Consider the following 57,671-nt stretch of genomic DNA (forward strand, 5'->3'; position numbering starts at 1 on the left):
TTGTACTATAAAATTCAATGACAACAAGACTTTAACTTATGCTGCGTAACTCCTGCTTTAAACAATCTTTTTTCAATATTTCTTTCGATTAATTTATTTCTAAATCTGCAAAAAGTTGAAGCATTGGGCAATTCATCCGCTAGTTCAAAGCCTGTAAATGCCATAAAATCAACTCTGACGCTAAGAGCTTCAACCAGTTGCTCATCGCTTAAACTGTGCCATTGTTGTAAAAGTATGGATTTGAACATTTTTAATCTATCGTACGGAACCTGACCGCCCATTAGGCTTTCATCGCTTTTATGAATTTTTCTTAAATGATTTAAACATCTGTTCCAATTTATTAATTTGTTTACTGCAATTATTTTATTATTTTTAATTTTTTCGCTTACACCCAGCATGAAAAATGTAGTCATTTTCGCCCCTTTAATATTGATATGACTATATTTTATCACAAATTAGACGTGCATTGGTCTTAAAAAACAAAATGGATTGCCGCGTCGAGTCTAAATCCTCTCCTAGCAATGACGCATAAATTTAATTAACAATTCGAGTTATTTAGTGCTTAAAAAAAGCCTCTAGCATTCCATCTATAAAGAACTGGCATGCAAGAGCCGTTAACAAAATTCCGAAAATTCTGTTTAAAACGTTAATTCCTGTTTTTCCTAACAACCGGCTTATGGATGCGGAAAAAGTTAAAATAATCCAGCATATAACCATATTGGCAAAAAGAGCTGACAAAATAATTGCTTGATGAATCAAATCACCTTCTGCCTGCTTCATAAACAGAATAACCATAGTGATTGCAGCAGGCCCGGATAATAAAGGAATAGCAAGAGGAAAAACCGAAATATCATTTTTCCCCATCGATTCTTCTCTCTCTTCGACAGTTTCAGATCTGATTCCCGAGGATGGTTTTGCCAGTACCATATCTATAGACAAAATTAAAAGTAAAATTCCACCTGCTATGCGAAAAGCAGGTAAACTTATGCCTAAAATATTTAAAACGCCTGTACCTGACAATGCAAAGAAAAATAATATAAAAAAAGCAATGATAACGCCTTTAATTGCCATTTTTTTTCTGAAAGCAATGTTGGCATTACTTGTTAAAGAAACAAATACAGGGGTAGTTCCTATAACATCTATCGTAAAAAACAGGGCGAGAAAAGTTACTATTGTTGAATTTAAAATGCCATGCAAAGCTATTTTCCTTATAAATATTGTAATATATTAAAATTATAAATCACAAGACTAAACCCTTCAAGATAATTATATAAGTGACAATAGATTAATAATTATTAAGAATTATAAATAGGTTTAAATTCAATGCAATAAAGGTCTTTGGGCTGTTTTTTACTTTAATGTGTAAATTTTATCAGCTAATTTTCAGCTAAAATATCAATTTTTATTTTTCAGAAGTATTATACATATTAGAAAAATGTATTAAGGCAGTTTAAAGAGAGAATTTAATGATTAGTTCTGTTACAAATTTAATTCAGCCAAAATCCGCAGACTTAAGCTTTGGCGTTAAATATACAGATTTTGAGATTCTAGAACTTATCGAAAACAGAATTTTAAATTTTTTAAAAGAAGACAGAGAATTAGAACAACCGGTAATATTATCAATAAATTCAAGAGCCATTATAAAACTTACATATTTTCTGAGCGGTCTGGCAAAAAGACCTGTTGCAATAGGTGTTGCCGGAGAAACAGCAAGCGGGAAATCCAGTTTTGTCTACGATCTGGTTGATTCTGTTAATTCTATCCATGCCGGAATGGGGATTGAAGAAAACATTACTAAAGTTAATGCCGATAATTATTACTATGACAGGTCAAAAGAAGTTAAAGCGGCCGGCGGAATAGCTAAATTTGTTGAAAATTATGATCTTGATGCGCCCAGTGCAGTTGATCTTGAGCTTTTGAAAACTCATATCGAAAAACTTATCTGCGGACATGACGCTATGACCCCTAAATATTTTCTGGATGGAACAGCTATAAGACTCGATAACCATATCCTCTGCAAAACAAACCCTATAATTGTTTCAGAGGGTATTTTTAATTTAAATGAAAAAATTAAAAATATTTTTGATATTTGCTTGTATGTAAATGTTTCACCGGAAGCCCAAAGAGAAAGATGGTTCAGAAGAGCAGCAGAAAGAGATTTTAAAGGCGAACAGGCCGAAAAAGCCTTTGCGAGCATAATGGAGAAAACAAAAATTCACATTAAGCCGACTGTGAAAAATGCTGATATTATCATTAACGGCGACGCAAACCGCGAAGATTACAGAAAATCGGCAGCAAAATTTTTTAATATATTCATGGATCTTGTAAAAACACCTGTTTAATTTGCGCATTGTCATCTTGAGAAGCAAAGCGGCGTGATAATCTATCCAATAGAGCCTAAAGTCAATTTGTGATATAACAATTTTGCTCTTCCTCGCAATTTTATGACAAAGAAATAAGGATAATAAATGAATTTAACTGTATTTGCAGGAACTTTTAACCCGATTCATATTGCGCATCTCATAATTGCGGAATCAGTCCGCACTGAACTAAATGCCGATAAAATTCTGTTCATTCCGTCATTTATTCCTCCACATAGAGATTCTGACTTAGCAGGTGCCGCACATCGCTTAAATATGGTTAAACTGGCTATTGAAACCAATCCGCATTTTGAAGTTTCTGATATTGAGCTGAAACTTCAGGGAATTTCGTATACTTTCAACACAATTCAAGAACTTTACAGACAAAATTCTGAAATAAAAAGCAAAATTAATTTTATTATAGGAGCTGATGCCTTTAATAATATAGAAAGCTGGTATAAATACGAAGAACTGGCGAAATTAATTAATTTTATCGTTCTTGCCCGACCAAAAAGCAAAGATATAGAAGAAATTATAAATAATTTAAGTTTGAAAGATTTCAGCTATAAATTTGTGGAAGCTCCGAGAATCGATATTTCTTCTTCCTTTATAAGACAGCGGGTTAAAGAAAAAAAATCCGTAAAACACCTTGTAACAAATGAAGTGGAAAGCTATATTGAAAAAAACAGGCTTTATTGCGATTAAGGAAGTTAAAAATGACAAATAATCCGATAGACATAAGAGAATGGATAAAAAACAAACTGGAATGTGATGAAGAAAGATATCTGCATTCTCTTGGAGCTGAAGAAACCGCAAGAGAACTTGCTGCCAGATTTGGTGCGGATGAAGAAAAAGCAGCACTTGCAGCACTTATCCATGACAACGCAAAATGCTTTGAGTACAAAGAACTTGTGCAAATCGTTAATGAGAATAATTTCCCCATAAAAGACGATGTAAAAAATAACCATAAAATATTACACGCCTTTGCAGGGGCTTATCTGGCACAAAAAGAGCTGGGAATAGAAGACAAAGACATCTTAAACGCCATAATGTACCACACAACAGGCAGAACAGCGATGAGCCTCCTTGAAAAAATCGTCTATTTGTCTGATAAATTGGAAAAAAGAACAAGACCGCCTGAGTACAGAAATAAAATCGCAAAAATTCTTCAACAAACAAACGACATAGACAAAACAATTCTTGTAACAGTCGATTTGACAATAAGAAGCCTGCTTGACAGAAAACTTGCAATAAACTCACGAACTATAGAAGTCTGGAATGATTTAATTATTTAACGTGAATTGCCAGATACTCAAACTCCACATGAATATATGTCTTGTCATTCTGAGGACTATAAATCCGAAGAATCTGTTCAAAAAAGCTTTTTAAGCTTAAAACCCAAAAGGGAAAGCTGTTTCGCTTTGCTCAACATGACAATAAGAAAATTAATTGGCAATTGGAGTTAAATAAAAACGAAAAGTTAAAATATTATTAGTTTTATTTGATGATATAAAAAAAACTAGTATAATAAACTTATGAGCTTATATTAATAATAAGTATTTAGTTTCTTTGTGTAGCTGGTAAAAGTAATAGTTATAGAGGTATAAATTGAGTTTAGAGCAATATTTAGGATTATTTATTGATGAATCCAAAGAAAACCTGCAAATTTTAAATGGAAATCTATTAAAATTAGAAAAAGAACCTGAAAATACAGAAGTTCTAAATGAAATATTCAGGGTTGCACATACCTTTAAAGGTATGGCAAAGACAATGGGCTTTAACTATACATCTGATTTAACCCATAATATGGAAAATCTTCTCGAACCTTTAAGAAGTGGCAAAAAACAGGCTGACAGCAAGGTTGTTGATCTTCTTTTCAGTTGTCTTGACAAACTGGAAGGACTTGTCGACAACATTGTCGACAAAGGTTCAGAAAATGAAGATGTTTCCATAAATCAACTTGTAAAAGATTTACAGGCTGTAATCAGCAACAAAGAATCTGCTGCCCCTGACACTTCGGCATGCCAAAAACTTGAATTTAATGAATACGAACAAACAGTAATTAATGCGGCACTTAATCAAGGCCTAACAATCAAAGAAATAACAGTATACATCTCAAATGATTGTGTTCTTCCCGGCGTAAGAAGCTATATGATAAATTCTCTTCTTGAAAATATGGGAGAAATTGTAAAGTACATTCCTTGCGTTGAAGAAATAGAATCAGGCGTATTCTTACAAACAAAAGATTTCAACCATGTAGTCAAGGCTGTATTTATTACCAATGAGCCTAATGAGCAAATAAAAGAGAAAATAAAAGATATATCAGAAATAGCAGAGGCTGATGTCGCTGATATTACAAATTTAACAAAAACAGATACAGCTACAAAAGACGATGCCCCAGGAACAACTACAGAAATTAAGCAATCAGAAGAAACAAAGCCTGAAGATATTCAAGAACAAAAAGCAATTTCTAAAGTTGTTAATCAAACCATCAGAGTAAATGCAAGCAGGCTGGATAAGCTTATGAATCTTGTAGGGGAGCTTGTAATCAATAAAACAAGAATATTTGAATTATCAAAAGATCTTGAAAGCAATGACCTGATAAATTCTGTAGGGTTTATGGAAAATATTACCGGCGAAATTCAAGAAATTGTGATGAAACTTAGGATGGTTCAGGTAGATCAAGTATTTAACAGATTCCCCCGCCTTGTAAGAGACATTGCTAAAAACCTAAAAAAAGAAGTTAATCTTGTAATAAAAGGTAAAGAAATAGAAATTGATCGTGCTGTTGTTGATGAAATAGGCGACCCTTTAGTTCATTTAATTAGAAATTCACTTGATCATGGTCTTGAAACCCCTGAAGAACGTATTAAAAAGGGCAAATTAGCCAAAGGAACTATCGAACTGCACGCTTTAAACGAAGGCGATAATATTTTAATAAAAGTTATTGATGACGGACGGGGAATAGACCCTGACAATATCAAAAGGAAGGCGATCTCTAAAGGATTTATCACGGAAGAAGCCGCACGATCTTTAGACGAAAGCGCTATTTTTGATTTGGTGTTAAAGCCCGGTTTTTCTACGGTAGAAGTAGCAACTGATTTATCAGGACGCGGTGTTGGAATGGACGTGGTTAAATCAAAAGTTATTTCGCTTGGAGGAACAGTAAATATAAGCTCAAAAATAGATAAAGGGACTGTTGTTACAATAACTTTACCTTCTACAATGGCAATTATACAGGCTTTAATTATAAAAATCGGCGAAGAAATCTACGCTATGCCTCTTAACTGCATTAACGAAGTAATTGACATAACAGCAGATCAAGTTAAAAAAATTCAAAATAAAGAAGTTATAACTGTAAGAGAAAAAACTATTCCGCTTTTAAGAATGCCGGAATTTCTTGAAACACCGGGTTATATCGATGATGCTGAAAAACCTATTACTGTAGTAATCGTAAAAAGTCAGGAAAAATATATCGGCATATCTGTAACAGAACTTGTTGGACAACAGGAAGTCGTTATTAAGCCAATAAACAAAAAATTATGTTCAGAACACTATATTTCGGGAGCAACAACTCTTGGAAACGGCGAAGTAGCATTGATATTAAACATCAATAATTTAATTTAGGAGTCTTTAATGCTTGAGGATTTAATAAAATCAGGACAAAAAGAAATACAAGTTATAATCTTTAAACTTGGTAGTGAAGAGTATGCCGTTCCAATAAGCTGTGTTCAGGAAATAATAATGCCCCAAAAAGCTACCAGAATACCGAAATCGCCTCTCTATGTGGAAGGTGTTATTAATTTAAGAGGCAATATAATTCCTGTTATAGACGGAAAAAAGAAGTTTTTGTTAAAAGACAAACAGGATAATTCCTTAATTGATAAAAGAATCATGATTTTGGAAGTCGAAAGCGAAACAACAGGTCTTATAGTTGACAACGTAAATGAAGTGATTAACCTGAATATCAGCGAAATAGAGCCGACTCCGATTGATCTTGCCGAAAATGCCGAAATATTCTGCGGAATAGGCAAATACAATAACAGGCTATTAATACTTATAAATTCAGAAAAATTCATGGCAATTAATGATGAAGAAAAAAAGATAGAAGCTTTTGTAAAAGTAACGGAAGTAATAAAAAAAGCTCAAAATGCTGCTTAGTTCTACTTCTAAAAGGATTAGTCAATGACCACAATTAATATAAATAAATTATTGAATCGTGTTGATGCAATTCCCAGCAACTTTCATATCGCAATAAAAGTTGCTAAAATGCTTGACAACTTAAATGTAAACATTGCAGAGCTTTCCAGAATTATTGGTGCTGATCAATCTTTTACCGTACAGCTTTTAAAACTCTGTAATTCAGCGCAATTCGGTTTTTCAAGAAAAATTGTAACTGTAAACGATGCAATAACAAGACTCGGATTTAAAACATTAAAAAGTCTGGTATTTGTTGTAGTTTCAAAAGGCTCTTTTAATAAACCTATTGATGGTTATGATCTTGCAAAAGGAGAATTATGGAGAAATTCCATCGCATGTGCAGTGTATTCAAAATATCTTGCCGAAATATCAGGGTATAAAGACCCTGAACTGGCTTTTACAGCTGGTTTATTACGAGATATAGGCAAACTAATTATACATGAATACGTAAAAGAAGAGTACAACAATATTGTAAATCTTGTTAATTCCGAAAATACAGGTTTTTCTGAGGCAGAAGAGAAAATTTTGGGATATAATCATTCGCAGGTTGGTGCTAAAATTGCAGCAAAATGGAATTTTCCAAAAGTACTGGAAGAAACTATCGAGTTTCATCATAACCCCAATAGCGCCCAAAACTCCTGCTTGGATAAACACCTTATAAATATTATACATGTGGCTGATTCTATCGCAATGATGCTTGGAATAGGGCTCGGAAATGATGGAATGATGCATAGCCTAAATTTAAGTTCTCTGGAAAATATCGGAATAGATTTGAATTCTGTTGGCATTGAGTCATTAATTTCTGATATGGTAGATTTAAGTACGGAAATTGATTTATTAATGGCAAATATGAATTGAGTTGGTTAGAAAATAGATAATGAGTAACGTGATAAATATTGGAATGAGTCAAATAGAAGTATCATCAAAACCGGGAACTATACTTGTAGCACCCAGTTTGGGCTCATGTATAGGACTGGCAATCTATGATCCCTCTTCAAAAATAGGGGGAATGGCTCATATTGTTCTTCCTGACAGTACAAAAACATTAAAAGAAAGTGAAAATCAAGGAAAATACGCAGATACAGCTGTTCCGGAAATATTAAAAAAATTGTTTTCTATGGGTGCGAATAAAAACAAACTTGTAATAAAAATCGCAGGCGGAGCTCAAATGTTTAATTTGCAACAAGGCTCTAATATCTTGAATATAGGTTTTAGAAATACAATCGCGGTAAAAGCAGCCCTATCCAAAGAAGGATTGGAATTAATAAAGGCTGATACAGGCGGTAACAAAGGCAGAACATTTAAGCTTGATATACAGACAGGATCATTTTCTGTAAAATTAATTGGTCAAAATGAAGTTGAATTATAGGAGGATAAATATATATGCCTAAAGTACTAATCACTGATGATGCCGCATTTATGAGAATGATGCTTAAAGATATATTGACAAAAGGCGGATATGAAATAGTCGGAGAAGCAGTAAACGGCAATGATGCTTTTGAAAAATACAATCAATTTAAGCCTGATCTTGTAACCATGGACATCACTATGCCCGTATGCGATGGAATTACCGCATTAAAAAAAATCATGGACTCTGATCCTGCTGCAAAAGTTGTTATGTGTTCAGCAATGGGACAACAAGCCATGGTTATTGAATCCATTCAATCCGGAGCAAAAGATTTTATTGTAAAACCATTCCAGCCTCAAAGAGTTTTAGAAGCGGTTAAAAAACTTATCGGATAAAGTTTAAGTTTATTCTTCCTTCTCCGGCAACCTCACTCAACAGAATAGGGGTGTAAATAATGGTTTAACTATACTTATTTAAAAAAGTATAGTTAAACAAAAAATATTATTATTTGAGTGTTTTCAACATGATTTCATCTGTGTTTACAAAGTTTATAGCTTTTTCTACATTGCCGGAAACCGACAAAACCGTATAAAAATTTTCTTTAATTGTCGGCGCAAGCTTTATTGCCTGAACAAATTCTTCTTTATTCAAGGGAAATTTTGAAACGTAATCAAAAAATCCCGTAATTTCAAGAAAGTTTTTTACCACATCAAACTGATTATTTTGGAGATAACTACAAACATAAGTAGCTATACCGACCTGAATACCGTGCATGGAAGGCTTTTTAGAGATTTCATCATAAGCATGCGAAATCAAATGCTCACTTCCGCTGGCAGGTCTGCTTGAACCGGCTATTTCCATAGAAACACCGTTCATTAAAAGAGAATTAGCAAGATGATAAAGAAATTCTGTATTTTTAATGTCGATATTTTGATAGTTTACAATATCTGTAATCGTATTATTCGCAATAAGATAAGAAAAATCGCTAAAATAATCTTTTCCAAGATGCGAAGCTTCTTTCCAGTCGAAGCCTGCTGTAATTTTTGAAATTAAATCGCCTATCCCTGAATATATACAGGATTCAGGGCTTGTTTGCAATACTTCTATATCAACAATTACACCGTAAGGAATTTTAGCTTTAACTGATTTTCTTTTGTTTTCTACCAGAAGTGAAGAATTGGGACTGCAAAACCCGTCATTAGAAGTTGAAGTAGGAATGCTTATAAAAGGCAAATCTAAAACAAAAGCGCAGTATTTAGAATAATCAAGAGCTTTTCCTCCGCCTATTCCGACAAGAGCATCAACGTTTTTAGGGATTTTAAACGCTGTATGGATTATATTTTCTATATGAATCTCTTCTATTATATCTTTGTGATGAATTTTTATTTCGTTAGAATCAAGGCTTTGAAAGATTTTCTCGCCAAAAAGTTCCTCAATTCCCGCACTAAAAAAGCATGCAATATTCATAAAACTTTCTTCTTTAAGATAATTACCTAAATTAGAAAGTTCGCCTTTGCCAATTTTAAGTATGGAAGGGATAAATATCTGTTTTTGCTGAAATTTAATCATTTAGCCTTCCAATCACTCATTTATATCATTCACAGCATTAATAATATCAAAAATCTCTGTCACTCTGTTGCGCCATGTATGATTTTGTAATGTAATTTTTCTTGACTGATTGGATTTTTCTTCTCTTATTGCATTATTATTCAAATAATAATTAACGGTTTCAGGAAGGTTGTCAAAGGTATAACCGTTATAATAGCCGAGCGTATCGCCAAAAGACTGTTTTATAACATCATTATTATCTGTAAGTATAAAAGAATTAGCTGAAGTTGCATTTAATATTCGCTCATGAAGTCCATCTAATATTTGCATGGGCTGAAGATGCAGTACAATTTTTGATTTAGGTACTATTTTTAATGAATCTTTTATATCAGCAGCTCCCATATATTGAACATTTCCGGAAATATATTTTTCCCACACCGGAGAACCCCAAACCTTGACATTAAAATCTTTCAATTTATTAATAAGATGAACCCTTCTCGTGTATGTCACAGTGTAACAAAGACTGTTAAACATCTGATAATACGCATTTAAGTCAAGCATATCAAAATTAAAAATAATCGCAAAATAATTATAAATATCCCAAAAAGATTTGTCAGGATTTTGCAGCGCATATTCATAAATTGTCATAAATTGATCAAATCTTTTTTTATCCCAATTTTGTCTGAAATTATTTATTTTTTCTTCAAAATCTTGCAATGTAGAAAGAAAAACTATATCATGCTCTTTTTCTGAGTTATCGGGCAGCCAAAAATCAGTATCTACAGCATGAGGTAGATATAGAAACGGTAAATTGGGCATAAAATGATTAATAGCTTTTATGTCTGAAGTAGAAACGCACGCGAATATGAAATTAGGGAATTTCATGGACAATTTTGCCGCATAAATATGCATAAAAATTGAGTCTACAGCCCACATAATATGAGGAATTCCTTTGTTAAGATAAAACTCCCAAAAATCTGCGCCACTGCCATTAAAGGCTATACTCAAATCAGGTAATATTTTATCTTCATGATATTTATACATATATTCAACATCATAAAATTTTGCCTTAAATGCATCATGTAGACCCTTATTAAAACTTGCAAGCATGTTATAAACGCCGCCATTTAATTTTTCGCTGCCATATATTCCAATTTTCGGTTCAGTCATATTATTTACCCTTAATTGAACTTTAAGAATAATTATAATATGAAAGATAATTTTGATATAAATTAATAATCTTTTTTCAAATAATCAAATATCTGGCAATAAGAATCAAGTTTTATGCAGTCAATATTATGTTGCTTACAAAGCTCAAGCAGTGTCCCTCTGGCAAAAACAACATCTGCCCAAAGTGCTGCATTGTAATCAGGAGTGCCGTCTCCTGCAAAAACAGTTAACTCATACCTGTTTTTCATAAATTTCATAACGGCTTCTTTATCTATACCGTAGTTTTCTGAATAGAAAATGGAATCCTCAGTCAGCTTTACCATCTGGAGCCCGTCTTTTTTGGAATAAGTACTTTCGTTAGCTATCAGCTTCACCGAGTTTTTAATTCCTAAAAAGTCTAAAATTACGTTTATATAATAATCCGCACCGGCACTTACTATATAAATATCAATATCATTATTGTTACAAAAGCCGACCAGTTCCGGAAAACATTCTTCAACAGGAAGTTCAAGAATAATTTTGTGAAGTTCTTCCTCACTAATATGAATTTTAGCGAAAATCCTGTTTAAAGCTTCAAAATGCGTGATTTTTCCTGCCTGATAATCTTTCCATGGCAAAGCATCTTCTTCTGTCATAAGTTTTTCGATTATATACCAGAAAAAATCTTTTTTTATTACCGTCCCGTCAAAGTCTGTTATCAGGACTTTTTTGTTTTTTTCGGAAATCATAATTATTTTTCCTTTTCAAAATGTATATTTTTTAATTCATAAGGCTTGAACACCAGCTCTTGTTCAAAGCCAAACTGTTTAGAAAGCTTTTCTTCCATTCCGTTTACTTCTGCATAAGAAGAAAAGTCTAAACCCGTTGATAAAGAAATTTTTTGCTCTTCGTCCGACAAATTCACAAGCCTCAAAATTATACCCTCGCCCTTTTCAGGCAGTTTTATCGCGTAACTATAAATATTTTGGTTGTTTATTGAAAAGAAAGTTAATTTATAATTATTATCCTTTTTGCTATTTCCAACATCAGCAATAATATTTCCGAAAAACTCGTCAGATTCTTTGAATAATTCAACAGGATTTTCTGCACAGCAAATCGCATATTTTACGGTTTGGTTTCCCAAACATTGCGCTCCTGTTGCCTCTAAAGGAGGACCGGCAGGAAAATTTCTTGTATTCATAGAAAGTTTTGACAGTTTACCGACAGCTCTTAAAATCGTTACATAAAGCTCATTTTGGCTCACACCGTACTCGGAAAGTCCTTCTGTGATAATCCCTAATCCGTCTGTCCAAACAAATCTCTGCATTGGAGCAGTATTTGTTTTTAATTCAACGCCTTTTGAAGCAGGAATTAATTTTTTAAGGCTATAATCAGCATCAAAGTCCCGTTTTATAATCCCGAAAGTATTCTCCGCAAAAGTTTCTGTAATATTTTCATTGAAAGCAAACTTAATCTGCAAAATATGGTCTTTTGATTTATTTTCCCAGCTTGTTTTGAATTCTACCCGTTTAGATCCGACCTTAATGGAAATATCAGTGGTTATAACAGTTTTATGAGATTCCTTGCTTCTGGAATTTTTAATTTCGTCAAAATAAGCAGGAATATCAAGCTCGTAATATACTCTTAAAGTACTTCTTAATTTGCCTTTTTCTATGACTTCAGTCTTGATAAACTTTGATTTTAAAGGGTTATCATTTTCTAAAGGTGAATAGTTGTAAGTATCACCTATATCTGCCCTATCATAAAAATAATGCAGTCCCTCAAAAGTTTTATTCAACTCAAAATCTGTTAATTTTACAGTTCCGTCAACATTTATATCAATTTTTATGCGTGAAGATTTGATAAAATTATTTTCAATTTCAATGTTATCAGGCAATTTTGAGTATTTATAATTTTCATTGACTGTATTTATAGAATGAGGCGCAATATTTTCCACATAAACCAGATATTCTTTAAACTCCTCTATATCCTCCGAAAACGGCGGTCTTTGGGTATCAAGAAGAATTTCTTTAGGAAACTCACGAACGGATTTTATGAACTGTTTTTTCAGATTTTTTGGCAAATTATCTTTTGTTTTAATACTTATAACTCCGCTGAAGTCATAATCAGAAGCATTATAAACCCATATAGAATCTTTTTTCACAAGCTGCGAAACGGCATTTTGTCCTCTTAAAATCAACCCGTCAGAAATTTGGTCTGCCTGAGCGAATCTCGGTATCATTTCATCATGAACCTGATCTATACTGCATCCGCAAATACTGTCGTGCGGATGATTTTTAAGAAGCATTTTCCATGCATATTCAAGCTCGTTGTTTCTTGACGCAACGAGTTTTGCCGACCGGACAAAAGCATAAAAAGGCTCTGCCAGCTTTGACAATTTCCATGTTGAAAGCGCATTTGCCTGCTTTAAATAAAGCCTTGTGGATAATGTCCCCGGAAGTATCGGATTTCTTGAATTATCCCTTAATTCCCCTTTGAATTCGCACAAATTAGTAAGATTTTTTGTTTTATCAATATATTCAAAAATCCCGCCTGATTCAAAAGAATAATCTTTCAGTATTTTCCCGATTTCTTCAAGCTGGGCTTTTAAAGCTATTACAGGCCCTAAATGATCCCCGCCTGTCGGAAGCAAAATATAATCTGATGTTGAATATTCTTTGATTTTATCGAGAAATTCTTTTAATTTTTCCGCTTTTTCTTTGACAGAAATATCATAATGCAGAATATTCTGAAAATATCCTTCTATGAGATAAGTTGCTTTTACAGAAGAATTGTCTTGCGATTTCCAGATAAATTCTGATTTTTGACTTCCTGCTCCACGCCACAAAACAGCATTTTTGATTGCAAAAGCTGATAAAATTCTTGGGATTTCTGAACTATGCCCGAAAGAATCCGGCAAATATCCGACAAATTTATTACAGCCAAGCTCTTTAGCCTGTTTAATCCCAATCATCATGTTTCTGAACAAAGATTCGCCCGATACAAGAAATTCATCGGCAAGAGCATACCATGGCCCTATTATAATTTTATTTTTACTTATCAAGTCTTGTATAAGCAGCTTCTTTTCAGGGTAAATCTCAAAATAGTCTTCCAAAATTACTGTTTGGCCGTCAAGATAAAAACAGTCAATATTTTTGTTATGAATTTCCCTGATAATTAAATCCAAAACCTCTACAAACCGCAGCCTAAAGTCCTGAAAGGTTTTATACCATTCTCTGTCCCAATGTGTGTGATTGTAAGCAATAACTTTCATAAGCTTTAATTATATCAAATTATTTATGATATGGCTCGTTGTTAATAATTTTAAATGCTCTGTAAATCTGCTCCAGCAATAATTGTCTTGCCATTTGATGAGCAAAAGTCATGGAAGATAAACTTAAAGCTAAATCAGCACGGTTTTTGACTTTTTCTGAAAGCCCTTCTGCCCCTCCAATAGCAAAAACTACCTGATTTATACCGCTTAATGAAAGATCTTTTATCTTAGCTGCAAAATCTTCTGAAGATAGCAATTTGCCTTTAATATCAAGCGCAATAAAATAAGAATTTTCGTTTATTTGTTTAAGTATTTTTTCAGATTCTATATCAAGAATTTTGTTTATATTTGAATCCGAATAAATATTTTCTGAAGAAATTTCTATTATTTGAAGCGATGAATAAGGCTGAATTCTCTTCATGAATTCATCAATACCCATTTTTATATATTTTTCACGAATTTTTCCAACTGCAATAATTTTTATATTCATTTATTTAAATACTTTCTATAAAGAATTATTTTTTCATATAAATAATTCTTTGTTGTGGTGATATTTTTTCTATAGCATATCTTAGCATTGTTCTCGGCATCGTTTTATGGAATTTATTCAAAAAAGAATACAAACTGTTAATATCTCTTTTTCCTACTTCCCTAAGCATCCAGCCCGTTGCTTTATGTATTAAATCATGTTCATGTTTTAAAAAATATTTTGATAGTTCCATTGTAGGTATAAATTCTCCCTGCCTGATAAAATAAAATGTTGCCAGCACAGAAATTCTTTGACTCCATAAATGCTCTGAATTTGCCAATTCCCACAATTTTTCGGTATTATTTTTAAACAAATAAGCCCCAATTATATGCGGTGCGGAAATATCAACCAAATCCCAATTATTTATATAATTAACATTGCTTAAATACAGATTATAAATCTTTCCTTGTTCTTCTTCACCAATTTTCGGATATTTTAAAACAAGCATTAAAATTGCAGCCATTCTTACTTCGTGAAAAGGGTTTTTTATAAGGACTTCAATTTCTCCTAAAGTAATATCTTTAAAATATTTTTTTGCGATTTTTCTAATATCAGGCACTTTTAATCCGTAAAACAAATCCCCTTCGCCATATTCATTTTTGCCTGTTTTAAAAAACTTTGCATGATGTGCTGCAAATTCTGAGTTAGAAAAACTCTTTATCTCATTTGTTATTTGTTCTACATTCATAAATTATTTTTCTCTAAGAAGTTCTTTTTATTTTATGCCTTACAAATGAAGCAACTGCTTCGCTAACATTTGCCGGTTCTCTTTTTTCAACTTCCTGATGTTTTTGTTTTTTGATTCTTAACTTCGAGGGTCGTTTTGACTTGATACGCCTGTTAAAAATAATTACACCCGCAATAACAATGATAAGAAGTACCACACCAAAAAGTGTTTTTATCATCTTAAAAAACATCGGGATAAATCCGTGATTAGTCTTTACAGCCCCGCCCGATTCAATATTGGAAGTGCCAGACTCTGAGATTGAAGGAGGCTGAGGTACTGCCTGTTGCTGTTGAACGTCCATAATCTGAGATTGCTGCTGAATTTTAGCAGGTTGCTGCACAACAGGTCCATTATCAGAACATCTTGCATAATTTATTTGTAAAACAAATGAAATAAAAGTGCACATAAATATAATTAGAAAATTTTTGATAAATTTCATTTTCTAAGCCCTCAGTATTTCTTTATTTAACTTTCTGTATCTGTTGGTATATTTTTTGGACTCTTGGCGGGAGTTCTGCCTCTTTGTGCAGATTGTCTTCCGTCTGTCTTAATAGGTCGTCTGCCGCCTCTTTTTTTAGCTATTTCTTCTTTAGGAACAGTTTTTTCCTCTACAACGGGAGTTTCTTGTATTTGCGGCTGTTCTTGTTGCTGAGGCGGTATATGTTGTTGCACCTGCGGCTGAGGTTGTACTTGAGGTTGTGCCTGAGCCTGCGGCTGTTCTTGTTGCTGAGGTGATATTTGTTGTTGCACCTGCGGCTGAGGTTGTACTTGAGGTCTAATTTGCGGCTGCACTTGCGGTTGTAAATATTGCTGAGGACGAGGAACTACTCCTGTTTCCGCAGGTCTTTGCTGTGGTCGTAACGGAGGTGCAGACTGAAATTCTCTTCTTTGATTCCCCCCTCTATAAGGTTGTTGCGGTTGTCTTGGTATAACCTTCTCAACTCCGGTCTTTTCTTCAGCAGGAACACTCTCTGCTGTTTCCAACTCCTGCAATATTGTAAACACATCAGGTGTGAAATCTTTACCTAAATAGTTTCTGGCAATTGATGCAGGTACAGCATAATATCTTATAAGTTTTGAAACCTTAGGCATATATGCTGATTCAGCAAAATAGTCTTTTATTAATTCATTATTTATAGTGAATAATTTTTTTTCTTCAAGTTGAACCGGCTGTTTAATAGCAGATGCTGTCAAAGATGGACTTGTTTCTATTTTTTTAACGGGTGAAGGCATTATTCTTGTCTGAACAGTGCTTTGAACCTGCTTTTTTGCTTCATTAATTACTAAATTATTTTTATTTATAGGTTTTGTAAATTTCATTTTTGAAGTTTTGACAACGGTTTCACCCTCTTGAGGAGGAGCTGAGAAATTAAAATCTTCAATAATAACGCCATTTCCATTGCAGTTAGCGCATTTTTTGGTAAATATTTCTGCAAGACTCTGCCCTTGTCTATGTCTTGTCAACTCAACAAGTCCAAGATCGGAAAGTTGCCCTATTTGCGGTTTTGATTTATCTGTTTCAAGCGCAATTTCAAACTCTTCCAGAACAGCTAGCTGGTCAACTCTGTTTTCCATATCGATAAAATCAACAATAATCATACCGCCAATATTTCTGAGTTTTAGCTGTCTTGCTACTTCTGCAACAGCTTCCAGATTGGTTTTTCTGATAGTTTCGTCCTGCGTTGCTGAACTTGTAAACTTGCCGCTGTTAACGTCAATAACAGCAAGAGCTTCTGTTGTCTGGATATAAAGATATCCGCCGCTTGGAAGATTAACCTTTGTTTGAAGAGCATTTCTGATTTCTCTATCAACGCCCTTAGCAACAAGTATAGAATCTGTGCCTTTATGTACGGAAACATTTAACTTGTGCGAAATATTCCAGCTTTGCAAAAGCTGTGTGGCTCTGTGATAGCCGAAAGAAGTATCAAGAATAATTTCATTGATATCATCTGTAACAGCTTCTCTTATAACTCTATATAAAAGATCCTGATCCCTATGAAGCAAGCTTGGTGCTGTTACGGTATCAGACGCTGTTATTATGCTATTCCACTTTTCAAGCAAAAATTCCAGATCTTCCTGAATCTCAGCTTCTGATTGATTTTCTGCTTCTGTTCTTATGATTACACCTACACCGGCAGGTTTTAAAAGACTGACTATTGATTTTAGCCTTGCTCTTTCTTTTACGGAAGATATTTTTTTACTTACGTTAACTCCCTTTTCATCAGGCATAAGAACAAGAAATCTTCCGGGAAGACTAATTGCCATAGTCACTCTCGGACCTTTATGTCCTGTAGGTTCTTTAACTACCTGAACCATAATACTTTGTTTAGGCTTGATTCTTTCTTTCAAAGCACCTTTGCCAGTAACATCAGAAGCATGAAGAAATCCCATTTTATCACTTCCAACATGCACAAAAGCCGCATCAATACTTGGCAAAATATTTTCAACTTTTGATAAATAAATATCACCTAATAAAATATCACCACGATGGATAAAAAATTCTAATACTCTTCCATTTTCAGAAATTGCTGCAATATTATCGCGCTCTGAAATAATGATGGATTTACTCATAATTAATTAATTTCCTCATCAACAAAACTTATAAAACTTTTAATACTATTCATAAACTTTAAAAAACCTTTTTTAACTTTTTATTTTCATCTTCATACTGCGCTGCCGTTATGAAGATTTGTCCCTTTTGGGGTTATCGCTGTAATTTTAATTATATAAATTCTCGCATACTGCATGGTTGCTGAGAATAACAGCTACACTTTTATTAAAAATCAATATTTTAAAAAAATCTTAAATATAAAATAAATTCACTCCATTTAAATCAGATTTATAACAATTCATTAAATTCAAAATCCAAAAGCTTTTCTCTAACTATATCCCATTCTATTTCAGGAATTAAAATATTAAGAAAATGATCAGCCCTTAAAGTGCTGTTAGATACCTCTATTTTACAGTCAGAAAGACTATTTTCAAGACTAATAACCTTAACGGGTTCTCTATCCTGCCCTGCTTTTAAGATAAAATCTAATTCATATCGACCATTTGATTCACATATATTTAGCGAATGAATTGCTGGTCTTATATCAACTTTTTTTAAGCAATTTTTTTTAGAAATCTTTTCTATTACTATATTGTCTTGTAATAAACAGTTTTTGACAATACTCTTTAAGTCGATTTTTTCAATTTTTTCCTGCTCCACAGGGAAAGCCTTGTATTTTGCCCAGTATACAGCTTTTTCAATTGATATTTTATCTTTAGAAATATTAACAATTTCCAGAATTTTTGAATTTTCAGGCAAAAAGGTATTTAATCTTTCTTTTATTTTTTCCGGAGAAATATTTTCCTGAAGTTCGATATCTGCGCATTCAGCAATCCCTTCTACAAAAATCGGCAATGCAACCGCCAAAGAGATTTTAGGACTAGGATTAAACCCCTGCGTAAAATTAATTTTCAAACCTGCTTTGCGAATTGCGGCATAAAGCAATTTTTGCCAATCAAGATGAGAAATATATTTTAATTCGTTTGTTTTTTGAATTTTTATTCTGTATCTATGAATATCATCGTCATTGCGGGAAAGCGCAATGCACTGACCCGACAACCTGTCCCCCTGCGAATTATTTTTCCGAGGAAGATCTGCAATTGGTTGTACTTGTTCAGGCTCACAAGAGTCCAGCTTATGACCTCTCAAAGAAGGTTCTGTCTGCAAATTCTGACAAACTCCGCAGCTTGAGCAAACTTCATCGCAAGGATCGGAATTTTTAAAATCAAGCGCATTTTTGTATTCAGCAATCAACCAGCTTTTATCAACCCCGACATTAAAAATATCCCATGATAATTCTTCGTTTACATCAAATTCTTTAGCAGAATAATCACTCAAATTTATTGAAAGCGATTCCGCTGTTTTAAGCCATATATCTTTGTTAAAATGCTCATTCCACGCATCGAGATAAGAACCGTTTTTATAAACTTCTTCTATAAGTCCGTTTAACTCCCTGCCCCCCCTTGAAAAAACCGCTTCAAGCTGGCATAAAAAACTGTCATGAAAATTAAGTTTCAAATCTCTTATTGGTCGTGCTTTTTGGCGAAGATATCTTATTTTATCTTCAATTACCTCTAATTTGTCCTGAGCTGCCCACTGAAAAGGGGTAAAAGGCTTTGGAACAAAAATAGATACAGTGCATGTAATGCTCAAAAATGTCCTTAGTTTTAATTCATTTTTAATTTTTGAAGCACTCGCCTTTATTTTTTGCAAAAGATTTATAATTTCGTCTAAATCTTCATAAGTTTCTGTCGGAAGCCCTATCATAAAATACAGTTTAATCTTACTCCAGCCTGTTTTATAGACAGAAAGTACCGCTTCAATAATTTGCTCTTCGTTTAAATTTTTGTTTATAACATCTCTTAATCTCTGGCTTCCTGCTTCCGGTGCGATAGTTATTGTGCTTTTTCTCACCGAATTAACCAGTTCTGCCAATTTTAAACTAAATTTGTCCGCTCTCTGGCTGGGAAGAGAAATTGAAACCCCTGAACAGGCATGTTTTTCATTAAGAATGCCTACAAGTTTTTCTATATTAATATAATCGTTAGAAGATAAAGCCAGAAGCGAATATTCATCATAGCCGGTATTTTTCAAAACGCTGTCAACGATTTCCACAACATGCTCGGGAGATCTTTCTCTCACCGGTAAATTTACAAAACATGCCTGACAAAAACGGCACATTCTTCCACATCCGCGTCTTAATTCAATTACTGCCCTATCATGCACTGCTGTGCTATAAGGAATAGGAAATTTTACAGGATAATCCCTATTATCAATATTATCTATCCTTTTTGTTATGACAGCAGAAAATTCTTCACTTACAGGAATTAATTTTGTCCCGTTTTCATTTTTATAAAATCGGGGAACATAAACTCCTTCAAGCTTAGCAAGATTCTTTAAAGTTTCTTCTCTTGATAATTTATTGGATTTTGCATTCTGTATTTCTTCCAAAAGCTTAATAATTATAGTTTCGCCATCGCCTATAAGAAAAACATCTATAAATTCGGAAATTGGCTCAGGATTATAACTTCCCGGGCCACCCGCCACTACTATTGGGTTAAATTCATTCCTGTCCGCTGATTTTATGGGAATATTCGCCATCTCCAACATAGACAGAATGGTTGGATAGCTCAACTCATACTGAAGAGAAAAAGCTATCATATCAAAATCATTAAGAGGTCTAAAGCTTTCTAGTCCATAAAGAGGAATATGATTTTGCTGTAATTCTTTCTTAAAATCAACTTCCGGCGCATAAACTCTGTCGGCCAAAAAGTTTCTTTTGTCATAACAATTAACTTTATCGTATAAAATTCTTAAACCTAAATTAGAAATACCTATTTCGTACAAATCAGGAAAAGCAAAAGCCACCCTAGCTTCTGCGGAAGCCCAGTCTTTATTGAAACTCCCGATTTCTTTACCTATATATCTCGAAGGTTTATTTACTTTTTTTAAAATTCTTTGAATCTTTTCTCTCATCATCCTTAAATGATAGCATAAATAAAACGCCTAAAAGAAAAGAGAGTCATTTGAATGACCCTCTTTTCTTTTAAAATCATTTAATTTAATTGATTACAGTAGTGTTTCAAGTAATGCAGCATGTCTTGTTGCTGTAGCAGCAGTTCTGATTCTTCTTTTGTTTACATAAGTTCTGAGAGCTTCTCTAATGAGTTCGCTTCTTGAGCGTTGTTCATCATCAGCAACGTTGTCGATTGTGTTTAAAAATTCGTCCGGCATTGAAATAAGCACTCTTGCCATAATTAATCTCCTCCCAATAAATTTTACCTTGTTATACCACCAATTAATTTTTATTTACTCCTCTTAATATATAAAAAACATTTGATTTGAGAAAATTTCAATAATTCGAGCTTTTTGTTACATAAATTAATATAAGTAGTATATAAAAAATAAATTCTATTGTTTGATTTGCGATATATTCGCAATAAAAAAGCCGTGCCCTACGCTTTGACAAGACTGTTAAAGTAGTACAACATTATTGTCCTCCATCCGGCAAACTGACTACACCCGAAAGTTACAACTTATGGCTGCTGCGTTCCCGCCCTGACCAGGTTCATCGGCTTCCGCCGTGTCAGACCAAACTTCATCGAACAAAAATATTGTCGATCTTTACCAATCGAGCCTCATGGTAGGTTGTCCACCCCGCTAAAGCGATTGCGGGCTAAGGGCATCGCTAGTTCCCCGTGTAGCACGACTGTAAATATATTAACATAAACCACAAAATTTCAACCTCATGAACAAGTCTATTTAAACCCTCGGATTGATTTATTTTCTCTAAACAAAACATAAAATGAATTTAGGCTAGATTTGTTAGGGGGTGTTTATGGAAATCGTCACAGACGATTTAATGTCACAAAAAATCAGGATTTTTGTCAATATAGTAAATAACAAAATTAATACTCCTGAAGAACTTATATACAAGCATCTCATCAATGCTGATGCGCTGAGAATGAAAAATTATTTCTGGGAATCTATAGATGAATACCTGCTGGTAATCAAGCACGATAAAACCTGCCTTGACGCACACAAAGGGCTGGGTTTTTCTTATAAACAAACAGGATATACACGTGATGCGGTAAATGCATTTAACGAAGCTAAAAAGCTGAGCCCCTTCGACAAAATTTTGTATTATGAGGCAGGATGCTGTTATTGCATGGATAAAAAATACGATAAAGCCATAAAAGAATACAAAAAAGCTATAAAAATTTGTCCCGAATATGGAGAAGCAAAGCTAAATCTTGCGCTTGCTTACGAGCTGAACAATCAATTTGATATGGCAATTAAAAATTATCTTAAAATTATCAAAGCTACTCCGGAAAGTGTTTCGGCACATAATGCGCTTGGCAGTTTGTATATAAAATTAGAAATGTACTCTAAAGCAATAAAAACATTCAGACATATTTTAAAAATAAACAAAGAATATTCCAGAGCTTATCTGGGAATTGCAATAGCTTTCGATAAAATGAACTGCAATAATGATTCTATGAGATATTACAAAAAATATATAAAACTTAAGCCAAACTGCGGAAATTTACCTTTTATTCTGGACAGACTAAAAGAATTAAGAAATGAAATAATTCCCAAGAAAAAATCACATCTAAAACTCGTATCATAGTAAAACATTTTTTTACGATAATTTCTCTTTTTCGCTTAATGCAGCTAAATTTGTTAAATTTTCTGCCACTTGCGCAAAATTGGCAATACTTTCAACTTCATGTAAATCAAGAAAATTATCAGGATCAAGAAGTATTATTAATCTGTTTTGAAATTTTCCGATTCCGAGAATAAAATCCCGGGATTCGTCTGAATTAACGGGTGAATCCTGAATATCTTTTGTTTGGAGATGTATAACTTCAGAAACTGAATCTACAGTGAGCCCTACTGTGTTTTTTTCAAGTTCAAGTACCATAATTCTGGTTTCCTGAGTTTCTTTTGTGAGTTCAAGACCAAAACGTTTTCTTCCGTCAATAACAGGAATTATACTTCCTCTAAGATTAATGACTCCTTCAACGAATTCAGGAGATCTTGGTATTTTAGTTTTTTCCTGCGGCATTATAATTTCTTGAACACTGGTAATAGATACCGCATATTCTTCTTTTCCCAGTCTAAAAGCGATAGCCTGCAACTCTTCTTGTTCTAAAATATTTTTACCGGACATAAAGAATCTCCTTAATATTTAATCACTTTTTAATAGAATAAATTTTTTAATAGAAAAAGGCAAATTGTAATTGCCTTTTTCTGTATGATTAATAATCAAATTATAAATTTTAAGAATTCAAGTCAATTACAACTGAAGTTTCTCCTTCAAAGACTTCTTCCTCTTCTTCTTCGAGAACTTCTTCCGGCTGAGCTTCGGTTCTGATTGATTTTCCTGCTTTATTTCCGATAAGTCTTTCTTTAATTTCTTTAACTTTTCTATCAAACCTGTCAGCTAAAAGATCAATAGCAGCATACATTGATTCTGCATCTTCCGTTATTTTTATTACAGAACCGTTTAAAAAGCATGTAACTTCTGCTGTATGACTTTTTTTAACACTTTTATTTTTGGTTACGCTGAGCGTTACTTTTATGTTTATTATCTGGGAATTGTGTTTTACTATTCTACCGATTTTTTCTTCAACATAATCTCTGATTGCCTTGGTAATTTCAATATTACGCCCGTTAAGGGTAAGACGCATAAGCGTTCCTCCTAATTCTCTATAAATATTTCAACTTTTTGATTATAAACCATTTTTTTTTCAGTTTAAAGCTATTTTAATTTTTATTTAACAGTTTAAATTAATAATTTTATCCGTGCATAACTTGAACATTATCAAAATTAGCTGTTTTTCTTACAGATAAAGTGTTTTTATTTTTAAAAAAGAGAAACCTTCGCAATTTGCGAAGGCTTCTCTTTTTTTATTCAGATATTAACTATGCTGTAACTAGAGATTTTGACCCTTTAGCTTCGATTACTGCTTGAGCAGCAGCTAATCTTGCTACAGGAACTCTAAAAGGTGAACAGCTTACATAATTTAAGCCGATTCTATGACAGAATTTAACGCTTTCAGAATCTCCGCCATGCTCACCGCAAATACCAAGTTTAATGTTTGGTCTAACGGATTTACCTTTTTCGATAGCAGTTTTCATAAGCTGACCGACACCTTCTTGATCCAATGTTTCAAAAGGATTTGAAGGAAGGATTTTGTTTTCAACATAATCGTTAAGGAATTTAGCTTCAGCATCATCACGGCTGTAACCGAAAGTCATCTGAGTTAAATCGTTTGTACCGAAGCTGAAGAATTCAGCATATTCAGCAACCTGATCAGCAGTTAAAGCTGCTCTAGGAATTTCAATCATGGTTCCGAATTGATAATCGATTTCGGTTCCTTTTTCAGCCATAACTTCTTTTGCTACTCTTTCAAGTACGTTTCTGGCTTCTTTAAGTTCGTTTACGTGACCGATTAAAGGAATCATAACTTCAGGTTTAACTTCAAGACCTTCTGCTTTAAGATCGCAAGCAGCTTCAAAAATAGCTCTAACTTGCATTTCGTTAATTTCAGGGAATTTAAGGCCTAATCTACATCCTCTTAAGCCCATCATAGGATTTGATTCGCTTAATTCTTCTACTTTGTGTAAAAGAGATTCTTTAGCTGAATAATCTTGTTTAAGAGCTTTTAATGTAGCAACTTCAGCGATAAGTTCGTCTTTATTAGGTAAGAACTCATGAAGAGGAGGATCAAGAAGACGGATTGTCATCGGTAATCCTTTAAGAGCTTTGAACATATCTTTAAAATCTTGATACTGCATAGGAAGAAGTTTAGCAAGAGCTTCTTTTCTTGCTTCTACTGTTCCTGCAACGATCATTTGCTGAACAACAGGAAGTCTGTCTTGAGCCATAAACATATGCTCTGTTCTGCAAAGACCTACGCCTTTAGCACCGAGTTCAACAGCTTTTTCTACATCTTCAGGGGTATCAGCGTTAGCTCTTACTACAAGAGTTTTAACTTCGTCAGCCCAGCTGAATAATTTTTCGAATTTATCATCCATTTTAGGTTCAACTGTAGCGAGTGAACCTTCAAAGATTTCGCCTTCGCCGCCATCCATAGAGATAACGTCATTTTTTCTATAAACTGTTCCGTCAGGAGTTGTAAGTGTTTCATTTTTAAGATCGATTTTTAATGCTTCACAACCTGCAACGCAAGGTTTGCCCATTCCTTTTGCAACAACCGCTGCGTGGGAAGTCATACCGCCTCTGAGTGTTAATACACCCTGAGCTGCGATCATACCGTGAATATCATCAGGACATGTTTCAATTCTGACAAGAATTACTTTTTCGCCCGCAGTTCCTCTTTCAGCAGCTTCATCTGTATTAAAGATGATTTTACCTACAGCAGCACCGGGGGAAGCAGCTAAACCTGTTCCGATAAGTTTGCCTGATTTTTTAGCTTTCGGATCAAAGCTAGGAAGCATTAATTGATATAATTGAGTAGGATCAACAAGCTGAAGAGCTCTTTCTTTTGTGATGATTCCTTCTTCACACATTTCAACTGCGATTCTTACTGAAGCAGCAGATGTTCTTTTTCCGCTTCTTGTTTGAAGGATATATAATTTACCTTTTTCGATGGTAAATTCCATATCCTGAATATCTTTGTAGTGTTTTTCAAGTTTTTGAGCAATATCAATGTACTCTTTATAAAGAGCAGGCATTTCAATAGCGAGTTCAGAAATTTGTTTTGGGGTTCTGATACCTGCAACAACGTCTTCGCCTTGAGCGTTGGTTAAATATTCGCCATAAAAAGCGTTTTCTCCGGTAGAAGGGTTTCTTGTGAAGGAAACGCCTGTAGCGGAATCAGTTCCCATGTTTCCGAATACCATTGTTTGAACGTTTACAGCTGTTCCGTAGTTGTGATCAATTTTGTAGTGGTTTCTGTAAGCAACTGCTCTAGGAATATTCCAGCTGCTGAATACAGCTTCGATAGCCGCTTGGAGTTGTGTATATGGATCTTGAGGAAAATCTTTTCCTGTTTCTTCTTTAATTATAGCTTTGTAAGCAGGAATCAAGGATTTTAAACCGTCAATGCTAACTTCTGTATCAAGTTTAACGCCTTCTTTTGCTTTTACCTGATCAAGAACGTGTTCGAATTTTTCTCTTTCAATATCAAGAACAACGCTTCCGAACATGGTTAAGAATCTTCTGTAGCTGTCAAAAGCGAATCTTTCGTTGTTTGTAAGAGCAATTACACCTTGAATTGTTTCATCATTAAGTCCGAGGTTCAAGATGGTTTCCATCATGCCGGGCATGCTTAATCTTGCTCCTGATCTTACAGAAACGAGTAAAGGATTGCTTGCATCACCGAATTTTTTACCGGCTTGCTGTTCAACAACAGAAAGCGCTGTTTTAACTGAATCCATTAATCCTGCTGGCATTTCATTTCCGTTGTTAATATATTCCATGCAGGTTTCTGTTGTAATAGTAAGTCCCGGAGGAACAGGAAGTCCTGCATTTGTCATTTCAGCAAGGTTTGCACCTTTTCCGCCAAGAAGGTTTTTCATTTCTGTATTACCTTCTTTGAACAAATAAACTCTTTTTGTTGTCATAAAATTCACCTTTCTTATGTAATTCACTGACTGTATCAACAATAAATGTATGAAATAATATACCCTTTTAGTTTAATTTTGTTATAACACAAAGTATTTTCAGTAACAATAAAGTTTTAATTAATGATTTCAACGCCTCCAACGAAATTAATCATCTTTCTTTCCGCGTTCAGGCTCTTGCTCAGCAATGCCTGAATTTTAATAACTCCTGTATTTTTTCTTCAGGCAATTCCGACCTCTTGCCCAGTAAGCCTGAATACAAATAAACCCTCGAGTAAAATTCAAGGGTTTCCAGTTTATAAAAAGTTTCTTTCAAATTACGACCGCACACTGTAACGCCATGATTTGCCATTAAGACAGCATCATTTTTTTCAAAATACTTTGCGACTGCTTTTGCAAGTTTTATAGTAGAAGGTGTTTCATATTCAACTACAGGTATGCTGCTTCCAAATGTTACAACAGGCTCTGCAAGAATTGCCTGCAAATTCTTTTCTCCGGAAACTGCTAATGCCGTAGAAAAAGGCGGGTGGGCATGTATAACAGCATTTATCTCGGGTCTGATTTTATAAATTTCTACATGCATCATACTTTCTGAAGATGGTTTTATATTATTATTTTCAACAATACTTCCTTCTTCATCGAGTAAAACAACTTCTGTCTCGTTCATTTCTCCAAGACAAGTGCTGGTCGCAGTTATATAGATTTGACCATTTCGAGTGGATAAATTCTGTTCTTCAGGCTCAATTTTCACTTTGCAGCGACAACTTATATTCCCTGATATTCCGGAGGTAAGACCGCTTTTATACAGTCTTTGACCAATCTCAAGAATATTATTTTTTATATCTTTTTTATCAAACAAGACTAAATTTCTCTGCTGTTTGTTATTACTTTTTTGTCTGTTTTTATAGCTTATTTATCACATAAACATATTTAACTTTCAAGTTTTTAACTCCCGCTTCGCGCTTGAATGAGTTCAGCCTTACAAGCTGACAAAGTCGCCTTTCAGGTTTTAACTCCCGCTTTGCGTGCAATAAAAAAGCCTGTTTTTCAAAACAGGCATTATACTACACACACTACATACATTTCCTTACTACTAAATTTACCTACATTATATTTTATTAAGAGCCTATCCTTTAGGGACTGCGGTTAAAATCATAAACGGCTTGTTTGACAAGGCGGTTTTGATTTTAACAAGACAGCTTCTAAGTTTTTTTTGTTGTTAAAACAGGAAATCCTGTTTTAACTGTATCAGCAGCAGCCGTATCTGTTTTAGCAGTAACAGCAGTAGTTGTATCTGCCTTAGCTGTGTTCACAGAAGCTGTATCTGCTTTAACTGAATCTGTTTTAGTTGTATCAACAGCAGTTTTATCTGTTTTAGTTGCAGCAGCTGTTCCTGTCTGATTTGCTGTTACAACTTGTCCTTGTCCCAAAGTAGCTGTACTTCCGGTAACAGCCGCATTTTGAGCAACAGTATTAATATTGTTTTTTACTGAAGTTACAACTGATCCAAGCGAATTATTTTTAGATACATTGATTTTTGAGAGTGCTTCATTGGCTCTGGCAACGGTATTGTTTATAGTAGCTAAGCCATATTGAATAGCTGATCCCATACTACTGTTAAGAGAACTTATTGCGGAATCTGATATTCCGGAAATCCCTGCAATTTCTTGAGAAGCTGAACCTGTCCATGAGACTAAAGACTGTAAATCAGCCACGTTTGAATTAACATCAGAACATGAACCAACAACCTGATTTTGATTTTTTTGAGCAACTTGACTGCTTACATCATTACATTTTCTGGCCTGTTCTCTTATTGCCGCTTCTATTTGTGCGCTAAATATAGAAATACGTGAAGCAGTTGTATCAATATTATTAGATGAACTTGAATTTTGTTTTTTCATTGCATTTTGAGTAGCAGCATTAATTATTATAGCTTGTTTTTGAGAATCCAAAGACAAATTAAGACCCATAATTATGACTCCTCCACTTAATTTAAATTAACCCCAATTCTTAACACCAAATAAACAAATGTTCTTTTAACCTATAACCAATATAAAAAACGCAATTTAAATCAATAAATCAAAAAACTTTTATTATTCCTCCTCAGACATCTTTCATAAAACCCTGTGTAATCCACCTTAATAATATAAAAACAAGCAGCATTTTGTTATTTCAAGAATACTCTTTTTCTTAACAATTAGTTACAAAAACAAGACAAAAATATTACGTCAATATGGCTGAAAACCATAGGCAGTAAATCTATTGCCAATTCAATTACCGGTTAACTCGAATTGCTAAATCGCCAAAATCGTCATTGCGAGCATAGCGAAGCAATCTATAACTTGAAGGACTGCAATTTAATATTATTTTATAAAATCAATAATTTTATTTATTATTGAAGTCCAGTCATATTCGGAATTTACCAGATCTTTATAATTAATATCAGAATATTTATCTTTATTTACAAGAAAATATTCTATTTTTTCTGCTATATCTTTTGACAAATGACTTTTTGTAATTAAATTCTTATCAAATTTTTCAAGAATTTCAGGAGTCGCTCCTCTGGGAGTTCCAATTACCGGCACATTATAGCTTAAAGCTTCTATTGTAACGATACCAAACCCCTCCAGTTGCTCCGTCGGCAAAATAAAACAATCAGCAGCACTGTAATAATAATGCAATAAATCATTATCAACGAACCCTAATAAATTTATTTTATTTTGCAGGTTTAATTTTTTTATATATTTATCAAGCTTGCCGTATAATTCGCCTTTTCCTACTATTAACAATCTTGCAGAATTATTTTCTATAAGACTAAATGCTTTTATCATGTTGAATAAACCCATTCTCGGGACTAATCGCCTTACGGTAAGAAATAAAGTTTCATCAGTGTTTAATTGCAATTTTTTTCCGGCTTCCTGTTTGGATATTGGTTCTAAATTTTTTATTTTTGAAACCCCTATTGCAGAAACCAAAACCTTGTCTAAAAATTTATCCCCAAAAAATTTTGTTACTGTATTTTTTACATATTTACTCATTACAATGATGCTATCAGCATATTTAAATGAATTATATTCAAATATATAACTAAGAATAAATTTGACAGGAAAGACTGCCAGCTCTCTATAATTAATTGCCCCAAAAGACAAGTATTTTTGCATATCAAATAAAAGTTCATAAGTATGAACAGCATGAAAAGTTGAAACCAATTTAAAATTGTATTTCTTTTTTCTTTCTCTTAAAAAATTCAAATTTAACAAATAAGCTGTGTGCGTATTAACAACATCGAAATTATTGTTATCTATTAAAGACAAAAATTTCTGCGTTAATAAATTTCTGTTTTTAACTCTTAATGGACCTATAGAACCTTCTTTGACGTAAATTCTATATATCTCAAAATTATCGAATTTTTCATATTCAGGACAATCTGTTCTGTTTGTTGAAACCAGTAATACGACTTCATGTCCCAGTTCTATTAATCCTTTAATGAATCTTTCTATATAAATGACGTTACCACCGACCACATCAGGAATATATTTATCAATAATTATGAGCCATTTCATTTTTTACTATCTCCAACATTTAACAGATTTTTATAAACGATTTGACTTTTTTGCTGATTCTATAGACGCTGTCTTGTTAAAATCAGCTCTTCGATAAATTAATGGGAAGAACAAACATCTTAGTATATTTTCAAAGATATGTATTAGATTAATCAAAAATTTCTGTTTTTTCCCATAACATTTTTCAAAAAACAATAATTCACTTTGTTTGACTATTTTTATTTTATTAAGCGATTTTTCTGTGGAAGCTTCTTTAAAATGTATAATTTGAGCCTGCGGAATAATAGCCGATTTATACCCTTTTTTATACATTCTGTAAGTTAATTCTGACTCCTCGTAATAAAGAAAAAAATCTTCATCAAACAAGCCGGTTTCTTCAAGCACAGACTTCCTTAAAAACATATCTGCCCCTGTTATATAATCAACCTCAACGATATATTGACTTAACTCACAGCTTCCCATGTCAAATTTTTTTTTGTAATAATTTTTAAAAATTTTATGAAGAAAAAATCTTGTAAAGAATATTTGCTCAATAGTCGGGAAGTTTCCATACGAATGCTGCGGGGTTAAATCTTCGCCATACAAAGCCCCGCCGCAACAAGCTATTTTTTGATTTTCCTGTTTTTCCATAAAATCAAAAAATATTTTTATTGCGTTATTTAATAAAACAGTGTCTGAATTGAGCAAAAATACATATTTGGCGTTTGATTCTCTTATTGCAATGTTATTTGCAGCACCGAAACCTTTATTTTCCTTATTTTTCAACAATTTAACCTGTGGAAAATCCTGTTCTATCATTTCAGAAGAACAATCATGAGAATTGTTATCAACAACACATACCTCAAAATCAACTCCCTCTGTTTTTTCAAAAATCGATTTCAGACAATTTCTTGTGAGTTCTTTTGTGTTGTAATTTACTATTATTATTGATATATCCATCTGTTTTATACTCTTAAATCTTCTCTTTTTAGCTGTTAGTCTACATTGTAAATAATTTCACCGGTATTTATTAATGATTTTTCCGTTTTATCAAGGTTTAGCAGTAACTTTTCTGCATAATTTTTATAAATTATATAATTTATAAATTGCGCAAATAAACCTCCAACAGCAATAGAATATATGCCCATGCTGCTTTTCAGCAAATATACAAAAACAAAAAATGTTAATATAAACAAGGTATTTGCCATGATAGCTATTTGACTTTTTTTAGCGGTAAAAATAGTTAAAATATAAGGAGCTTCAATTAAAACAACTAAAGACCACGGACATAAAGACAAAAAGATGTAATTGATATTTATGAGATCATTGTCAGATAATTTTCCCATAGAAATTATTTTTAACGCTGTGGGTATCGCAAAAAAAGATAAAACAATTCCAATAAACATTAAAATAATTGAACCTTTCAAGAATTTTCTCATTTCTTCTTTTATTTTTCTTACATTTTTATCAACCCAAAAATTTGTCAGGTTCGTCTTGAGAATTTTTGAAGACGGACCAATAGTTAACAGTTTTAATGTGTCAATAATTTTTTTGGCATAATAAAAATATGATACAAAGCCGGCTGGCATGGTTACAAGCATATTATTAACAGCTATTGGCAGCAGTACATTATAAATATTATCTCCTAATCGAGTGCTGAAACTATTTTTAAAAAAAGGTTTTACCTCGGAATGATAAAAAACAAATTTAAACGGCACAATTTTTTTTGCTATAAAAATAGTTCCTGCTACAGCTGCTAAAACCCAACCGAAAACTTGCCCGTATGCAAGATAAATTATATTGTTGCAGTTCAAAAAATAAACTGTCAGCTGTGCAATAACAATAAATAAATTTGGTAAAGAAGATAAAATATAAGGAATTGAAAACCTCATTTCTGCATTCAAAAGCCTTTCATTGAGGGCATTAACAGGCATAAAAACCAAACCTGACAATAATATCGGAAATATGTTTTTTAAGGACTCAAGCCGCTGCGGATCTATATTGAAAACAAAAACCTTAAAAACAAAATTTCCAAGTAAATACAAAATTACTATGGAGACTATCCCGATAACACAAGATAAAAACAAATTGGCGTTATAAAAATCATTTGATTTATCAACAGCTGTCTTTTTTAAGTCCGTATAAAAAACCATAAATTGCTCAAAAAATACCAGCTGAAGAAGTTGGATTGTCATCACAATTGAAGTTGCTAATAAATAAGCATCAACCTGTTTTGATATCCCGAAAACTTTTATTAAAAGCAATGCATTTACGGCATTTAAGAGTATTTGAATTAAGATCAAAAAATTATATTTAATATTAAACATTGAGTTTTCTCTTTTTTATTGCTTCATTCAGAAAATTTTCTTTTGCCAAAACCATTCCGAATAGTATATACATCATTATTTTCATATAAGTATTATAGTAAAAAAACCCTCCGATACTGCTCGTAAAAATAGTTATAAGAAATAAGAAAACCGACATATTTAATTTTCTATAATAGCCTTTATATTTTTTAAAATTTTCAAAAAACTTTTTACACATAAAAATAAAAAAGGAAAACAAAATAACTGCACCAATTATCCCCATTTCTTCAACCGCCAGCAAATAATAATTATGCGCAAACATATATCCATGTTCCTGCGCAAAAATATTTGGAGGTAGCAATGGATCAATAAGTACCCAGTATGAATTTAATCCCGCACCAATCCATAAATATTTAATATTATTTGTAAATGCAGCTATCGGATAACTCCAAATGAAAAATCTGTCAGATACAGTTGTTTCGACTGTTTTAACAAATGATGTATTTGCCACTATAACCGAAACAATTGAGGTTATAGTGGCAAATACAGCTACTTTGCCTAAAGCTTCCTTTCTATCCTTACTGTTATAATAATAATAAATTAATCCGCATACAAAAAGAGCTAATATGCTTTCTTTTGAATATCCCATATAAATTGCAACCAACAATATTGCCGGAATTATATTTCTTTTTTTTGTATTAATGAACTTCAAAAAAGGAAGAATCAAAAGTAATATATCTACTAAAAATTCCGGCAGCATTCCATTTCCTCCAAAAGTTCCCCATGCATGCCAAACAATTTTAGGACCTATTCCCAAATAACCCAAATATCCTCTTTCCGATTGAAATGTTGCGCCAAATTCACCAGTAGTAGATTGTAATATACCTATTAGTGATTGAAATAATGCTGTAAAAAGAAAAGCCTTAATAATTTTAGACCAGGAAGTTTGTTTTGTTCTTATCAGGTAAACAGTAATATAAAAAACAAATATAGCTTCAAGAAATTTAAACGAAGTCAGTATGCCTGTGTTGGAAAGAGAGGTAATTCCGGTAATGAAATATAATATTAAAAGAACTATATTCCATTTATCTATACTTGTTTTCAAACTCACCCGCCGGTCATTAATTAATAAATTTAACCCTACAGAGAGTATGCAAATTAAAATTAAAATATCATTTGCCGAAAAACTAATCGGCAGAACTCTTAATCTATCTGGAAAAGTAATTGTGAAAATTACTAAATAATAGCAATATTGAGGCTTAACAAGAAGAAAAACAAGGACGAGGGCGCCCAAAAAAGAAAGCAATAGGTAATGGACAGGAAAAAACAAAATTAACGATCCGAAAACAAATGCTATAAGAATAAATATTTTATCCAGCTTATTAAATTTATTCATAAATTATTATGTACTTATTTAATTTTTTGCTTAAGTTATACAAAAATTAAAAACTGTTTTTCAGCTTAAAACTATTATCGATGCATAAAATAAGTTTGTCAAAATAATTTTCTATGAAGCAACTCTGGACAATCTTTACACAAGTCTGGAGTACTTATACATAAGTCTGGACTATCTTTTCATAAATTATAATTTTTTTCAGCTTATACAAAGTCTTTAGGCATAAATAAATTCTTAACCAATTAAACTATCTTAACGCTTTATTCCCTAAATAGCAGGTATTTTGCCATGTGTTACCCTGAAGCTGTAGTTATATTTACAAAAAATTTTTATTTTTATTTAAGAAAGGCGGTTTAAATGTTCGGGTATGATTCACTTTTTAAGGCTATTTACGATGCGCTGGGTTCTGATGTTAACTTATCAGCTATTAAAACAAATACTGATAATATAGAAACTCGTTTAAGTAATGTAGAATCAGATTTAACAACATTAAAAATACACACCCCATGGGCGGAATTAGCAAGCACAGGTGTTTTAATACCTACTAATTACGGTAAAGGCACTATAAATTCTGGTTCATCAGCTATGGTGCAACCCGAATATGTTGTACCAGCAGGTCATGTTTGTTATGTTAAAACTGTTGGCTGGGCAACAACAGGATTTGCTACTGTAAGACTTGATATTATAATTGATTCTGTTACAACTGGTATATATTTAGGTGGCGGAACGCAGGGTTCAGCTAATTTAGACGGAGTTATAAGAGTTCCTGCCGGTGGCGCAATAAGATTATTTATAAATAATGAAGCAGGTGCTACCATAAGCCAAATTAGCAGCCTCATAGCAATATCGGTAGCCGAATAATGACTTTTATACAACCTAAAGCTTACCAAAACTGTATAGTAGATTTAAGAGCAGGTCTTGATGCAAATAACGGAGTCTTATATAACTATGCAAAAGATTATAACCCTGCAAATGCGGCAGGAGATGCCATTATTTCAGGTTTGCCAGCACCTTATGTCAGCGGAAACGGAACAGATTCCCCTTATTATATAAGATTATTAGGTGACGGCAGTAAAATTTCCATTGACCCATCCTCTAAACTGCATTTAGGAAGTACCGTAACAGTTGAATTTATCTTTGCCGTTGAAGACGATTTAATGGAAAAATATAATGATTATGATGTTAATAAGGAATATTTTCATTGTATGAAGGCAGGTTCGTGGAGTTTATTACAAAATGGTATTCAATTTTATGCTTCCGTACAATCTATTGGTACTTTAATCGGCTATGGTTCTGAAAAAAGCACTTATGCCAATGAAATTAATCAATATGCAATAACCTATGATAATAATAATCTATTACAATATTTTAACAGAATGCCTGTAATGGAAACCCATGTAGCAAGAGATATGACTTATCTTAACGAAGGCGATGGGATTATTATACAAAGTTTTTATGGAAAACCTTTGAGGGTATACGGATTAAGAGTTTACAATAAAATTTTAACCACTGAGGAATTAACATACAACTATAATCTTATTTTTAACACGAGCCAAACAAGCGATTTACTGGTTTCCAATGAAATTACAAAGACATTGCCTGATAATTTTGTCGGAACAAATTGGTTCGGTCCGTGGGAAGATACAGACCTTGCAAAAATACTTATTGATAATTTAAACAGCAAAAACCAGATGGATATTTTCGCAAAAAACATAAAATTATCAGGATTTGATGTAATAAGATTCCCTGGAGGAGCATCGGTTACTTATACTCACTACGGAAAACCCTATAGTGACCTGTGTCAGGGCGTACATAATTTTTGTGTAAATAATGATTTGCCTGACTGTACCCCGAAAACCGAATCATCAATAATGTTTCCTGATGCTGTACTTGATTTTTGCAAAAATCATAACTTTAAAGTCCAATATCAGCTTAATATTGACACATATTTTGACAGTCAGGACAATACCGTTAAATATATAAAAAATGATAATGTTATAGAGGGCTCTAGAGATTACGGTTCTGGAACTGTTGACTGGACAAAAATGGAGATTGCAAGTAATACCGCAAAGGCTCTTGTTCAACACATTGTAGATTCAGGCTATAGTGATGTTATTTATAGTTTTGAAATAGGCAATGAGAACTATGGTTCTTGCGGTGGTTGCGGGACTTATAGCGGTTCTGAATACGCCAGAATTTGCGATTTATTTATTTCAAAAATAAGAGAAATAAGTCAGGATTTTAAATTTACTGTTATTGCTAATGATAAATACGATGTCCCCACTGACCCTGCTAGAGCTTATATAACAAATCCATTTTTTACAAGAGATTTGGTTAATAGTTCTTATTTTTCTCCGTACAAAAATGATGACAAAATAATCTATTCGCCTCATCACTACCCTATGAAGCCTTACTATTTGTCTTCTAGCCAAACAATGACTAATTTTGACAGATATTGCGATATTATTCTTAACGGATCTGTTTTTGACTGTAGAGAAGTAGACAAGTATCTTTCAGAATTAGGGGTTACAAATCCAAATATTGTGGTCGGAGAATTTAACTCTATTAATACAGGAACTGCATTTTTTCAGACGTGGGCTTCTGCTCTGGGAGTTGCCAGATTTATTATTTCAGCGGCAAATAACAGCGGAACATTAAAAATATTGCACTTCAACCTTTTTAAAACGTGGAGAGGTATAACTTTTGATGGCGGTTCTTTTGGAACAATGCAATATTCAACAAATAAGAAAGATTTAGCAAGTTTATTTGTCAGATTCCCTGTTAGTTATGTAATATCACTGCTCAATAAATATATATTTAGAAATATACTGAATAATAATTCAAAAACACAGGGTGTTGAGTCTGTAATAAGCAGTCAGGGCAACTATTACAGTATCGTAATTTTCAACGGCAATATTGACAGAACAATAGCACTTGATTTAGGCGGTTTAAATTTAAATTTTGTTCAAAAAATTGTACTGGGTGAAGATGTTCCGCTTAGTTTTGCTCCGCTTTCTAGTGCTGATAATAACGACAATCCTGCCACTATCAAGACAATGAAAACAAAAATAGATAAAACCCCTATAGACATTAACAGTATTAGCCTAAAAAGTAATACTTTGACGGTGTTGTTATTACGTAAACAATAACAGCTAATTTATGCCTTTTTGTTAAATATTTCGTTGTTTAAAAATTCATTCACAACTTTAAGACTATTTGGAAAATACAATTCAACAGTTTTTGAATTATTTACTTTGTTAAAAGCCAATCTGAACAATTCTGCAAAAGTTTCAGTGATTGCTGTCTGTCTGATTTGCTTTGGTTTATTATCCTGTACAAAATGTCTTAGACTTAGATTTTTGTCATTTTTTATTATTTCATAATTTTTTTTAAAATCTTTTTCATACGCATTGATAAACTCTTGAGTGCTGGAGTAAGTCAAATCTTTTAAATCATTTATATTTCCAAAATTTTTGTATGCATCAATAAAATGCCCGAGTTCATGATATAAAATTGCTCCTATATGTTCTGTTTTTAAATTTTTTGAAAAAAGTACAATTCTTCTAATTTCATCACTCATAACACCGCGTGATTCTTCGTCAAAATCAATTTTATATCCATAATTATTGTTAATTGTTTGTTCCAAATAAATGTCAGAAAACTTATAACCGACAAAAACGGACATTGTTTTATCAAGAAACAGTTTTGTGATTTCAATATTTAAATTTTTTAATTCATCTATTAGAGTTTTTAAAAATTTTTCATCAACATTTAACCCATTTTGAATTTCAAGAGGAATTTTTAAATCATTATCAATGATAACTTTTGGATTATCAAAGATTTTTAAATTATATTTAGAATTATTCCAATTTTCCATATTATTACCATTGAGATTTTGTTTAACAACTCTAATTTGCCATAATAACATAAAAAGCTCAGCATTTTGTTGAGCTTTTTATGAAAAATATAAATTAAATTTATATACACGCTTGGAGGGATTCGAACCCCCGACCTTCTGGTTCGTAGCCAGACACTCTATCCAGCTGAGCTACAAGCGCATAATCTATTTAATTTTTCTTAAAATAAATATAGCATAAACATATAGACACAATCATGATAAAGAAAAAATTTTTACTGTAAAACGAAGAAAAGATGTTTACACAAACTTATAGTAAAATGTTTTTATGTCCAGACCTTTACAAGTTATATCAAAATATGCTCCTGCAGGCGATCAGCCGAAAGCCATAAACGAACTTTCGGCGGGGATAAAATTTGGCTACAAAAATCAAACTTTGCTCGGAGTTACCGGCTCCGGAAAAACTTATACTGTTGCACATGTTATTCAAAATATTCAAAAACCGACTTTAATAATTGCCCACAATAAAACACTTGCAGCACAACTTTATAACGAAATGCGAGAGCTTTTCCCCAATAATGCGGTTGAGTATTTTATAAGCTATTACGACTACTATCAACCTGAAGCTTATATTCCGAGAACAGATACTTACATTGAAAAAACCTCCAGTATTAATGATGAAATCGACCGTTTAAGGCACAGTACTACAAGAAGCCTTTTTGAAAGGCAGGATGTAATTGTAGTTGCGAGTGTAAGCTGTATTTACGGACTGGGTTTACCCGAAAATTATTTTAAAGGCTCCATAAAAATTTCTGTAGGCGATTCTGTAGATAGGGATGAGCTTTTAAGACATCTTGTAAACGTGCATTACGAAAGAAATGATATTGAACTGGAACGAGGTTGTTTCAGGGCAAGAGGTGATTTTGTAGAAATAAAACCTGCTTATGAAAATATAATAATAAGAATACAGTTTTTTGGCGATGAAATAGAGAAAATTTCACGAATTAATCCAACGACAGGTGAAATTATTGAAATTTGCGCAAGAGTTGTTATTTATCCCGCTGTTCATTATTTATCAGGAGATGAGGATACTAAAGAAACCTGTCAACTTATTAAAAATGAATTAACTGAACGTGTTAACGAACTTAACAGCCAAAATAAGATTCTGGAAGCCCAAAGACTTCTTCAACGAACACATCATGACTTAGAAATGATTAGAGAAGTCGGATATTGCAACGGAATTGAAAATTATTCAAGAATTTTTGAAAGAAGAGAAGCGGGAACACCTCCTGCAACTTTGATTGATTATTTTCCCGATGACTTCTTGCTTATAATTGACGAATCACATGTAACTATTCCACAGATAAAAGCAATGTATAACGGCGACAGAGCAAGAAAAGATGTGCTTATAGATTATGGTTTCAGGCTTCCATGCTCAAGAGATAACAGACCTTTAAAAGCAGAAGAATTCTGGAAAAGAATTCAACGGGCAATATTTGTCTCTGCGACACCGGCGGAATATGAACTGGGTATTTCCGAACAGGTGGTCGAGCAAATCATTAGACCTACAGGGCTTATCGATCCGGAAATTGATATTCGCCCTATAAACAATCAGGTTGATGATTTAATTGTGGAAATCAAAAAAAGAGCTGACAAAAAAGAGCGCATACTTATTACCACTTTAACCAAAAAAATGTCTGAAGACCTTACGGATTATTTTTTACAGCTTGGAATCAGGGTAAGATATTTGCACAGCGAAATTCAATCTCTTGAAAGAGTGCAAATCCTTAGAGATTTGAGGCTTGGGGAATTTGATGTCCTAATCGGGGTAAATCTTTTAAGGGAAGGTCTTGATTTGCCGGAAGTAACCCTTGTTGCAATTATGGATGCTGACAAAGAAGGCTTTCTGCGGTCGGAAACAAGCCTTATTCAGACAGTGGGAAGAGCCGCAAGAAATTCTTACGGAAAAGTTATAATGTATGCCGATAAAATTACTAACAGCATCAAAAAAGCCACTGAAGAAACCGATAGAAGAAGAGAAATTCAGAAAGAATATAACAGAATCAATAATATTACACCTAAAACTATTGTTAAACCCCTTTCTAACAATCTTTTAGAGATGGTAAACAGTTTTCGCAGTCTGGAAGATGTTATTGCAGAAAAAATGGTTGAAATAGACGCAAAAATAAGCGATCTTCCCAAAATAATAGAAAAACTTGAAAAAGAAATGCATTCCGCCGCTAAAATTCTTGATTTTGAAAAAGCTGCAGAAATTCGTGATAAATTAAAGCAGCTCCGAGAAATGCACAAAGCTTTTTTGAATAAATAAACCGATAATTATTGTAAAAACCGTCTTGTTAAGAGCAAAATCTGTTCTTAAGATTTTGAGGGATTTTACTCATGTGCATAATTTTATTAATAGTTTTTAAAAGCGTCTCAGAGGTTATCGGTTTTACAAGAAAACCTTTTGCTCCAATTTGAATTGATTCAATTATCAGGTTTCTCAACGCCGTTGAAGAACAAATAATAACATTTGCATTTTCGTCCTGATTTATTATTTGATCTAAAATAGCAATACCGTTGGCGTCCGGCATAACTATATCAAGCAGAACAATATCAGGATTTAAGTCTTTGTACAAGGCTACCGCATCTTGCCCATTTTTTGCCTCGCCAATAATTTCATGTTGTTCTTTTTCGAGGAACTTCTTTAAAATAGTTCTCTGTACTGTAGAATCATCAACAATTAAAACTTTAGCCATTCCTAACCTCTAAATTTAGTTACTGCCTCTACTATATATAGAATTCCCAAATTTTTTATAAAATAACCCCTATATTTTCGGTTTTTATATATTTTACATTTGTTAATAATTTGTATACGTTTGTTGTTATATAAATATATATAGCATTAACAGCTTTTTAGTATTCAATACCTTTGCGTGCAGTAACACCTATGTCCCAATAATGTTTAATAGGGCAGATTTCCGAAACAAGATGCGACAGTTTTATTATCTCAGGATGGGCATGCCTACCTGTAAGAACAATTTCAAGAGCCTCCGGTTTATTTTTAAGAAAATCTTTCATTTCTTCAAGACTTATTAACCCCAGCTCTATAGCAATGTTAGCTTCATCAAGCACGATAAGATCAAACTCTCCTGACGCTGCAGCCTGTTGTGCTGCTTTCCAGCCGTAATTAACAGCGTTTTTATCTTCATCAGAGAGATTGTTTTTATAGACAATTCTGTCTATTCCTGCCTGAATTATTTTTAACTGATTCATAAGTTTCGGGCTGAGTTCTCTGAAAGAAAACAACTCTCCATATCCATTCCCGCCTTTGGCGAACATGACAATAAGAACTTTCCAACCTCGACCTAATGCTCTCATTGTTAACCCGAGAGAGGCAGTGGTTTTTCCTTTGCCATCACCGGTGTAAACCTGAATATAGCCAATTTTATCAAACTTTGGATTAAACAGTTCTTCTGATGAAAGTTTTTCATTATGCATGACTTAAAACCTTATGAAAAATCATGTTCATGATATGGCTCAAAAAAAGTCAGGTCAAGTATTCTTTTGTCCACACTTGACGGGCAATAGTCATGAAATATTATTTTTTTGAAACCATGCAGTATTTTTCTTACTTGTTAATAACTGAAATCAATATTCATTGGAATCATAATTTTGTGCAGCGGGTTCATTTGATAACCCGTCTGACGAGTCACCTTGAGATATAGAAGGTTTAAGAACAGCGACCATTGAAGATATTGCTGCATCTGCTTCTTTTTTTCTATTTATAGTTTCATTTATTTTAGCTATTTTTTGCAAGACTTCAGGATTAAGAGGAGTCATTGCTCCATCTATTGCTGCTTTTGTAGCCTCTGTAATAGAAGTCCCTTGTTCCAGAGCATCTGTTACTATAGCCTTTGCTATGCCTTTTCTTGCTGCGGCTATATTGGGGGCATGCTCAGCGGTTAGTTCTGTCATCCTGGCTTCTACATCTTGTACTATTCTTGCTACATCTTCAGCGACCGAATCACCTTCTGTACTGGCAACAGTATCTGTAATTTCTGGTGCTGCACCTCCTATTCCTGCGGCTGCCGCTGCTCCACGGACAAATCCAGGTTTGGTTACGTTAGAAAGGATTTCCTGAAAAGCGTTTGGAATATTTTTAATACTTTGCCATGTAGCTTCAATAATATTAAGATTTTTTCCTGTATTTATGCCGGCTGAAGTTAGAGCCGAATTTGCAGAATATACGGAAATACCGCCAATACAAGTACCTGCCCCAATATCATAAAAAGATTTTTCTTTTTCGATATGATCTTTAGCCTTATTAAATTTGCGAATACCTTTATATGCCTGATATGCACCGGTTGCAAGACCGAACGCCACAAGCAATATTCCTACTGGACTGTGTCCCTTTGCATTTTTGCATTTGGCATTCAAAAATGTTATCCCTGCAATAGCACCAGCACCAACCGCCATATTAGTCGGACTGGAAATCAAAGTAGTTGCCGGAGATATTGCACCTTTGCCAAAATTCTTTGCCGCTTCTTGCCAATTTATATTATCTTTTTTAACATGTTTTTTTGAAGATTTTTCTTTTTTTACTTCATTATCAGATTCTTCTTTTACTTTTTTTGAAGGTTTTTCGCTTTTAACTTCGTCATCAGATTCTTCTTCGCTTGCTTTTTTTGAAGATTTTTCTTCTTTTACTTCATTATCAGATTCTTCTTTTACTTTTTTTGAAGTGGAAAGGTCCAGTTTATCTTTTTCAGCTTCATCTTCACTACCTTTAAATCCCACTTTTAAAGGCTGCTTAGGAGTATTATTTATTGATCTTATATTTGTTCTAAATGTTGGTGTATTCAGAACCAAGTTATTCATCATTTTTTCTCCGATGCTTTAATTGACTTCTTTCCAATTAGTTAAAGTGCTGTAAAAGAAAAAATTGCTATTTTGCCGCCTTAAATTTTACATAAATTTACAATTATTTAAGAGCCTATCTTGTTAAAAATATAAAAATCGAGATATACAAGTTTGATAGGCTCGTTTTAAGGACTGCGGTTAAAATCGTAAACGGCTTGTTTGACAAGGCGGTTTTGATTTTAACAAGACAGCTTGTAAACTTATTTTCTGCATAAAAAAAGAGATGAGAAAAAGCATCTCTTTTTTATGATTTATATTTTCTTAAAATTGCACGTTTGGAGAGGATTTTTTAGCTTCATCAGCCTGAAAATATTCTCTTTTTTCAATTCCGATCATTCCTGCAACAATATTTGTCGGGAAAACTCTTATTTGGCCGTTTATAATCTGAACATTGTCGTTAAAATCCTTTCTTGCAACGGCAATCCTATTTTCTGTTCCGGCAAGTTCATCCTGAAGATTAATAAAAACTCTGTCAGCTTTAAGTTGAGGATAATTTTCAGATATTGCAAGCAATCTTGAAAGAGCTCCAGACATTTCGCCTTCTGCCTGACCGATTTGTTTCATATTTCCTGATTTAATTGCACCTGAAAGCTTTGATCTTGATTCAGCCACAGAAATATAAATGTCTTTTTCGTGTTTTGCGTAGCCTTTAACTGTACTTACAAGGTTTGGAATTAAGTCGCCACGTCTTTGCAGTTGGTTTTCTACCTGACTCCAATTAGAGTTGACCGATTCATCGAGAGTTTGAAGTCTGTTATAAATTCCTATAAAATTCATAAAAGTAATCACTAATAGAAGTCCTATTACTCCTAAAACTATCAAAACAGTATTTAAAGCGCCTTTTCTTTTCATTTTTTATTCTCCTATTTCTACATCATTTATAAACTTATAAAGCAGATCCGTACTATTTACAGCCCTTTGTACAAGCCCTTCGATTTTTTGCGGCGTGAATTTTCTTTTGTTTTCCTTTGCGGATAGTATTTCAACAAAAATTTCTCCGTCAAACTTTGCTTTTTCGGCTATTTTTTGTATGACTTCGCTGTATTCATCTGGAGCCGTGACATCAAAAAGATGTAACGCTGATTTTAAAATTCTGATAAGCTTTGAGGAAAGTTCTTCCAGATTTTTTACAATAAACTTGGGATTATCACTATTTCCAAGATAAATTTGTCTTATTCTCACAAGAAGATTTTTGATTTCATATTCGCATTGAAGCCTCAAGTCATATTTTGAAACAGATATAGGATCTACAACATTTTTACCGTAAAGAATTTCATAATTATTTTTAATTTCGATGTACTCTATGGGATAAACATCTGCCGAATTCTGCCATTCGCTTTCGCTCATAATAATAGGGAGAGCATTTTTCGCTTTTATCCATTTTTTTATTGCCACAATGGCATTTTTTATGTCAGAAGCTTCCAGCTTATTGAAAATAACGATAATGTTTTGCCCTGATTCCTCTTTATATTGTTCACTATCTGTATTTTGACCGTAAAGTATTACCGAAAGAAGATTTTCGCCATAAATATCTTTTAAGTCTTTAACTAAAATTGTACTGCTCATAATTTACCAGCCTCCTGAAGCGCCGCCGCCACCAAAACCACCACCGCCAAAACCGCTAAAACCACTTGAGCTTCCACCAAAACCTTCTCCGTAGTTGGTGTAGCCTCCTATGAAAAGACCTCTGCGCGGCAGAACGATAAAAAGAATTATAAATATTAAAAATATAAAAATATCCGAGCCTGATGTTTTTTCCGGATTTGTTTGAGAAGATGACGGCAAATTTGATAAAGAATTAAACTCGGAAGGCATTGTAACATTATAAGCTTTTGAAATTTCAGAAGCTATAGCAAAAGTTCCGTTAATAATCCCTTTTTCCGTTTCTCCCTGTTTAAAAAACGGAATCATGTAATCATCTCTGATTCTCCCTGCTTTACCGTCGGGGATTATTCCTTCAAGACCATAACCTACTTCTATGCGCATTTTCTTATCGCCTGTTGCAACAAGAATAACAACACCGTTGTTTTTTCCTTTTTTACCGACTCCCCATTTGCGACCTGTATCAAGAGCAACATCTTCAATACTATTGCCTTTTAGCGAGGGAAGAGTAATAACGGCTACTTCTGCACCCGTTTTTTTATCAAGTTGTTTAAGATAAGAATCTAAATTATTTTTATTTTCAATTGAAATTACACCCGCAAAATCATTTACATACCCTGCTTCAGCGGGGATTTTTAATTGTGATTTAGAGAGATTATTATTTTTGGAGTTATTTGTTATTAAAGAAATTATTACGATGGCTAAAAATACTATAATAATTAAGCCAAAAGCATTTCCTTTTTTTCTTTGAAACATAATCAGACATTTATTTAAATAGTTTACTCAATTAAATTGTAGCAGATTTTTAAATAATCGGAGGGAAATCTGCAACTAATTTATAAAAAACTTTTTGTTATCTTTTTGTTGCGGTAAAATGTTTTTATCAGGAAAGAAAATGTAAAAGATAATATTGGATTTTTATGAAATCAAAATTTATAGAACATGAAATTTGTTACACAGGAAAAGAACTCGCGCCTCACTGGATATACAAAAATTTTAATATTAAGGGAGATGCTGTTGTTGGCTTTATAGGGGAATGTGAAGTTAAACTTCCTGAAATGGTTGATATTTCCGATGTGCTTTCAAACAGCCCTATTTATAGTAAAAAAATGGTTCATTTTATCGTGGAACATTTTAATATTGCTCTTGTTGAAGGAGTTTTGAGGCAAAGACTACTTGTAAGTATTGCCGGAGAAGTCATTGGGTCTAATTTGACAAATAATGATAAATTAATACGAAATGGCGATGATTTGTTTTATAATAATGGAAAGTTGTCAGTTTCTATTGCGGGAAAGTCTTTGAATTCAGTTTTAATTCATCTGGGAATAAACATTGATTCGGTTGATGCACCTGTAAAGGCTGCAGGTCTTGAATCAGAGATGAATATTAAAAATCATGAAGAAATTGCACAACAAATTATGCTAAATTACTGTAAAGAATGTGATGAAATAATAAATGCTTCCTGCAAAGTTCGAGGAGTTTTTTAAAACATGAACACTAAACAAATTGATAAAAGATCAAAGAGCAAAGATAATTTGCAAAATAAAAACAATTTAAAACCTTTAATTTTTACATTTTTAGGAACTTTTATAGTTTTCTTTTTTGCCTTTACTGTATTATTGCCAATTTTAACCCCTCAAGTTAATATCCCTGCGCTTACAGATGAACATTCGATGGATTCAGTAACAAGCAATGATTTTAAAGGAAGGATTGATCCCCGCCTTAGTTCTATTGAACAGGAAGAAGATGCAGCTCCTCCAAAATTAAAAATGGAAATTCCTGCTAAAGATCAGAAAGCTCAGGACCAGCAAACTTCTTCTGCTCAACAAAATGTTGTTGATGAAGACTCTGTAATAGATGATCCGCAGGAACCGCAGGACTCTATTCCTGCTGAAGCAAATAATCCTGATTATAATGTTCCCGATAATTATACAAAAGCTCTCCCACCTCAAAAAACACCTAATAAAGTTGTAAAATCTGCGGCTATAGCAAATATTCCGCCAAGACCACAACCTTCTCAACAATATGCAGGGGAAACGGCAAAACCTGTAACCATGTCCAAAGTCGTCTTAGGAAGCTACGCCACTCCTATGCAAGCAAGACTTGTTTCTGATACTTTAATTGAAATGGATTTAAACGTTGCACCGTTTATTAAGGAAAAAAACGGCAGGTACGTGCTTCAGGTAGGATCTTTTTCGGACCCTGCAAAAGCTGAAAGTCTTATTCAGGAACTTAAAAGCAAGGGATTTGATGCCAGAGCCGTTAACGAATAAAGTGTTTTTTTATGACCAATTTGATTTTAATGATAATTATTATAGTGGTAGGCAGTTATTATAAAAACAAATACAATAAAGAATATGCTTTACCAATTGTAGAAGAAAATGCCGACCTTTCTTTTATCAGTAAAGCCAGCATTATTATGCTATTAATAGCAGGCATTTTTGCTTTTATAAGTCCAAAAGTAACTTTTTTAATTCTGATATTATTAATTCCTTTTGTTTTATATCTCAATTTAAAAACGACTTGGCTTGCTTTTATCAGAAAAAATAATAAACAATAAGGGCATTTTACTTATTATCGAGGAGTCCGAAATTAATTGATTTTGTTTTAAAGCACTTCCAGCCAGCTTTAGCATCAGATAAATCAATTTCTCCTTCGTAAATGCCGAAAACAGAAGGTCCGCTTCCTGACATCAGGCTATTTTTGCAACCTTTTTGAGTCAAATAATCTTTAATTTCTTTAATCTCGGCATAATCCGGCAAAATAGCTTCTTCAATGTGGTTTTTTAAAAGCAGGGCAATTTTATTTGAATTATTTTCACAAATAGCCGATTTCATTTTTTCAAGTCCTTTGATTCCAGGTTTTTGAGGAAGCGCGGCATATTTTGTATAGGCTTCTTTGGCCGAAATAAAAAGATTTTTTGGTTTTATTATTGCGATATTCAAATCAGGTGTTGAAATTTTTGATAAAAGTTCTCCTCTTGAAGTTGCAACTTGTGTTCCTCCTTCAAGACAAAAATTAATATCGGAACCCATTTGAGAAGCAAGGTTGTGAATTTCTGAAGCGTTTAAAATATTATCAAAAAGCCGGTTTAATCCCCATAAAGTGCCTGCCGCATTTGAACTTCCTCCGGCTAGGCCTGCCGCTACAGGAATATTTTTTTCTATATGAATCTTGACTTTATAACCGTTTAAATCAGCTTTTTGTAAAAATAATTCCGCAGCCTTATAAACCAAATTATTATTATCGTAAGGTATCAAGTCGGAATTTCCGGATAATTCAATGACGTTTTGAGGAGGGTTTAAATTTTTATTATTAGCTGATATAATATGTTTAGAAATCGTCGATGACCCTGCCCTTGTTCCGGCAGGTAAAGCATCGACGATTTTGGTTTCATAATTTAAATTGTAAAATAAATGTCCAAATGTGTTTTTGGCTATATTAACAATAACTGTTTTGTTTTCTCCATTCAGATTAATGGATGCCTTAATGTATCTGAAACCAACGATTCCATCAGTTCTGGTTTTCAGAGGCTGATGCAGTTCACTTACTTCGCCTTTTTCAATTATTTCTTTTAATTTCGGTAAAATTTTTAACTTTGTTATATCAGCACTCGAGTTTATTACTTTTTTAATTCCTTTATTGCTGAATTGAATTTCTCCTAAATAAGAATGGGTTAATTTTTGTCCCTGTATATTTTTTTTATAATGATTTATCGAAGACTTTCTTAAAGATTTCAAATCATCTCCAAAATCGCCAAGTTCTTTGCCTGTGAGACAAATTGATACCTGCTCAACTTCTATAGTCAAATAATCATAGAGACTCACCGTCTGCATTATGCTCTGAATTTCATGAAAACCGTCTGCTCTTTTTTTGAGGATTTCAAGACTCAGATTTATTTTTGCAGGGGTTTTAACTTGAATTTTCATAATTACCTGTTTAATAACCGGTTAATACAATCTGTTAAAATTTTATATTCCTGCATTGAAAGAGTTTCTCCCCTTCTGTCAGGAATAATTCCGCTTTCTTCAAAGGCTTTTGAGAGAACTTCACCGGAAAATCCGCCCTGCAAAAGGGCATTTTTTAGGGTTTTTCTTCTTGTTCCAAAAGCTGCTTTAATTATTTTCCTGAAAAGTTTCGGATTTTCCAGATCGATAATAGGTTTTTGTCTTATTTTGAATTTTATAAGTGCAGAATCTACTTTTGGAGCGGGATAAAAACTCTTTGAGGGAACTTTGCATATAAGTTCTGTTTCTGCCCAAAAATTTACAAGTATGGATAACAGTCCATAATCTTTTGAAGGGCTTTTTTCATTTGCTATAATTCTTCTTGCAACTTCATATTGAACCATTAAAATGATTTCTTTTATGCACTGCCTGTTTTTATTGTTAAAATCATCAATTTCTCCCAGTAAATGCACTATAATAGGGCTTGTTATATAGTACGGAATATTTGCTATGATTTTAACGGGGCTTTCTATAAGTTTTGAAATGTCTGTTTTTAATATGTCTTGATGAATTAGTTCAATGTTTTTGCAGGGAAGTGCTTGTAAGACCTCAATTGCATTTTCGTCAAGCTCAATGGCTATAACTTTTTTGGCAATTTCTGCAAGTTTTTCTGTTACAAAACCCGCCCCTGCTCCTATTTCAATAACTGTATCATCAGAATTTAAAGCGGCTTCATCAATAATTTTTTGAATAATCTTTTCATTAACCAGAAAATTTTGCCCTAAACGCTTTTTTGTCTTAAATTGTTTTGCTCTTTGGATATAATTCAAAATAATTAGCCTTATTTACTAAGAGTTTTATGTTTTATGATAATGTATTATTTAACAATAAAAATTAATCAAATAAAAGAAATCAATTAATAAAGGCAAATATGATTTACGATAAATCCCAATTTACTGAATTATTTAAAAACGGCTGCAAGTCTAAAGAGAATTTCAGAATAGGTCTTGAGTTTGAAAAATTGGCGGTGGATTCTAAAAGTTACAGAGCTGTTCCATATTCAGGAGAAAAGGGAATTAACTGCTTTTTATCCGGTTATAAAGCTTTTAGCGAAATGGAAGAAGTTATTATAAACGATAATCTGTTGGGATTAAAAGAGGAATTTGCGTATATATCTCTTGAACCGGGCTGTCAAACAGAAATAAGCACATATCCGTATAAAAAAATCTCGGAAATAGCTTCTAAAATTGAGGAATATAACCAAAAAACAGCTATTATCGGTGAAAAACTTGGTATTGATTGGATTGGATACGGAATTCAGCCTGTTTCCACCTTTGATGATATAAAAATAATTCCCAAAAAACGCTATGAAATAATGACAGAGTATCTTCCTAAAAAAGGAGATAAGGCTCTTGTTATGATGAGGGAGACAGCTGGAATCCAAACATCTATTGACTACGAATCAGAAGAAGATGCGGTAAATAAAATCAGAGTTTCTCTTGCAATTTCGCCAATAATTACTGCAATGTTCGCAAATTCCCCTATTAGAGGAGGAAAAGAAACAGGATATAAGTCTTATAGGGCTTCTGCATGGCTAAATACAGATAATGACAGATGCGGGCTTATAAGTAAAAAAATATTTGAAAAAGATTTTTCTTTTGCTGATTACGCGGAATATCTTTTAGACGTACCTATGTTTTTTATAGAAAGAAATAACGCTATTATAAATGCTACACATCTTACTTTTAGGGAGTTTTACAATAACGGTCTTTCGGAATTTACTGCTAACATTGATGATTGGGATTTGCACATGTCAACAGTATTTCCTGATGTTAGATTGAAAAATTTTATTGAAATAAGAAATTGCGACTGTCAGAGAAAAGACATGATTTTTGCTCTTCCTGCTATGGTTAAAGGAATTTTGTATAACGAAACTGCTATGTATCAGGCATGGGATTTAGTAAAAGATTTCAATTGGCATGAATTGGAAGAAATAAGGCATTCCGTACCAAAATTGGGTCTTAAAACTACAGTAAAAGGGATAAAAATTGCCGATTTGGCAAAAGAGTTAGTTAATATAGCGGAGTTTTCTCTTCTTTCTGATCCGGAAACCGCAGAGGAAACTGTTTATCTTGAAAAATTAAAAGAATTAGTTGAACAAGAAAAAACTCCGGCCGATATAATTCTAAAAAACTGGAATTCAGGCTGGAATAAAAACATTGAAAAACTTATTGAATATTCAAAATTAAATTAAAGAACTAAATAAATAAAAGCTTGGCTAAAACGATATAAACATTTATATCGTTTTAGCCATTTTGTCAAAATCAACTCTTTCTATAAAAAACTTTTATAATATTTAAGACAAAACTTTTTTTGATAATAATGATAATCTACTTGGTATCTTATTGATTTCATGGAGAATCATTTCAGGATATTTTTTGCTTAATCCTGTTAATAAGTCTAGCAAATTTTGTTCATTTTTTCTGTATTTCCCTCTGTTAGGGTACTCTAAAATCGTTCTAATTGCATTAAATGATTTTTCGGGACTTGTACAATATAGTTCTTGGGTGCGTTTTGTTTTTGGAGGACATTTAGTTACAATTTCAAAAAAGTCTTTTTCTAAATTTTTTATTACTGGCGATTGACTATCAACCCATGTAAAAGAATGTTGTAAAAGTCGGGGGGGGGGAGATTTAATGTTTTTGTACATACCCTTTACGGCTTCTAGAATTGTCATTTGGTTTTCCTTTCTTTAATTTATTGATTTTTTTGTTATCTAAATATAGAAAGTATCTCCAAGGAAAAAATTGCTAATAAAATTCAAAAATTTTTAAATTATTTATTAAAATATAGGGCATATAAAATAATGGTAGAAAATTTTTATTCTACCATTATTTTATATTTCTTAATATAAATTTACATAAATTTCATGCTTTGAGTATCAGGGTTTATAAAATAGCCGTTTTAAGCATTAACACCTTTAAGGAAGTTTTTCAAAATCTTTGTCTGGTCTTCAACTTCCAAAAGAAAGGAGTCATGTCCGTAAGGTGAATCAATATTGCAGTAAGTGATTTCTTTTTCAAGGCTCATGAGAGTCCTTGCAGTGTTTTTAAGCTCTTCCGGAGGGAAAAGCCAATCCGTAGAAAAGGTAATAAATAAAAATTTGGACTTGCTGTCCTTAAAGGCATGTGCAAGTGAGCCGTATTTTTGGTGAAGATCAAAATAATCCATAGCTTTTGTTATATATAAATAACTATTCGCGTCAAACCTGTCTACAAAGCTTTGTCCCTGATACCGCAGATAACTTTCCACCTGAAAATTAATATCAAAGTTGAAATCAGGCTTTAGTTTGTCCTGAAGCTTTCTGCCGAATTTTTGGTGCATAGATTCTTCGCTTAAGTAAGTAATATGTCCTATCATTCTGGCAAGAGCAAGACCTGTTGCAGGAGTTTCAGAATCATAATAATTGCCATTTTTCCAGTTAGGATCAGAAATTATTGCATTTCTGCCGACTTCGTTGAAAGCAATGTTTTGAGCTGATAATCTGCTTGCAGAAGCTATTGCAACGCAAGATTTAACCATATTAGGATACTGAATAGCCCATTCTAAAGCTTGCATTCCTCCCATAGAGCCGCCCGCAACGTTCAAAAGTTTTTTTATTCCGAAAAAATCTATAAGTTTTTTTTGAACTTTAACCATATCTTCAACTGTTATTACAGGAAAGCTTGTCCCGTAAGGCTTACCTGTTTCAGGGTTTATAGAAGATGGACCTGTTGTGCCTTTGCAGCCTCCGAGAAAATTTGAAGAGATTATAAAATATTTGTTTGTATCAAAAGCTTTTTCAGGACCTATCATATTATCCCACCAGCCGGGTTTTTTGTCTTCCGATGAATGGTAGCCTGCCGCATGTGCATCTCCTGAAAGTGCATGCAAGACGAGGATAGCGTTGCTTTTGTCTTCGTTAAGTTCGCCATAAGTTTCATAAGCAACAGTAATCGGACCAAAATCCAGACCGTTTTCAAGATTTATTTTTTCATCAAACGAAAAATATTTTGTTTCAACTATTCCAACTGAATTATTCAAACCAATCATTTCTTCTTTTTTATTTACCTCAAAACAAATAAACAATTCATGTTAATTAATTTTTATGATATTAATTTTTTCATGCTTTATAAAATAAATCAAAAAAAGGATAAATAAATTATGACAATGGAAATAACTATAAGTGAATATCTTATCCAAAGTCTTCAAAAAGCGGGGATTGGACATATTTTTGGAATACCCGGTGATTATGTCATTAAATTCTTTGGCGAGCTTGAAAAAAGTTCGTTGGAAACCGTTGGAACATGTTCAGAGCAGGGTGCAGCTTTTGCAGCAGATGCGTATTCTCGTGTAAACGGGCTTGGTGCGCTATGTGTAACTTATTGTGTCGGAGGACTTAATACTGTAAACGCCGTAGCAGGAGCTTATGCAGAAAAAGCCCCTTTAATAGTAATAAGCGGAGCTCCCGGAGTTAATGAAAGAAATAATGATTACCTTCTTCACCACTCAATAAAAGATTTTAATTCGCAGCTCAATATTTTTAAAGAAGTAACTGTTGCGCAATGCGTGTTAGATGATACTTATAGCGCTCCTTATGAAATAGACAGGGTTATAGCTGCATGTATAAAGCATAAAAGACCTGTATATATAGAATTTCCAAGAGATATGATTCATTCAAAATGTCTTATCCCTCCTCCAAAAAAAGAAATAATTTCTTCAAAAAACAATGAAATTTTTAGCGAAGCGCTTAAAGAAGCGGTAAAAATGATTAAAGCTGCAAAAAAACCGGTTATTTTAGGCGGTGTCGAAATAAGAAGATATGGTCTTGAAAAAGAATTTCTAAAACTTCTTGAAAATACCGGTTATCCCTACGTAACAAATATTCTCGGAAAATCTGTTGTTGCTGAATCGCATCCGCAGTTCCTCGGGGTTTATATGGGAAAAATGGCCGAACCTGAAGTAATAAAATATATGGAAGAAAGCGATTGCACAATTATTTTGGGTGCTTTGATGACTGATACTGATACAGGAACAGCCGAATTAAATATTTCCAAAACAATTTATGCTTCCGCGGATGAGTTTTTTATCAAACACCATTATTTTAAAGATATAGATCTTGGAGAATTTATACAAAGACTTGCTCAAGAATTTAAGTCTGACAGAGAACAGAAAAAAGATTCATTTCTTCCTGAAATAACAAAAAACAACAAACTTGATGAATATATTGCTCAATCTGAAACGCCTATGAAAATAAAAAGATTTTTTGATAGGTTAAATACTTTTATTCCTGAAGGAAGTCCTGTTATTTGCGATGTTGGCGATTGTTTATTCGGTTCTGCAACTCTAAAAATCCCAAAAGATTCTGTATATTTAGGTCCTGCTTTTTACACATCAATGGGTTATGCCATACCTGCAACTTTAGGTGTTTTGATAAAAAACCCTGATTTAAGACCTATAGTAATTGTCGGAGACGGGGCTTTTCAGATGACAGGTCATGAACTTTCGTGTTTTGCCCGTTATAACTTAAAACCAATAATTTTCGTACTTAATAATAATGGCTATACAACCCAAAGATTCTTAAAAGACGGTAAATACAATGATATTCAAAATTGGAATTATCATTTATTCCCTCAAATAGTCGGGGCAGGTCTCGGGCTTGAAGTTAACACAGAAGAAGAGTTTGAAGATGCTTTGCAAAAAGCGGAAAATAATACTGAAAGCTTTACTATAATTAACATTCACTTTGATAAATACGATAAATCCGATACTCTGTTCAGGCTTACCAGTATGCTGGGAAAAAACGTCGAATAAAAATTAAATAAACATTAAATTTGTCGTAGAACGTAAACTATTGAATTATACTTAAAAGTCAATTAAAACAACTTTAATAAAGCAAAGGAAGGTATAAAATGACGGCTGAAAGATTTGATGTCTACAAATGCGATCATTGCGGAATAATTATTGAAGTACTTGGCGGAGGAGCAGGGACGCTTGTTTGCTGTAATACTCCTATGAGGCTTTTAAAAGAAAACGCAACCGATGCGGCTATCGAAAAACATGTTCCTATTATAGAAGTTATCCCCAATGGTGTTAAAGTGTCGGTTGGCAACGTAGCCCATCCTATGTTAGAAGAACATTATGTAGAATGGATTGAAATAATTGCCGACGGTAAAATCTATCGACAGTATTTAAAACCACACGAAAAACCTGAAGCCGTATTTAACATACAGGCTGAAAATATTGTTATAAGAGAGTATTGCAACTTGCATGGTTTATGGAAGTTAGAAAAATAGGAGAAAAACAATGCTTATATCAAGAATAGAAAAAGAATTAAACAAACAACTAAATAAAGAATTTTTCTCGGCGTATCTTTATATGTCAATGTCTGCTTATTTTCAGTCGGTTGATTTGTTGGGTTTTGCAAACTGGATGAATATTCAGGCAAAAGAAGAAATGCTTCATGCCGAAAAATTTTATAATTTTATTCAAGAAAGAAACGGAAAAGTTGTTCTTGAGCAGATTGAAAAACCTCAGACAGATTGGGCTTCCCCTCTTGCTGCTTTTGAAAATTCTCTGGAACATGAACTTTTTATTACAGCTTCAATTAATGAGCTCGTAGATGCGGCTCTTGAAGAAAAAGACCACGCCACAAACATCTTTTTACAATGGTTTGTAACAGAACAAATCGAGGAAGAGTCCAACTCAACTGAAATTATAAGAAAACTCAAACTCATGAAAGATGCGCCGGGTGGAATGTATATGCTTGATAAAGAACTTGCAGCAAGAACTCTTGTTTTACCGCCGACCGCGTAATAAATAGTTTATTCCCACTCAATAGTGCCGGGGGGTTTTGATGTAATATCATAAACTACGCGGTTTATACCTTTTACTTCATTAATAATTCTGTTAGAAATTATTGAAAGAACTTCGTAAGGGACTTTTGACCAGTCTGCCGTCATCCCGTCTATGCTGTCAACAAATCTTACAGCGGCTGTGTTTTCGTAAGTTCTTTCGTCTCCCATGACTCCAACTGACTTTACAGGCAAAAGAACTACAAAAGCTTGCCAGATTTTGTTGTAAATGCCTGCTTTTTTTATTTCTTCAAGTGCGATAGCATCCGCTTTTCTTAAAATATTGAGTTTTTCTTTTGTAACATCTCCGAGAACTCTTATGCCTAAGCCCGGTCCGGGAAAAGGATGCCTGTAAACTATTTCATCGGGCATATCAAGCTCTTTGCCGACAAGTCTTACTTCGTCTTTAAAAAGCTCTCTAAAAGGTTCGACAAGTGAAAGTTTCATTTTCTCGGGGAGTCCGCCAACATTATGGTGGCTTTTTATCGTTGCAGAAGGTCCTTTAAAAGAGACACTTTCTATTACATCAGGATAAAGAGTGCCTTGTGCAAGAAATTCGGCGTCTTTTATCTTTTTTGCTTCTTCTTCAAAGACTTCTATAAACTCATAGCCGATAATTTTTCTTTTTTTCTCAGGCTCTGAAACTCCTTTGAGTTTGTTTAGAAATCTTTCTTCAGCGTCTACATATATTAAATCTATTTGAAAGTTGTTTCTAAAGACTTTCTGTACTTTTTCAGCTTCATTTTCTCTTAAAAGCCCGTTATTTACAAAAATACATTTAAGCTGGCTTCCTATAGCTTTGTGTAAAAGAACAGCAGCTACCGAAGAATCTACGCCTCCGCTTAATCCGCAAATTACTGTTTTGTTACCAACTTTTTGTCTTATTTCTTGAATCTGTGTTTCTATAAAGCTTTTCATATTCCAGTTAGAAGAACATTTACAGATAGAAAACAGAAAGTTGCCAAGAATTTTTTCGCCTTGATTTGTGTGGACAACTTCAGGATGGAACTGTACACCCCAAAAATTAAGCTCCGGATTCATTACCGCTGCATAAGGACAGTTTTCTGTGGAGGCAATTGTAATAAAGCCTTCGGGAATTTCTGTAACTTTATCGCCGTGACTCATCCAAACATCAAGATTTTCAGAGGAATTAAATCCGTTAAAAAGCCCTGCATTTTTATTTATATTAATACTGGCTCTTCCGTATTCTCTTTCGTTGGAACATTCGACTTTTCCACCCAGCACATGAGACATAAGCTGCATTCCGTAACAAATTCCGAGAGCAGGAATTCCTAAATCAAATAACTCCTGTGAAACCATAGGAGAGTCTTTGTCATAAACACTTGAAGGACCGCCGGAAAGAATTATTCCTTTAGGGTTAAACTTTTTAATTTGCTCCATATCATAATTAAAAGGGTGAATTTCGCAATATACGCTGTGTTCTCTGATTCTTCTTGCGATTAGCTGCGTGTACTGCGAGCCGAAATCCAGTATTAAAATTTTATCTAAAGCTGTTGCAACAGTCATATATTTATTTACTCCTTTAAGTATGTTTATTCACAAATGAAATAGAGTATTAATTCAGTCTGTAATTAGGGGATTCTTTTGTGATAGTTACGTCATGCACGTGGCTTTCTTTTAATCCCGCATTAGAAATCCTCACAAACTTAGCTTTTTGTCTCAATTCTTCGAGATTTCTCGCGCCTACATAGCCCATACCTGATTTTAAACCGCCTAAAAGCTGATGAATATTAGAAGATAGAGTTCCTCTATATGGAACTTTTCCTTCTATGCCTTCAGGAACGAGTTTGACTTCACTTTCAGTATCATTCTGGAAGTATCTGTCTTTGCTTCCTTGTTTCATAGCACCTATTGAACCCATTCCTCTATACATTTTATAGCTTCTTCCCTGATAAAGTATGGTCTCTCCCGGGCTTTCTTCTGTTCCTGCAAAGAGATTTCCTATCATGACAGTTTTTGCACCTACTGCAAGGGCTTTTATCATATCACCAGAGAATTTAATACCGCCATCAGCAATTACAGGGATGTCATATTTGTTTGCTATTTTGCAACAATCAATAATAGCAGTGATTTGAGGGACTCCAATTCCTGCAACTATTCTTGTAGTACAGATAGAACCAGGTCCAATACCGACTTTTACCGCATCAGCACCTGCTTTTATTAAAGCTTCCGTTGCTTCTGCAGTTGCAATATTTCCTGCGATAAGCTGAACATTCGGGAATGTTGATTTAATATCTTTTACGGATTCCAGCACTTTCTTTGAATGACCATGTGCGGTGTCTATGCTAATTATATCAACACCTTCATTAATCAGCGCCTGAAGTCTTTCATTTCTGTCATCAGAAACTCCTACTGCTGCACCTACTCTTAGTCTTCCAAAAGCGTCTTTACAAGAATTAGGATATTTTATAGCTTTTTCTATATCTTTAATTGTAATTAATCCGTGAATTTCAAAATTTTCATTCACCACAGGAAGTTTTTCTATACGGTTTTTATGGAGTAAAAATTTTGCATCCTCAAGACTAATGCCCAATGAAGCCGTTATAAGGTTTTCTTTTGTCATTACGTCTTCAATCCGTTGATTTAAGTTTGTTTCAAATCTCAAATCACGATTAGTTAAAATTCCTACCAGCCTGTTATTTTTAGTAATCGGCAGTCCTGAAATATCGTATTTTTTCATTACCTCAAGTGCATCATAGATTTTTAATTCCGGTTCCATAGTGATAGGATTGACTATCATGCCACTTTCTGATTTTTTTACCCGCTTAACCTCGATAGCCTGTTCTTCAGGAGTCATATTTTTGTGTATAATACCGATTCCTCCCTCTCTTGCAATGCCAATGGCAAGTCTTGATTCGGTTACTGTGTCCATAGCAGCGCTTACAAGAGGAATATTTAAACTGA

53 protein-coding genes, 1 tRNA gene and 1 other RNA gene (1 of these 55 running past the window's edge) are annotated in these 57,671 nt (G+C 33.3%); 19 read left to right on the forward strand and 36 right to left on the reverse strand.

Features of this window, described 5'->3' with window-relative positions:
• Positions 1 to 14: 14 nt before the first annotated feature.
• Complete coding sequence (locus WCG23_00705; protein ID MEI8388380.1) at positions 15 to 413, reverse strand: transposase; 399 nt, start codon at positions 411 to 413, stop codon at positions 15 to 17.
• Between the two features lie 142 nt (positions 414 to 555).
• The gene (locus tag WCG23_00710) at positions 556 to 1,197 is read right to left on the reverse strand and encodes a MarC family protein (protein MEI8388381.1); all 642 of its coding nucleotides are present in this window, start codon (positions 1,195 to 1,197) and stop codon (positions 556 to 558) included.
• Positions 1,198 to 1,466: 269 nt separating this feature from the next.
• Between WCG23_00710 and WCG23_00715 the strand changes: the two genes are divergently transcribed.
• From WCG23_00715 to WCG23_00750, 8 genes are all read left to right on the forward strand, one after another.
• The gene (locus tag WCG23_00715; GenBank protein ID MEI8388382.1) at positions 1,467 to 2,342 is read left to right on the forward strand and encodes a hypothetical protein; all 876 of its coding nucleotides are present in this window, start codon (positions 1,467 to 1,469) and stop codon (positions 2,340 to 2,342) included.
• A 126-nt stretch (positions 2,343 to 2,468) separates the two neighbouring features.
• On the forward strand, positions 2,469 to 3,065 hold the full coding sequence (nadD, locus tag WCG23_00720) for a nicotinate (nicotinamide) nucleotide adenylyltransferase (GenBank protein MEI8388383.1): 597 nt from the start codon (positions 2,469 to 2,471) through the stop codon (positions 3,063 to 3,065).
• Positions 3,066 to 3,076: 11 nt separating this feature from the next.
• Positions 3,077 to 3,655, forward strand: coding sequence for a bis(5'-nucleosyl)-tetraphosphatase (symmetrical) YqeK (gene yqeK / locus WCG23_00725; protein ID MEI8388384.1), 579 nt, complete (start codon positions 3,077 to 3,079; stop codon positions 3,653 to 3,655).
• Positions 3,656 to 3,968: 313 nt separating this feature from the next.
• The gene (locus WCG23_00730) at positions 3,969 to 5,987 is read left to right on the forward strand and encodes a chemotaxis protein CheA (protein MEI8388385.1); all 2,019 of its coding nucleotides are present in this window, start codon (positions 3,969 to 3,971) and stop codon (positions 5,985 to 5,987) included.
• A gap of 9 nt (positions 5,988 to 5,996) precedes the next feature.
• Positions 5,997 to 6,521, forward strand: a complete 525-nt coding sequence (locus tag WCG23_00735; GenBank protein ID MEI8388386.1) for a chemotaxis protein CheW — start codon at positions 5,997 to 5,999, stop codon at positions 6,519 to 6,521.
• A gap of 24 nt (positions 6,522 to 6,545) precedes the next feature.
• Positions 6,546 to 7,418: an HDOD domain-containing protein gene (locus tag WCG23_00740; GenBank protein ID MEI8388387.1), complete on the forward strand. Its 873-nt coding sequence runs from the start codon at positions 6,546 to 6,548 to the stop codon at positions 7,416 to 7,418.
• Between the two features lie 19 nt (positions 7,419 to 7,437).
• Positions 7,438 to 7,929, forward strand: coding sequence for a chemotaxis protein CheD (locus WCG23_00745; protein ID MEI8388388.1), 492 nt, complete (start codon positions 7,438 to 7,440; stop codon positions 7,927 to 7,929).
• Positions 7,930 to 7,943: 14 nt separating this feature from the next.
• Positions 7,944 to 8,303, forward strand: a complete 360-nt coding sequence (locus tag WCG23_00750; GenBank protein ID MEI8388389.1) for a response regulator — start codon at positions 7,944 to 7,946, stop codon at positions 8,301 to 8,303.
• A gap of 109 nt (positions 8,304 to 8,412) precedes the next feature.
• Here WCG23_00750 and WCG23_00755 read toward each other — a convergent pair whose 3' ends face one another.
• The 11 genes from WCG23_00755 to ffs all read right to left on the reverse strand — a co-directional run bounded on the left by WCG23_00755 (position 8,413) and on the right by ffs (position 21,395).
• Positions 8,413 to 9,477 carry an iron-containing alcohol dehydrogenase family protein gene (locus WCG23_00755; protein MEI8388390.1) on the reverse strand — a complete coding sequence of 355 codons (1,065 nt, stop codon included), beginning with the start codon at positions 9,475 to 9,477 and terminating at the stop codon, positions 8,413 to 8,415.
• Between the two features lie 12 nt (positions 9,478 to 9,489).
• Positions 9,490 to 10,626, reverse strand: a complete 1,137-nt coding sequence (locus tag WCG23_00760) for a glycosyltransferase (GenBank protein ID MEI8388391.1) — start codon at positions 10,624 to 10,626, stop codon at positions 9,490 to 9,492.
• A gap of 62 nt (positions 10,627 to 10,688) precedes the next feature.
• Complete coding sequence (locus WCG23_00765) at positions 10,689 to 11,354, reverse strand: MtnX-like HAD-IB family phosphatase (GenBank protein ID MEI8388392.1); 666 nt, start codon at positions 11,352 to 11,354, stop codon at positions 10,689 to 10,691.
• Positions 11,355 to 11,356: 2 nt separating this feature from the next.
• Positions 11,357 to 13,879 carry a glycoside hydrolase family 38 C-terminal domain-containing protein gene (locus WCG23_00770; protein ID MEI8388393.1) on the reverse strand — a complete coding sequence of 841 codons (2,523 nt, stop codon included), beginning with the start codon at positions 13,877 to 13,879 and terminating at the stop codon, positions 11,357 to 11,359.
• A gap of 19 nt (positions 13,880 to 13,898) precedes the next feature.
• The gene (gene rlmH, locus WCG23_00775; GenBank protein MEI8388394.1) at positions 13,899 to 14,369 is read right to left on the reverse strand and encodes a 23S rRNA (pseudouridine(1915)-N(3))-methyltransferase RlmH; all 471 of its coding nucleotides are present in this window, start codon (positions 14,367 to 14,369) and stop codon (positions 13,899 to 13,901) included.
• Between the two features lie 25 nt (positions 14,370 to 14,394).
• Positions 14,395 to 15,096 carry a DNA alkylation repair protein gene (locus tag WCG23_00780; GenBank protein ID MEI8388395.1) on the reverse strand — a complete coding sequence of 234 codons (702 nt, stop codon included), beginning with the start codon at positions 15,094 to 15,096 and terminating at the stop codon, positions 14,395 to 14,397.
• A 13-nt stretch (positions 15,097 to 15,109) separates the two neighbouring features.
• Positions 15,110 to 15,574 (reverse strand): hypothetical protein, encoded by a 465-nt coding sequence (locus WCG23_00785; protein ID MEI8388396.1) that lies wholly within the window; start codon positions 15,572 to 15,574, stop codon positions 15,110 to 15,112.
• A gap of 26 nt (positions 15,575 to 15,600) precedes the next feature.
• Complete coding sequence (locus WCG23_00790; GenBank protein MEI8388397.1) at positions 15,601 to 17,706, reverse strand: Rne/Rng family ribonuclease; 2,106 nt, start codon at positions 17,704 to 17,706, stop codon at positions 15,601 to 15,603.
• Positions 17,707 to 17,974: 268 nt separating this feature from the next.
• Complete coding sequence (locus WCG23_00795) at positions 17,975 to 20,665, reverse strand: TIGR03960 family B12-binding radical SAM protein (protein ID MEI8388398.1); 2,691 nt, start codon at positions 20,663 to 20,665, stop codon at positions 17,975 to 17,977.
• 90 nt (positions 20,666 to 20,755) lie between these two features.
• Positions 20,756 to 20,941 (reverse strand): ribbon-helix-helix protein, CopG family, encoded by a 186-nt coding sequence (locus tag WCG23_00800; GenBank protein ID MEI8388399.1) that lies wholly within the window; start codon positions 20,939 to 20,941, stop codon positions 20,756 to 20,758.
• A 193-nt stretch (positions 20,942 to 21,134) separates the two neighbouring features.
• An RNA gene (ffs, locus tag WCG23_00805) (signal recognition particle sRNA large type) lies at positions 21,135 to 21,395 on the reverse strand.
• 129 nt (positions 21,396 to 21,524) lie between these two features.
• Here ffs and WCG23_00810 point away from each other — a divergent pair.
• A complete protein-coding gene (locus WCG23_00810) occupies positions 21,525 to 22,316 on the forward strand; it encodes a tetratricopeptide repeat protein (GenBank protein ID MEI8388400.1) in 792 nt (263 codons plus the stop codon).
• Positions 22,317 to 22,328: 12 nt separating this feature from the next.
• Here WCG23_00810 and WCG23_00815 read toward each other — a convergent pair whose 3' ends face one another.
• The 9 genes from WCG23_00815 to WCG23_00855 form a co-directional block, all read right to left on the reverse strand.
• On the reverse strand, positions 22,329 to 22,859 hold the full coding sequence (locus tag WCG23_00815) for a chemotaxis protein CheW (protein ID MEI8388401.1): 531 nt from the start codon (positions 22,857 to 22,859) through the stop codon (positions 22,329 to 22,331).
• A 109-nt stretch (positions 22,860 to 22,968) separates the two neighbouring features.
• A complete protein-coding gene (raiA, locus tag WCG23_00820) occupies positions 22,969 to 23,379 on the reverse strand; it encodes a ribosome-associated translation inhibitor RaiA (protein ID MEI8388402.1) in 411 nt (136 codons plus the stop codon).
• A 235-nt stretch (positions 23,380 to 23,614) separates the two neighbouring features.
• Positions 23,615 to 26,281 (reverse strand): pyruvate, phosphate dikinase, encoded by a 2,667-nt coding sequence (gene ppdK, locus WCG23_00825; protein MEI8388403.1) that lies wholly within the window; start codon positions 26,279 to 26,281, stop codon positions 23,615 to 23,617.
• Positions 26,282 to 26,462: 181 nt separating this feature from the next.
• On the reverse strand, positions 26,463 to 27,140 hold the full coding sequence (locus tag WCG23_00830) for a class II aldolase/adducin family protein (GenBank protein ID MEI8388404.1): 678 nt from the start codon (positions 27,138 to 27,140) through the stop codon (positions 26,463 to 26,465).
• Between the two features lie 343 nt (positions 27,141 to 27,483).
• The gene (locus WCG23_00835) at positions 27,484 to 28,251 is read right to left on the reverse strand and encodes a hypothetical protein (protein ID MEI8388405.1); all 768 of its coding nucleotides are present in this window, start codon (positions 28,249 to 28,251) and stop codon (positions 27,484 to 27,486) included.
• 393 nt (positions 28,252 to 28,644) lie between these two features.
• Positions 28,645 to 29,844, reverse strand: coding sequence for a glycosyltransferase family 4 protein (locus WCG23_00840; GenBank protein ID MEI8388406.1), 1,200 nt, complete (start codon positions 29,842 to 29,844; stop codon positions 28,645 to 28,647).
• 30 nt (positions 29,845 to 29,874) lie between these two features.
• On the reverse strand, positions 29,875 to 30,783 hold the full coding sequence (locus tag WCG23_00845; GenBank protein MEI8388407.1) for a glycosyltransferase family 2 protein: 909 nt from the start codon (positions 30,781 to 30,783) through the stop codon (positions 29,875 to 29,877).
• 35 nt (positions 30,784 to 30,818) lie between these two features.
• Entirely contained in the window at positions 30,819 to 32,150 is a 1,332-nt protein-coding gene (locus WCG23_00850) for a lipid II flippase MurJ (protein MEI8388408.1), read from the reverse strand.
• On the reverse strand, positions 32,143 to 33,234 hold the full coding sequence (locus WCG23_00855) for an O-antigen ligase family protein (protein MEI8388409.1): 1,092 nt from the start codon (positions 33,232 to 33,234) through the stop codon (positions 32,143 to 32,145). The genes WCG23_00850 and WCG23_00855 overlap by 8 nt, the downstream gene beginning before the upstream one ends.
• Before the next feature lie 648 nt (positions 33,235 to 33,882).
• Here WCG23_00855 and WCG23_00860 point away from each other — a divergent pair.
• The gene (locus WCG23_00860) at positions 33,883 to 34,386 is read left to right on the forward strand and encodes a hypothetical protein (GenBank protein MEI8388410.1); all 504 of its coding nucleotides are present in this window, start codon (positions 33,883 to 33,885) and stop codon (positions 34,384 to 34,386) included.
• The gene (locus WCG23_00865; protein MEI8388411.1) at positions 34,386 to 36,674 is read left to right on the forward strand and encodes a hypothetical protein; all 2,289 of its coding nucleotides are present in this window, start codon (positions 34,386 to 34,388) and stop codon (positions 36,672 to 36,674) included. The genes WCG23_00860 and WCG23_00865 overlap by 1 nt, the downstream gene beginning before the upstream one ends.
• Before the next feature lie 8 nt (positions 36,675 to 36,682).
• Here WCG23_00865 and WCG23_00870 read toward each other — a convergent pair whose 3' ends face one another.
• Complete coding sequence (locus WCG23_00870) at positions 36,683 to 37,453, reverse strand: hypothetical protein (protein MEI8388412.1); 771 nt, start codon at positions 37,451 to 37,453, stop codon at positions 36,683 to 36,685.
• A gap of 56 nt (positions 37,454 to 37,509) precedes the next feature.
• A tRNA-Arg gene (locus WCG23_00875) sits at positions 37,510 to 37,583 on the reverse strand.
• 126 nt (positions 37,584 to 37,709) lie between these two features.
• On the opposite strand from WCG23_00875, the gene uvrB reads away from it, so the two are divergent.
• Positions 37,710 to 39,710, forward strand: coding sequence for an excinuclease ABC subunit UvrB (uvrB, locus tag WCG23_00880; GenBank protein MEI8388413.1), 2,001 nt, complete (start codon positions 37,710 to 37,712; stop codon positions 39,708 to 39,710).
• 28 nt (positions 39,711 to 39,738) lie between these two features.
• On the opposite strand, the gene WCG23_00885 is transcribed toward uvrB, so the two are convergent.
• From WCG23_00885 to WCG23_00910, 6 genes are all read right to left on the reverse strand, one after another.
• Entirely contained in the window at positions 39,739 to 40,140 is a 402-nt protein-coding gene (locus WCG23_00885) for a response regulator (protein MEI8388414.1), read from the reverse strand.
• A 157-nt stretch (positions 40,141 to 40,297) separates the two neighbouring features.
• The gene (locus tag WCG23_00890; GenBank protein ID MEI8388415.1) at positions 40,298 to 40,882 is read right to left on the reverse strand and encodes a cob(I)yrinic acid a,c-diamide adenosyltransferase; all 585 of its coding nucleotides are present in this window, start codon (positions 40,880 to 40,882) and stop codon (positions 40,298 to 40,300) included.
• A gap of 150 nt (positions 40,883 to 41,032) precedes the next feature.
• Positions 41,033 to 42,265 (reverse strand): hypothetical protein, encoded by a 1,233-nt coding sequence (locus WCG23_00895; GenBank protein ID MEI8388416.1) that lies wholly within the window; start codon positions 42,263 to 42,265, stop codon positions 41,033 to 41,035.
• 300 nt (positions 42,266 to 42,565) lie between these two features.
• Positions 42,566 to 43,156: a LemA family protein gene (locus WCG23_00900; GenBank protein MEI8388417.1), complete on the reverse strand. Its 591-nt coding sequence runs from the start codon at positions 43,154 to 43,156 to the stop codon at positions 42,566 to 42,568.
• 3 nt (positions 43,157 to 43,159) lie between these two features.
• A complete protein-coding gene (locus WCG23_00905; GenBank protein ID MEI8388418.1) occupies positions 43,160 to 43,870 on the reverse strand; it encodes a hypothetical protein in 711 nt (236 codons plus the stop codon).
• Positions 43,871 to 43,873: 3 nt separating this feature from the next.
• Positions 43,874 to 44,662 carry a TPM domain-containing protein gene (locus WCG23_00910; GenBank protein MEI8388419.1) on the reverse strand — a complete coding sequence of 263 codons (789 nt, stop codon included), beginning with the start codon at positions 44,660 to 44,662 and terminating at the stop codon, positions 43,874 to 43,876.
• A 164-nt stretch (positions 44,663 to 44,826) separates the two neighbouring features.
• Between WCG23_00910 and WCG23_00915 the strand changes: the two genes are divergently transcribed.
• The 3 genes from WCG23_00915 to WCG23_00925 are packed head-to-tail and all read left to right on the forward strand — an operon-like array spanning position 44,827 to position 46,466.
• Positions 44,827 to 45,393, forward strand: a complete 567-nt coding sequence (locus WCG23_00915) for a DUF366 family protein (protein MEI8388420.1) — start codon at positions 44,827 to 44,829, stop codon at positions 45,391 to 45,393.
• A 3-nt stretch (positions 45,394 to 45,396) separates the two neighbouring features.
• Positions 45,397 to 46,179: an SPOR domain-containing protein gene (locus WCG23_00920; protein MEI8388421.1), complete on the forward strand. Its 783-nt coding sequence runs from the start codon at positions 45,397 to 45,399 to the stop codon at positions 46,177 to 46,179.
• Between the two features lie 11 nt (positions 46,180 to 46,190).
• Positions 46,191 to 46,466, forward strand: a complete 276-nt coding sequence (locus WCG23_00925) for a hypothetical protein (GenBank protein ID MEI8388422.1) — start codon at positions 46,191 to 46,193, stop codon at positions 46,464 to 46,466.
• A 7-nt stretch (positions 46,467 to 46,473) separates the two neighbouring features.
• On the opposite strand, the gene ispE is transcribed toward WCG23_00925, so the two are convergent.
• Positions 46,474 to 47,835, reverse strand: a complete 1,362-nt coding sequence (gene ispE / locus WCG23_00930; GenBank protein ID MEI8388423.1) for a 4-(cytidine 5'-diphospho)-2-C-methyl-D-erythritol kinase — start codon at positions 47,833 to 47,835, stop codon at positions 46,474 to 46,476.
• Positions 47,836 to 47,837: 2 nt separating this feature from the next.
• Complete coding sequence (rsmA, locus tag WCG23_00935; protein MEI8388424.1) at positions 47,838 to 48,683, reverse strand: 16S rRNA (adenine(1518)-N(6)/adenine(1519)-N(6))-dimethyltransferase RsmA; 846 nt, start codon at positions 48,681 to 48,683, stop codon at positions 47,838 to 47,840.
• Between the two features lie 101 nt (positions 48,684 to 48,784).
• Between rsmA and WCG23_00940 the strand changes: the two genes are divergently transcribed.
• Complete coding sequence (locus tag WCG23_00940; protein MEI8388425.1) at positions 48,785 to 50,107, forward strand: glutamate-cysteine ligase family protein; 1,323 nt, start codon at positions 48,785 to 48,787, stop codon at positions 50,105 to 50,107.
• Between the two features lie 102 nt (positions 50,108 to 50,209).
• On the opposite strand, the gene WCG23_00945 is transcribed toward WCG23_00940, so the two are convergent.
• A complete protein-coding gene (locus WCG23_00945; protein MEI8388426.1) occupies positions 50,210 to 50,590 on the reverse strand; it encodes a hypothetical protein in 381 nt (126 codons plus the stop codon).
• Positions 50,591 to 50,817: 227 nt separating this feature from the next.
• Positions 50,818 to 51,936, reverse strand: a complete 1,119-nt coding sequence (locus tag WCG23_00950) for a homoserine O-acetyltransferase (GenBank protein MEI8388427.1) — start codon at positions 51,934 to 51,936, stop codon at positions 50,818 to 50,820.
• Positions 51,937 to 52,056: 120 nt separating this feature from the next.
• Between WCG23_00950 and WCG23_00955 the strand changes: the two genes are divergently transcribed.
• From WCG23_00955 to WCG23_00965, 3 genes are all read left to right on the forward strand, one after another.
• On the forward strand, positions 52,057 to 53,706 hold the full coding sequence (locus WCG23_00955) for a thiamine pyrophosphate-binding protein (GenBank protein MEI8388428.1): 1,650 nt from the start codon (positions 52,057 to 52,059) through the stop codon (positions 53,704 to 53,706).
• Between the two features lie 98 nt (positions 53,707 to 53,804).
• Positions 53,805 to 54,188 carry a desulfoferrodoxin gene (locus tag WCG23_00960; protein ID MEI8388429.1) on the forward strand — a complete coding sequence of 128 codons (384 nt, stop codon included), beginning with the start codon at positions 53,805 to 53,807 and terminating at the stop codon, positions 54,186 to 54,188.
• Between the two features lie 10 nt (positions 54,189 to 54,198).
• Entirely contained in the window at positions 54,199 to 54,708 is a 510-nt protein-coding gene (locus WCG23_00965) for a ferritin (protein ID MEI8388430.1), read from the forward strand.
• 8 nt (positions 54,709 to 54,716) lie between these two features.
• Here WCG23_00965 and guaA read toward each other — a convergent pair whose 3' ends face one another.
• Complete coding sequence (gene guaA / locus WCG23_00970; protein ID MEI8388431.1) at positions 54,717 to 56,273, reverse strand: glutamine-hydrolyzing GMP synthase; 1,557 nt, start codon at positions 56,271 to 56,273, stop codon at positions 54,717 to 54,719.
• Between the two features lie 49 nt (positions 56,274 to 56,322).
• Positions 56,323 to 57,671 carry the 3' portion of an IMP dehydrogenase gene (gene guaB, locus WCG23_00975; protein ID MEI8388432.1) on the reverse strand. Its footprint extends 127 nt past the window's final position, so 1,349 of the gene's 1,476 nt are visible here — the last part of the coding sequence; its start codon lies off the right edge, out of view — the gene reads right to left on this strand; the stop codon is at positions 56,323 to 56,325.

It is taken from the genome of bacterium, assembly GCA_037147175.1.
Taxonomy (GTDB): Bacteria; Cyanobacteriota; Vampirovibrionia; order Gastranaerophilales; family UBA9971; genus UBA9971.

Bases quoted from the DNA above. Each gene is read 5' to 3' on its own strand.
- WCG23_00905 (MEI8388418.1), bottom strand. From the start codon at position 43,870: ATGAGCAGTACAATTTTAGTTAAAGACTTAAAAGATATTTATGGCGAA.
- WCG23_00810 (MEI8388400.1), top strand. From the start codon at position 21,525: ATGGAAATCGTCACAGACGATTTAATGTCACAAAAAATCAGGATTTTT.
- WCG23_00900 (MEI8388417.1), bottom strand. From the start codon at position 43,156: ATGAAAAGAAAAGGCGCTTTAAATACTGTTTTGATAGTTTTAGGAGTA.
- WCG23_00940 (MEI8388425.1), top strand. From the start codon at position 48,785: ATGATTTACGATAAATCCCAATTTACTGAATTATTTAAAAACGGCTGC.
- WCG23_00840 (MEI8388406.1), bottom strand. From the start codon at position 29,844: ATGAAATGGCTCATAATTATTGATAAATATATTCCTGATGTGGTCGGT.
- WCG23_00910 (MEI8388419.1), bottom strand. From the start codon at position 44,662: ATGTTTCAAAGAAAAAAAGGAAATGCTTTTGGCTTAATTATTATAGTA.
- WCG23_00795 (MEI8388398.1), bottom strand. From the start codon at position 20,665: ATGATGAGAGAAAAGATTCAAAGAATTTTAAAAAAAGTAAATAAACCT.
- WCG23_00735 (MEI8388386.1), top strand. From the start codon at position 5,997: ATGCTTGAGGATTTAATAAAATCAGGACAAAAAGAAATACAAGTTATA.
- WCG23_00800 (MEI8388399.1), bottom strand. From the start codon at position 20,941: ATGGCAAGAGTGCTTATTTCAATGCCGGACGAATTTTTAAACACAATC.
- WCG23_00890 (MEI8388415.1), bottom strand. From the start codon at position 40,882: ATGCATAATGAAAAACTTTCATCAGAAGAACTGTTTAATCCAAAGTTT.
- WCG23_00780 (MEI8388395.1), bottom strand. From the start codon at position 15,096: ATGAATGTAGAACAAATAACAAATGAGATAAAGAGTTTTTCTAACTCA.
- WCG23_00885 (MEI8388414.1), bottom strand. From the start codon at position 40,140: ATGGCTAAAGTTTTAATTGTTGATGATTCTACAGTACAGAGAACTATT.
- WCG23_00920 (MEI8388421.1), top strand. From the start codon at position 45,397: ATGAACACTAAACAAATTGATAAAAGATCAAAGAGCAAAGATAATTTG.
- rlmH (MEI8388394.1), bottom strand. From the start codon at position 14,369: ATGAATATAAAAATTATTGCAGTTGGAAAAATTCGTGAAAAATATATA.
- WCG23_00750 (MEI8388389.1), top strand. From the start codon at position 7,944: ATGCCTAAAGTACTAATCACTGATGATGCCGCATTTATGAGAATGATG.
- nadD (MEI8388383.1), top strand. From the start codon at position 2,469: ATGAATTTAACTGTATTTGCAGGAACTTTTAACCCGATTCATATTGCG.
- WCG23_00955 (MEI8388428.1), top strand. From the start codon at position 52,057: ATGACAATGGAAATAACTATAAGTGAATATCTTATCCAAAGTCTTCAA.
- yqeK (MEI8388384.1), top strand. From the start codon at position 3,077: ATGACAAATAATCCGATAGACATAAGAGAATGGATAAAAAACAAACTG.
- WCG23_00860 (MEI8388410.1), top strand. From the start codon at position 33,883: ATGTTCGGGTATGATTCACTTTTTAAGGCTATTTACGATGCGCTGGGT.
- WCG23_00925 (MEI8388422.1), top strand. From the start codon at position 46,191: ATGACCAATTTGATTTTAATGATAATTATTATAGTGGTAGGCAGTTAT.
- WCG23_00715 (MEI8388382.1), top strand. From the start codon at position 1,467: ATGATTAGTTCTGTTACAAATTTAATTCAGCCAAAATCCGCAGACTTA.
- WCG23_00755 (MEI8388390.1), bottom strand. From the start codon at position 9,477: ATGATTAAATTTCAGCAAAAACAGATATTTATCCCTTCCATACTTAAA.
- WCG23_00895 (MEI8388416.1), bottom strand. From the start codon at position 42,265: ATGATGAATAACTTGGTTCTGAATACACCAACATTTAGAACAAATATA.
- WCG23_00965 (MEI8388430.1), top strand. From the start codon at position 54,199: ATGCTTATATCAAGAATAGAAAAAGAATTAAACAAACAACTAAATAAA.
- WCG23_00765 (MEI8388392.1), bottom strand. From the start codon at position 11,354: ATGATTTCCGAAAAAAACAAAAAAGTCCTGATAACAGACTTTGACGGG.
- WCG23_00745 (MEI8388388.1), top strand. From the start codon at position 7,438: ATGAGTAACGTGATAAATATTGGAATGAGTCAAATAGAAGTATCATCA.
- WCG23_00790 (MEI8388397.1), bottom strand. From the start codon at position 17,706: ATGAGTAAATCCATCATTATTTCAGAGCGCGATAATATTGCAGCAATT.
- WCG23_00865 (MEI8388411.1), top strand. From the start codon at position 34,386: ATGACTTTTATACAACCTAAAGCTTACCAAAACTGTATAGTAGATTTA.
- uvrB (MEI8388413.1), top strand. From the start codon at position 37,710: ATGTCCAGACCTTTACAAGTTATATCAAAATATGCTCCTGCAGGCGAT.
- WCG23_00785 (MEI8388396.1), bottom strand. From the start codon at position 15,574: ATGAAATTTATCAAAAATTTTCTAATTATATTTATGTGCACTTTTATT.
- ispE (MEI8388423.1), bottom strand. From the start codon at position 47,835: ATGAAAATTCAAGTTAAAACCCCTGCAAAAATAAATCTGAGTCTTGAA.
- raiA (MEI8388402.1), bottom strand. From the start codon at position 23,379: ATGCGTCTTACCCTTAACGGGCGTAATATTGAAATTACCAAGGCAATC.
- WCG23_00845 (MEI8388407.1), bottom strand. From the start codon at position 30,783: ATGGATATATCAATAATAATAGTAAATTACAACACAAAAGAACTCACA.
- WCG23_00850 (MEI8388408.1), bottom strand. From the start codon at position 32,150: ATGTTTAATATTAAATATAATTTTTTGATCTTAATTCAAATACTCTTA.
- WCG23_00915 (MEI8388420.1), top strand. From the start codon at position 44,827: ATGAAATCAAAATTTATAGAACATGAAATTTGTTACACAGGAAAAGAA.
- ppdK (MEI8388403.1), bottom strand. From the start codon at position 26,281: ATGACAACAAAAAGAGTTTATTTGTTCAAAGAAGGTAATACAGAAATG.
- WCG23_00770 (MEI8388393.1), bottom strand. From the start codon at position 13,879: ATGAAAGTTATTGCTTACAATCACACACATTGGGACAGAGAATGGTAT.
- WCG23_00760 (MEI8388391.1), bottom strand. From the start codon at position 10,626: ATGACTGAACCGAAAATTGGAATATATGGCAGCGAAAAATTAAATGGC.
- WCG23_00835 (MEI8388405.1), bottom strand. From the start codon at position 28,251: ATGGGTCTTAATTTGTCTTTGGATTCTCAAAAACAAGCTATAATAATT.
- guaA (MEI8388431.1), bottom strand. From the start codon at position 56,273: ATGACTGTTGCAACAGCTTTAGATAAAATTTTAATACTGGATTTCGGC.
- WCG23_00705 (MEI8388380.1), bottom strand. From the start codon at position 413: ATGACTACATTTTTCATGCTGGGTGTAAGCGAAAAAATTAAAAATAAT.
- WCG23_00945 (MEI8388426.1), bottom strand. From the start codon at position 50,590: ATGACAATTCTAGAAGCCGTAAAGGGTATGTACAAAAACATTAAATCT.
- WCG23_00815 (MEI8388401.1), bottom strand. From the start codon at position 22,859: ATGTCCGGTAAAAATATTTTAGAACAAGAAGAGTTGCAGGCTATCGCT.
- WCG23_00870 (MEI8388412.1), bottom strand. From the start codon at position 37,453: ATGTTATTATGGCAAATTAGAGTTGTTAAACAAAATCTCAATGGTAAT.
- WCG23_00960 (MEI8388429.1), top strand. From the start codon at position 53,805: ATGACGGCTGAAAGATTTGATGTCTACAAATGCGATCATTGCGGAATA.
- WCG23_00740 (MEI8388387.1), top strand. From the start codon at position 6,546: ATGACCACAATTAATATAAATAAATTATTGAATCGTGTTGATGCAATT.